Raw genomic sequence first — 52,596 nt, 5'->3', positions numbered from 1 at the left:
TCCCGAACTCAGTAGTGAAACGATGCATCGCCGATGGTAGTGTGGGGTTTCCCCATGTGAGAGTAGGTCATCGTCAAGATTAAATTCCGAAACCCCTGTTTGCTAACGCAAACAGGGGTTTTGTTTTTGGCGGTTGGAAAGTTCGAAGAGGCTCATCTCGGCAGCCCTCAGGGCTAACGCTCGGCCTTTCTATGCAACGACTCTGCGCATGGCTATCATGCGTGCCTCATTGTGAGGCGATACCTGAATGCTGACGTTGTTAAAACTTCTGAAAGATGGCCGATTCCATTCCGGAGAAGCACTTGGCGCCGCCCTGGGCGTCAGTCGCAGCGCTGTCTGGAAGCAGCTCCAGCACCTTGAGGCTGAATTGAATCTGCCCATCCACAAGGTTCGTGGCAAAGGGTATCAATTGGCGTCACCGCTGGTTTTCTTGAGTGCTGAGGACATTGCGCTTAATGCACCTTCCTTGGCGTGGCCCGTTCATATCTCTGACTCCATTGATTCCACGAATGCCGAAGCCTTGCGTCTTGTTAATGCAGGGTGCGCGGCTCCGTTCTTGGTGCTTGCGGAGCAGCAAACGGCTGGAAGAGGCAGGAGGGGGCGAAAGTGGGTCAGCCCGTTTGCACAGAATGTGTATTACAGCCTCGTATTGCGCATCGAGGCTGGTCTGCGGCAGTTGGAGGGCCTGAGCCTGGTGGTGGGCCTGGCAGTCATGCAGGCCTTGCGCGAGTCAGGTGTGCAGGGGGCGGCACTGAAGTGGCCAAACGATGTCTTGGTAGGGCAGAAGAAGATTGCCGGGATTTTGCTGGAGTTGGTAGGAGACCCTGCTGATATCTGTCACGTTGTTCTCGGAATTGGTATCAACGTCAATATGCAGAGAGCTGACGAGGTCGATCAGCTATGGACTTCCGTGCAGCTCGAGACGGGCTCTTCTGTCGATCGCAACGCTCTGGCGGCGCGATTGGGCCTGCAATTGCAAAGCTACCTTGATCAACACGGGGCACACGGTTTTGTCGCGCTCCAAGAAGAGTGGGAGCAAAATCACGCATGGCAGGGGCGGTCAGTATCCCTCATTGCCGGCGTTAACCAGGTTGACGGGGTTGTATTGGGTGTAGATCGTCAGGGAGCGTTGCGCCTGAGTGTCGATGGCGTTGAGAAAATATACAGTGGTGGTGAGTTAAGCCTGAGGCTGCGTGATGATTCTTGAGCTCGACTGCGGGAATAGCTTTATTAAATGGCGAGTGCTTGATTCGGATAGGGCGAGTGTCTCGGCGGAGGGGGTTGTTGGTTCGGATCTGGCGTTGATTGAAAGCCTTGTCGCGGTCCCCGGGTTGCTGCTGACACGCTGCCGATTGGTAAGCGTTCGTGCCCTGGAGGAAACAAGCAAATTAGTTACGGCTCTGTATGAGGCTTTCGGCGTTGTTGTTGCCTGCGCTGGTCCCGCGCGAGAAATGGCCGGAGTGCGTAACGGCTACGAAGATTTCGAGCGTCTGGGTCTTGATCGCTGGTTAGCGATGCTTGGTGGATTCAAGCTGGCGCGCGGCGCTTGCCTGGTGCTCGATTTTGGCACCGCAGCAACGGCGGATTTTATTACGGCTGATGGTGAGCATCTGGGCGGCTTTATATGTCCAGGCATGCCTCTGATGCGCAGCCAACTGCGTACTCATACGCGCAAGATTCGTTACGACGACGCTGCTGCTGAAAGAGCGCTGGAGTATCTCTTGCCAGGTCGTACGACTGTGGAGGCTGTAGAGCGTGGCTGTACGTTGATGTTGAGAGGGTTTGTACTAACTCAATTGGAGCTGGCGCGGAGCTACTGGGGTGATGACTTCACTGTGTTCCTGACTGGCGGGGATGCTGATCTGATATCGGATGCGGTGCCACAGGCCCGGCTCGTTCCTGATCTGGTTTTTGTCGGTTTGGCGATGGCGTGCCCTTTGTCCTGAGGTGATTATGCGTTGGCTTTTTTTACTTTTACTTGTTCTCAACGCCTTCTACTACATTTGGCATCAGCAAGAAGCACCGTTGCGCGCTAAAGATGTCACGCCTCTAAGTCTCTACAAGGGGTCGCAGCAGGACATTCGTCTATTGAGTGAGTCCTCTGACACGGTAATGCGCAGGGAGCGAGCACGAGCGCCTGAGGCACAAAATACGTGCCTGTACATCGGCGGATTTGCGGATCAACGCCAGGCGCGGCTCGTTGAGCAGCGCCTCACAAGCCTGGATATAAAGGTCAGGGTCCAATTGCTGCATACTGCTGATGCTTCCGGCTACTGGCTTCGGGTTGCCCCTGAAAGTCGACGCCTTGCTGACGATCTGCCCTTTGAAAGCCTTGCTAAGGAATTCAATGAGTTAAAACATAAGATAATGTTGTGCGAAGGCGTTGCAACTCTCGAATAGTTTGCATAGAATGGCGCCCGCTTCGCAGTGAAGACCTTCTGGGTCAGCAGTGCGACGCGAAGGTCAACGCAGCTAACCTCATATTTTTAATGAGAAAATGCTTGACAGAAGGCCGGCGTGATGTAGAATGCCGGCTCGCTTAGGAGGGGTTCCCGAGCGGCCAAAGGGATCAGACTGTAAATCTGACGTCTACGACTTCGAAGGTTCGAATCCTTCCCCCTCCACCATTTTTAGCGTGAGCTGCAAGCTCCGCGGGTATAGTTTAGTGGTAGAACCTCAGCCTTCCAAGCTGATGATGCGGGTTCGATTCCCGCTACCCGCTCCAAGTTTGCAGGTTGTGCAAGGTATTTTGCTCTTGTAGCTCAGTTGGTAGAGCACACCCTTGGTAAGGGTGAGGTCAGCGGTTCAAATCCGCTCAAGAGCTCCATATAACAAGGCAGATATGAAAATATCTGCCTTTGTTTTAACAGCTAATCTCGGCTTGATGGTGTTTTGCCTGGTGTTGTCAGGTGATTTCAAGCCTCTAGAGGTTGGTTGTTGTAAAGTCTTTTTCAGGCCTGCATAATGGTCGGCCTGATTTTGTTTTAGGTCAGTAGCTCAATTGGCAGAGCGACGGTCTCCAAAACCGTAGGTTGGGGGTTCGATTCCCTCCTGACCTGCCAGATTCACGTGGTGTGTCTGGCTTTCTTTTCACAGGATCTTCATAGATGACTCCTAAGGCTGAAGCTCAAAGCTCTCGTTTCGATTTAGTCAAGTGGCTCGCCGTAGTCGCCTTGGTGGTCGTAGGCGTTGTTGGCAATCAGTACTATTCTGCTTCGCCGATCCTGTACCGTGTGCTCGCTTTGCTTGCCCTTGCTGCTGTGGCTGTTTTTGTTGGCCTGCAGACTGCCAAGGGTAAGTCTTTTGCGGTACTGGTAAAGGAAGCTCGCACCGAAATACGTAAAGTCGTTTGGCCGACTCGCCAAGAAACCACGCAGACCACGTTGATTGTTGTGGCTGTTGTTCTGGTTATGGCGTTGCTGTTGTGGGGGCTTGATTCCCTGCTCGGCTGGCTTGTTTCCTTGATTGTTGGCTAAGGGTGTCCCGTGGCTAAGCGTTGGTACGTTGTGCATGCTTACTCGGGTTACGAGAAGCATGTTATGCGCTCTTTGCTGGAGCGCGTAAAGCTGGCAGGTATGGAAGATGGCTTCGGCGAAATTCTGGTTCCCACTGAAGAAGTGGTTGAAATGCGGAATGGTCAGAAGCGCAAAAGCGAACGCAAGTTCTTCCCTGGCTACGTGCTGGTACAGATGGACATGAATGAAGGTACTTGGCACTTGGTCAAGGACACTCCTCGTGTCATGGGTTTCATTGGCGGTACCGCTGATAAGCCTGCTCCTATCACCGATAAAGAGGCAGAAGCAATTCTGCGTCGTGTTGCTGATGGTAGTGACAAGCCTAAGCCGAAGACGCTTTTCGAGCCGGGTGAGGTTGTTCGTGTCACAGATGGTCCGTTTGCTGATTTCAACGGTACTGTCGAAGAAGTTAACTACGAAAAGAGCCGCATCCAAGTGGCAGTGCTCATTTTCGGTCGTTCTACTCCGGTAGAGCTGGAGTTCAGCCAGGTCGAGAAGGTCTAGCTGAGCAAGCATCCCAACCCCGCAGCCTAGGCTGTGGGGTTTTGTCGTCACTGGGATAAACGCGCAAGTAACCGGGGAGCCTTTAGAGGCGTTCGAACCCGTAATTGGAGTGCCTCATGGCCAAGAAGATTACCGCTTACATCAAGCTGCAAGTGAAGGCCGCTCAGGCCAACCCTAGCCCACCCGTCGGTCCAGCTCTGGGTCAGCACGGCGTGAATATCATGGAATTCTGCAAGGCCTTCAACGCCCGTACTCAGGGTATTGAGCCAGGTCTGCCGACTCCAGTGATCATCACTGTATACAGCGACCGTAGCTTCACTTTCGAAACCAAGTCGACCCCGGCTTCGGTTTTGCTGAAGAAAGCTGCTGGTCTGACTAGCGGTTCCGCTCGTCCGAACACCGTTAAGGTTGGCACCGTGACTCGTGCTCAGCTGGAAGAAATCGCGAAAACCAAAAACGCGGATCTGACTGCAGCTGATATGGATGCAGCCGTGCGTACCATCGCCGGTTCTGCTCGTAGCATGGGCCTTAACGTGGAGGGTGTGTAATGGCTAAGCTGACCAAGCGCCAAAAGGCTATCGCCGGCAAAATCGAAGCGGGCAAGGCCTACAATTTTGTAGACGCTGCTGCCCTGCTGACCGAGCTGTCGACTGTCAAGTTCAGCGAGTCCGTTGACGTTGCTGTAAATCTGGGTGTTGACCCACGTAAATCCGACCAGGTCGTTCGTAGCGCAACTGTGCTGCCACACGGTACTGGCAAGACTGTACGTGTAGCTGTCTTCACCCAAGGCCCGGCAGCTGAAGCTGCTCTGGCCGCCGGCGCTGATCGCGTTGGCATGGACGACCTGGCTGCCGAAATGAAAGGCGGCGACCTGAACTATGACGTAGTTATTGCTTCCCCGGATGCAATGCGCGTTGTAGGTCAGTTGGGTCAGATCCTCGGTCCGCGTGGCCTGATGCCTAACCCTAAAGTCGGCACCGTAACGCCAGACGTAGCTACCGCGGTTAAAAACGCCAAGGCTGGTCAGGTTCGTTATCGCACCGACAAAAACGGCATCATTCACACCTCCGTTGGCAAAGTCGGCTTTGATGCCGTCAAGCTGAAGGAAAACGTTGAAGCCCTGATCGCTGATTTGAAGCGTATCAAGCCTGCTTCCTCGAAAGGTATCTACGTCAAGCGCGTTACCCTGAGCACCACTATGGGCCCAGGTCTGGTCATCGACCAAGGCTCGCTGGACGTATAAGACACAGATTGGCGCGAGCGATTGCGCCAATTGAAAAATTGGGGTCCCTGCCTGGCGGGGGCTATCCAAGACCGTAGGCGACGCAAGTCTTAAACCACAAGCCTACGCAGATGGTGCTCCCGGTTCCTTACCGAATCAGACACCAAAACGACATCCGGCTCCGGCCAGATGAAACGGTAACAAGCAGGAGTTAAACCCGTGGCAATTAATCTCGAAGACAAGAAGGCCATCGTCGCTGAAGTCAACGAGGCTGCCAAAGCTGCTCTGTCCGCTGTCGTGGCTGATGCCCGTGGTGTGACAGTAAGCGCTATGACCGGACTCCGTAAAGAGGCTCGTGAAGCTGGCGTATACGTACGTGTTGTGCGTAACACCCTGCTTAAGCGCGCTGTTGCTGACACTGAATACAGTGTTCTCAACGACGTGTTCACAGGCCCGACCCTGATTGCTTTCTCCACCGATCATCCGGGTGCTGCTGCCCGTTTGTTCAAAGAGTTCGCAAAGGGTCAGGACAAGTTCGAGATCAAGGCAGCTGCGTTCGAGGGCAAGTTCCTCGCAGCTAACCAAATCGACGTACTGGCAACACTGCCGACCCGTAACGAAGCTATTTCTCAGCTGATGAGCGTGATTCAAGGCGCTACCAGCAAGTTGGCTCGTACTCTGGCCGCAGTTCGCGAGCAAAAAGAAGCTGCCGCAGCCTAAAGCTGAGCAAGTTCTCTCGCGTATTTTTGTTTATTTCGATGGCCGCGTAGGCCGTCCCCCAATTCAGGAAATACAGCAATGTCTATCTCCCAAGACGATATCCTCAACGCCGTAGCTGAAATGTCGGTTCTGCAGGTTGTTGAGCTGATCAAAGCTTTCGAAGAAAAATTCGGCGTTTCCGCTGCCGCTGCTTCCGCTGGTCCAGCTGTTGCTGCTGTTGCTGCTGAAGAGCAAACCGAATTCAACGTTATGCTGCTGGAAGCTGGCGAGAAGAAAGTAAACGTGATCAAGGCAGTACGTGAACTGACCGGTCTGGGCCTGAAAGAAGCCAAGGCTGTAGTTGACGGCGCTCCTGCCCAGGTTCTGGAAGCAGTGTCGAAAGACGCCGCCGACAAAGCCAAAGCTACTCTGGAAGAAGCAGGCGCTAAAGTCGAGCTGAAGTAAGCATCGACCTTGCGTCTCCAGCCCACGCGTCAAGCTGAAGGCTGATGGCTGGTGGCTCTTGCCACCGGCCTTTTTCCGTTCTTGGCTGTCGACTCGGTCGCCGCCATTAACGCGCTGTAGCCACCCGATGCGGTGGTGCAAACCATGGGGTTTGCAAGATTTTCTGGCTGCTCCCGTCGGGAGGGCCAAACAAGCAGGTGACCAAGCTGGGGAACGCTGATGGCTTACTCATATACTGAGAAAAAACGTATCCGCAAGGACTTTAGCAAGTTGCCGGACGTCATGGATGTCCCGTACCTTCTGGCTATCCAGCTGGATTCGTATCGTGAATTCTTGCAGGCGGGAGCGACTAAAGATCAGTTCCGCGACGTGGGCCTGCATGCGGCCTTCAAATCCGTTTTCCCGATCATCAGCTACTCCGGCAATGCTGCGCTGGAGTACGTCGGTTATCGCCTGGGCGAACCGGCATTTGATGTCAAAGAATGCGTGTTGCGCGGTGTCACGTACGCCGTACCTTTGCGGGTAAAAGTCCGCCTGATCATTTTCGACAAAGAATCGTCGAACAAAGCGATCAAGGACATCAAAGAGCAAGAAGTCTACATGGGCGAAATCCCACTGATGACTGAAAACGGTACCTTCGTTATCAACGGTACCGAGCGTGTAATCGTTTCCCAGCTGCACCGTTCCCCGGGCGTGTTCTTTGACCACGACCGCGGCAAGACGCACAGCTCCGGTAAGCTCCTGTACTCCGCGCGGATCATTCCGTACCGTGGTTCGTGGTTGGACTTCGAGTTCGACCCGAAAGACTGCGTGTTTGTGCGTATCGACCGTCGTCGTAAGCTGCCGGCCTCGGTACTGCTGCGCGCGCTCGGCTATACCACTGAACAAGTGCTGGATGCCTTCTACACCACCAACGTATTCAGCCTGAAGGGTGAAACCCTCAGCCTGGAACTGATCGCATCGCGTCTGCGTGGTGAAATTGCCGTCCTGGACATCCAGGATGAGAAGGGCAAGGTCATTGTTGAAGCGGGTCGTCGTATTACTGCGCGCCACATCAACCAGATCGAAAAAGCCGGTATCAAGTCGCTGGACGTTCCTCTGGAATACGTCCTGGGCCGCACCACCGCCAAGGTCATCGTTCACCCGGCTACAGGCGAAATCCTGGCTGAGTGCAACACCGAGCTGAATACCGAGATCCTGGCCAAAATCGCCAAGGCTCAGGTTGTCCGCATCGAGACCCTTTACACCAACGACATCGACTGCGGTCCGTTTGTCTCCGACACCTTGAAGATCGACTCCACCAGCAACCAATTGGAAGCGCTGGTCGAGATCTATCGCATGATGCGTCCTGGCGAGCCTCCAACCAAAGACGCTGCCGAGACTCTGTTCAACAACCTGTTCTTCAGCCCTGAGCGCTATGACCTGTCTGCGGTCGGCCGGATGAAGTTCAACCGTCGTATCGGTCGTACCGAGATCGAAGGTTCGGGCGTGTTGTGCAAAGAAGACATCGTTGCGGTCCTGAAGACTCTGGTCGACATCCGTAACGGCAAAGGCATCGTCGATGACATCGACCACCTGGGTAACCGTCGTGTTCGCTGTGTCGGCGAAATGGCCGAGAACCAGTTCCGCGTTGGCCTGGTGCGTGTTGAGCGCGCGGTCAAAGAGCGTCTGTCGATGGCCGAAAGCGAAGGCCTGATGCCGCAAGACCTGATCAACGCCAAGCCAGTCGCTGCGGCGGTGAAAGAGTTCTTCGGTTCCAGCCAGCTCTCGCAGTTCATGGACCAGAACAACCCGCTCTCCGAGATCACCCACAAGCGCCGTGTATCTGCACTGGGCCCGGGCGGTCTGACGCGTGAGCGTGCGGGCTTTGAAGTTCGTGACGTACACCCGACGCACTACGGTCGTGTTTGCCCGATCGAAACGCCGGAAGGTCCGAACATCGGTCTGATCAACTCCCTGGCTGCCTATGCGCGCACCAACCAGTACGGCTTCCTCGAGAGCCCGTACCGTGTGGTGAAAGACGCTCTGGTCACCGACGAGATCGTGTTCCTGTCCGCCATCGAAGAAGCTGATCACGTGATCGCTCAAGCTTCGGCCACGATGAACGACAAGAAAATGCTGATCGACGAGCTGGTAGCTGTTCGTCACTTGAACGAGTTCACCGTTAAGGCGCCGGAAGACGTCACCTTGATGGACGTATCGCCGAAGCAGGTAGTTTCGGTTGCAGCGTCGCTGATCCCGTTCCTGGAACACGATGACGCCAACCGTGCGTTGATGGGTTCCAACATGCAGCGTCAAGCTGTACCCACCCTGCGTGCTGACAAGCCGCTGGTAGGTACCGGCATGGAGCGTAACGTAGCCCGTGACTCCGGCGTATGCGTCGTGGCTCGTCGTGGCGGCGTGATCGACTCTGTTGATGCCAGCCGTATTGTGGTTCGTGTTGCCGATGACGAAGTTGAAACTGGCGAAGCCGGTGTCGACATCTACAACTTGACCAAGTACACCCGCTCCAACCAGAACACCTGCATCAACCAGCGTCCGCTGGTGAGCAAGGGTGATCGGGTTCAGCGCAGCGACATCATGGCAGACGGTCCTTCCACCGATATGGGCGAGCTGGCACTGGGTCAGAACATGCGCATCGCGTTCATGGCCTGGAACGGTTACAACTTCGAAGACTCCATCTGCCTGTCCGAGCGTGTGGTTCAGGAAGATCGCTTCACCACGATCCACATTCAGGAACTGACCTGTGTGGCACGTGACACCAAGCTTGGGCCAGAAGAGATCACTGCAGACATCCCGAACGTGGGTGAAGCTGCACTGAACAAGCTGGACGAAGCCGGTATCGTTTATGTAGGTGCTGAAGTTGGCGCAGGCGACATCCTGGTCGGTAAGGTCACTCCGAAAGGCGAGACCCAACTGACTCCGGAAGAGAAGCTGTTGCGTGCCATCTTCGGTGAAAAAGCCAGCGACGTTAAAGACACCTCCCTGCGTGTACCTACCGGTACCAAGGGCACCGTCATCGACGTACAGGTCTTCACCCGTGACGGCGTTGAGCGTGATGCTCGCGCACTGTCCATCGAGAAGACCCAGCTCGACGAGATCCGCAAGGACCTGAACGAAGAGTTCCGTATCGTTGAAGGCGCGACCTTCGAACGTCTGCGTTCCGCTCTGGTAGGCCACAAGGCTGAAGGCGGCGCAGGTCTGAAGAAAGGTCAGGACATCACCGACGAAATCCTCGACGGTCTCGAGCATGGCCAGTGGTTCAAACTGCGCATGGCTGAAGATGCTCTGAACGAGCAGCTCGAGAAAGCCCAGGCTTACATCGTTGATCGTCGCCGTCTGCTGGACGACAAGTTCGAAGACAAGAAGCGCAAACTGCAGCAAGGCGATGACCTGGCTCCAGGCGTGCTGAAAATCGTCAAGGTTTACCTGGCAATCCGTCGTCGCATCCAGCCGGGCGACAAGATGGCCGGTCGTCACGGTAACAAAGGTGTGGTGTCCGTTATCATGCCGGTTGAAGACATGCCGCACGATGCCAATGGCACTCCGGTGGACGTGGTCCTCAACCCGTTGGGTGTACCTTCGCGTATGAACGTTGGTCAGATCCTTGAAACCCACCTGGGCCTCGCGGCCAAAGGTCTGGGCGAGAAGATCAACCGCATGATCGAAGAGCAGCGCAAGGTCGCAGACCTGCGTAAGTTCCTGCACGAGATCTACAACGAGATCGGCGGTCGCAACGAAGAGCTGGATACCTTCACTGACCAGGAAATCCTGGATCTGGCGAAGAACCTGCGCGGCGGCGTTCCAATGGCTACCCCGGTGTTCGACGGTGCCAAGGAAAGCGAAATCAAGGCCATGCTGAAACTGGCAGACCTGCCAGAAAGCGGCCAGATGCAGCTGTTCGACGGCCGTACCGGCAACAAGTTTGAGCGTCCGGTTACTGTTGGCTACATGTACATGCTGAAGCTGAACCACTTGGTAGACGACAAGATGCACGCTCGTTCTACCGGTTCGTACAGCCTGGTTACCCAGCAGCCGCTGGGTGGTAAGGCTCAGTTCGGTGGTCAGCGTTTCGGGGAGATGGAGGTCTGGGCACTGGAAGCATACGGTGCTGCTTACACTCTGCAAGAGATGCTCACAGTGAAGTCGGACGATGTGAACGGTCGGACCAAGATGTACAAAAACATCGTGGACGGCGATCACCGTATGGAGCCGGGCATGCCCGAGTCTTTCAACGTGTTGATCAAAGAAATTCGTTCCCTCGGCATCGATATCGATCTGGAAACCGAATAACACGTGACGCGAATCGAGAGCGGGGCTGTTTAGCCCGCTCTCTGCTCCGCCAGGAGGAAAGGCCTTGAAAGACCTACTGAATTTGCTGAAAAACCAGGGTCAAGTCGAAGAGTTCGACGCCATCCGTATTGGATTGGCATCGCCTGAGATGATCCGTTCGTGGTCGTTCGGTGAAGTTAAAAAACCGGAAACCATTAACTACCGTACGTTCAAACCTGAACGTGACGGCCTGTTCTGCGCCAAGATCTTTGGCCCGGTTAAGGATTACGAGTGCCTGTGCGGTAAGTACAAGCGCTTGAAGCACCGTGGTGTGATCTGCGAGAAGTGCGGCGTTGAAGTTGCACTGGCCAAGGTTCGTCGTGAGCGTATGGCGCACATCGAACTGGCTTCGCCGGTTGCGCACATCTGGTTCCTGAAATCGCTGCCGTCCCGTATCGGCTTGCTGATGGACATGACCCTGCGTGATATCGAACGCGTTCTCTACTTCGAGAGCTACGTCGTTATCGACCCGGGCATGACCACCCTTGAAAAAGGTCAGTTGCTGAACGACGAGCAGTACTTCGAAGCGCTGGAAGAGTTCGGCGACGATTTCGATGCCCGCATGGGTGCTGAAGCTGTCCGTGAACTGCTGCACGCTATCGACCTGGAACACGAGATTGGCCGTCTGCGTGAAGAAATTCCGCAAACCAACTCCGAAACCAAAATCAAGAAGCTGTCCAAGCGTCTGAAGTTGATGGAAGCCTTCCAGGGTTCCGGCAACTTGCCAGAGTGGATGGTGCTGACCGTTCTGCCGGTTCTGCCGCCAGACCTGCGTCCGCTGGTACCGTTGGACGGTGGTCGTTTCGCGACGTCCGACCTCAACGACCTGTACCGCCGCGTGATCAACCGTAACAACCGCTTGAAGCGCCTGCTCGATCTGTCCGCTCCGGACATCATCGTGCGCAACGAAAAGCGTATGTTGCAAGAAGCTGTCGATGCCTTGCTCGACAACGGTCGTCGTGGTCGTGCCATTACCGGTTCCAACAAGCGTCCTCTGAAATCCCTGGCTGACATGATCAAGGGTAAGCAAGGTCGTTTCCGTCAGAACTTGCTCGGTAAGCGCGTTGACTACTCCGGTCGTTCGGTAATTACCGTAGGCCCGACCCTGCGTCTGCACCAGTGCGGTCTGCCTAAGAAGATGGCACTTGAGCTGTTCAAGCCATTCATCTTCGGCAAGCTGGAAATGCGCGGTCTTGCGACCACCATCAAAGCGGCCAAGAAAATGGTCGAGCGCGAACTGCCAGAGGTTTGGGACGTTCTCGCTGAAGTGATTCGCGAACACCCGGTTCTCCTCAACCGTGCACCGACCCTTCACCGTCTGGGTATCCAGGCGTTTGAACCAGTTCTGATCGAAGGTAAGGCTATCCAGCTGCACCCTCTGGTCTGTGCTGCGTACAACGCCGACTTCGACGGCGACCAAATGGCCGTGCACGTACCGCTGACACTGGAAGCCCAGTTGGAAGCGCGTGCGTTGATGATGTCGACCAACAACATTCTGTCGCCAGCCAACGGTGAGCCAATCATCGTTCCGTCGCAGGACGTTGTATTGGGTCTGTACTACATGACCCGTGAAGCGATCAACGCCAAAGGCGAAGGTCGTGTGTTCGCTGACCTGCAAGAAGTTGACCGTGTGTTCCGTGCCGGCGAAGCCGCACTGCACGCCAAGGTCAAAGTGCGGATCAACGAAACCGTCAACGACCGTGACGGTGGCAGCGTGAGCGGCACTCGTATTGTCGACACCACTGTCGGCCGTGCGCTGTTGTATCAAGTTGTGCCCAAAGGTCTGTCGTACGACGTCGTCAACCTGCCGATGAAGAAAAAGGCGATCTCCAAGCTGATCAACCAGTGCTACCGCGTGGTTGGTTTGAAAGAGACCGTGATCTTCGCTGACCAGCTGATGTACACCGGTTTTGCTTATTCGACCATCTCCGGCGTTTCCATCGGCGTTAACGACTTCGTTATCCCTGATGAAAAAGCCCGCATCATCGCGGCTGCAACCGATGAAGTGAAAGAGATCGAAAGCCAGTACGCCTCGGGCCTGGTAACACAGGGTGAGAAGTACAACAAAGTGATCGACCTTTGGTCCAAGGCCAACGACGAAGTGTCGAAGGCGATGATGGCTAACCTCTCGAAAGAGAAGGTTATCGACCGTCATGGCGTAGAAGTCGATCAAGAGTCGTTCAACTCGATGTACATGATGGCCGACTCGGGCGCACGGGGTTCTGCCGCGCAGATCCGTCAGCTCGCCGGTATGCGTGGCCTGATGGCCAAACCGGACGGTTCCATCATCGAAACGCCGATTACTGCGAACTTCCGTGAAGGTTTGAGCGTACTTCAGTACTTCATCTCGACTCACGGTGCTCGTAAAGGTCTGGCGGATACCGCGTTGAAAACCGCTAACTCCGGTTACCTGACTCGTCGTTTGGTAGACGTTGCGCAAGACTTGGTTGTGACTGAAGTTGACTGCGGTACCGAGCACGGTCTGCTGATGACTCCGCACATCGAAGGCGGCGACGTTGTAGAGCCGTTGGGCGAACGCGTACTGGGCCGAGTCATTGCCCGTGACGTATTCAAGCCAGGTACCGAGGAAGTTATCGTTCCTGCTGGCACCCTGGTGGATGAAAAGTGGGTCGAGTTCATCGAACTCAACAGCATCGACGAAGTGATCGTTCGCTCGCCGATCAGCTGCGAAACCCGCTACGGCATCTGCGCCAAGTGCTACGGCCGTGACTTGGCTCGTGGTCACCAGGTGAACATCGGTGAAGCGGTCGGCGTTATCGCTGCTCAGTCCATCGGTGAGCCGGGTACCCAGCTGACCATGCGTACGTTCCACATCGGTGGTGCGGCAAGCCGGACCTCCGCAGCCGACAGCGTTCAGGTGAAGAATGGCGGTACCGTCCGTCTGCACAACCTGAAACACGTTGAGCGAGTGGATGGTTGCCTGGTTGCGGTGTCCCGTTCCGGTGAGCTGGCTATCGCTGATGACTACGGTCGTGAGCGTGAGCGTTACAAGCTACCGTACGGTGCTGTGATTTCGGTTAAAGAAGGTGACAAGGTCGACGCTGGCGCAATCGTGGCCAAGTGGGATCCGCACACTCACCCAATCGTTACCGAAATGAAAGGTACCGTGACCTACGTGGGCATGGAAGAAGGCATCACGATCAAGCGTCAGACTGACGAATTGACCGGTATGACCAACATTGAAGTACTCGACGCGAAAGATCGTCCAGCTGCCGGTAAAGACATCCGTCCTGCCGTGAAGATGGTCGATGACAACGGCAAGGATCTGTTGCTGCCAGGCACTGACGTAATCGCTCAGTACTTCCTGCCAGCCAACGCCCTGGTCGGTGTAGCGGATGGTGCGAAGATCGCGATCGGTGATGTTATCGCGCGTATCCCGCAAGAAACTTCGAAGACCCGTGACATCACCGGTGGTCTGCCGCGTGTTGCCGACTTGTTCGAAGCGCGTCGTCCGAAAGAAGCGTCGATTCTGGCTGAGGTCAGCGGCACCATCGCGTTCGGTAAAGAGACCAAAGGCAAGCGTCGTCTGGTCATTACCCCGAACGACGGTAGCGATCCGTACGAAGAGCTGATTCCGAAGTGGCGTCACCTGAACGTCTTCGAAGGCGAACAGGTAAACCGCGGCGAAGTTATCTCCGACGGCCCTAGCGATCCACACGACATCCTGCGTCTGCTGGGTGTGAGTGCGCTGGCCAAGTACATCGTTAACGAGATCCAGGACGTTTATCGCCTGCAAGGCGTGAAAATCAACGATAAGCACATCGAGACCATCCTGCGTCAGATGCTGCGTAAAGTTGAGATCGCTGAATCCGGCGATTCCAGTTTCATCAAGGGCGACCAGATGGAATTGACTCACGTACTCGTAGAGAACGAGCGTCTGGCTGGCGACGAGAAATTCGTTTCCAAATTCACTCGTGTGCTGCTGGGTATCACGAAGGCGTCGTTGTCCACTGAGTCGTTCATCTCGGCGGCCTCCTTCCAGGAGACCACTCGTGTACTGACCGAAGCAGCGGTAACTGGCAAGCGCGATTACCTGCGCGGCCTTAAAGAAAACGTGGTTGTGGGTCGTTTGATCCCAGCCGGTACCGGTTTGGCTTACCACAGCGAGCGCAAGCGCCGCCGTGATGCTGACAAGCCGCTGCGCGTGAGCGCCAGTGAAGTGGAAGCTGCACTGACCGAAGCGCTGAACTCTAGCGGTAACTGAGTTCTGCGATAAATAAGTCTGGGCCCTGGCAGCCCCCATTCGTCGGATCGAGGCAGTTTTGCCCCGGTTCGATGAGAGGGGATGTCGGGGCCTTGCCTTGACTGGGGGCAAGATCCTCTTTAGACTCTTGTACCCCTAAATTTGGCGGGAATTCGTTCCTGCCATTTTGCTTTTCTTGCAAGACAATAGCGTCGCAAGACAACAGTGGAGCTAGTAGATGGCAACTATCAACCAGCTGGTACGTCAGCCGCGTAAGCGTATCGTCGAGAAGTCCGACGTGCCTGCGCTGCAGAACTGCCCGCAACGTCGTGGCGTATGCACTCGCGTGTATACCACTACGCCGAAAAAACCTAACTCGGCACTGCGTAAAGTATGCCGTGTGCGCCTGACCAACGGTTTCGAGGTTTCCTCGTACATCGGTGGTGAAGGTCACAACCTGCAAGAGCACAGCGTGGTACTGATCCGCGGCGGTCGTGTAAAAGACTTGCCAGGTGTTCGTTACCACACCGTACGCGGCTCCTTGGATACTTCCGGCGTTAAAGGTCGTAACCAGGGTCGTTCGAAGTACGGTACCAAGAAGCCTAAGTAGTAGCGGCTTTTTGTAAAACTGAATCATCTTATTTTCTGAGTCGATAAGAGTAAGGTCGGAGCCGTGCCGAAAGGGTGCTAATTCCGAGCGAACCTGAAGACCGTTTGAGGGCTTATCCATGCCAAGAAGACGCGTAGCAGCCAAGCGCGAAGTGCTTGACGATCCAAAATACGGAAGCCAAATCCTGGCCAAGTTCATGAACCACGTGATGGAAAGCGGCAAGAAAGCCGTTGCCGAACGTATCGTTTATGGCGCGCTGGAAAAGGTTAAAGAACGCAAGAACAGCGACCCCCTGGAAATCTTCGAGAAAGCTCTCGACGCCATCGCTCCGCTGGTCGAAGTGAAGTCGCGCCGCGTAGGCGGTGCTACTTACCAGGTTCCGGTTGAAGTTCGTCCGTCCCGTCGTAACGCTCTGGCAATGCGCTGGTTGGTAGACTTCGCCCGTAAGCGCGGCGAGAAGTCTATGGCCCTGCGTTTGGCTGGCGAACTGTTGGACGCTGCTGAAGGTAAAGGTGCTGCTGTTAAGAAGCGTGAAGACGTGCACCGTATGGCTGAAGCTAACAAAGCTTTCTCGCACTACCGCTTCTAATCTTAGCTTCACTAATTTTGCGAGGGCTTTATGGCTCGTACTACTCCGATTAGCCGTTATCGTAACATCGGTATCGTTGCTCACGTGGATGCTGGTAAAACCACCACCACCGAGCGCGTACTGTTTTACACCGGCAAAAGTCACAAGATGGGCGAGGTGCATGATGGCGCCGCGACCACAGACTGGATGGTTCAGGAGCAGGAGCGTGGTATTACCATTACTTCTGCTGCTATTACCGCCTTCTGGAAAGGTTCCGAGAAGCAGTACAAAGATGAGCACCGCTTCAACGTAATCGATACTCCGGGTCACGTGGACTTCACCATTGAAGTTGAGCGTTCCCTGCGTGTGCTCGACGGCGCTGTCGTTGTGTTCTGCGGCACCTCGGGTGTTGAGCCTCAGTCGGAAACCGTATGGCGTCAAGCCAACAAATACGGCGTTCCACGTCTTGTTTACGTAAACAAGATGGACCGTGCTGGTGCGAATTTCCTGCGCGTGATCGCTCAGATCAAGCAGCGTCTGGGTCACACTCCGGTGCCAATCCAGTTGGCTATCGGTTCCGAAGACAATTTCCAAGGCCAGATCGATCTGCTGACCATGGAAGCTGTTTACTGGAACGACGCTGACAAAGGTATGGTTCCTGTTCGCAAGCCTATCCCTGCTGAACTGCAGGAGCTGGCTGACGAATGGCGCAACAACATGGTTGAAGCTGCGGCCGAAGCCAGCGAAGAGCTGATGAACAAGTACCTCGAAGGTGAAGAACTCACCAACGTGGAAATCAAGGCTGCTCTGCGTCAGCGTACTATCGCTGGTGAGATCGTCTTGGCTGTTTGCGGTTCCTCGTTCAAGAACAAGGGTGTTCCCCTGGTTCTCGATGCTGTGATCGACTACCTGCCGGCACCAGTTGATATTCCTGCCATCAAGGGTACTGACCCTGATGACGAGACTATCGAGCTGGAGCGTCATGCAGACGACGCAGAACCGTTCTCCGCTCTGGCATTTAAAATTGCCACTGACCCATTCGTGGGTACCTTGACCTTCGTCCGTGTTTACTCGGGCGTGTTGAACTCCGGCGACGGCGTGATCAACTCGGTTAAAGGCAAGAAAGAGCGCGTGGGTCGTATGGTGCAAATGCACGCAAACGCCCGCGAAGAGATCAAGGAAGTACGCGCTGGTGACATCGCGGCCTTGATCGGCATGAAGGACGTCACCACCGGTGAGACCTTGTGCAGCGCTGACAAGCCAATCATCCTGGTTCGCATGGACTTCCCGGAGCCGGTTATTTCGGTTGCCGTAGAGCCTAAGACCAAGGATGACCAGGAAAAAATGGGTATCGCTCTGGGCAAACTTGCTCAGGAAGATCCATCTTTCCGTGTCAAGACTGATGAAGAGACTGGTCAAACGATCATCTCCGGCATGGGCGAGCTTCACCTGGACATCCTGGTTGACCGGATGCGCCGTGAGTTCAACGTCGAAGCCAACATCGGTAAGCCTCAGGTTTCCTATCGTGAGCGCATCACGAAGAACTGTGAAATCGAAGGCAAGTTCGTTCGTCAGTCCGGCGGTCGTGGTCAGTTCGGTCACTGCTGGATCCGTTTTGCTCCTGCTGACGAAGGTCAGGAAGGTCTGCAATTCGTGAACGAAGTAGTAGGTGGTGTGGTTCCTAAGGAATACATCCCTGCTATCCAGAAGGGTATCGAAGAGCAGATGAAGAACGGTGTTGTTGCCGGCTATCCGCTGATCGGCCTGAAAGCAACCGTTTTTGACGGTTCTTACCACGACGTCGACTCCAACGAGATGGCGTTTAAGGTGGCTGCTTCCATGGCAACCAAGCAACTGGCCCAGAAGGGCGGTGGTGAGTTGCTTGAGCCAATCATGGCGGTAGAAGTTGTTACACCTGAAGACTATATGGGTGATGTCATGGGCGACCTTAACCGTCGTCGCGGCATGATCTTGGGTATGGAAGACACGGTTTCCGGCAAAGTGATTCGCGCCGAGGTTCCGTTGGGTGAGATGTTCGGTTATGCGACCGACGTTCGCTCCATGTCTCAGGGTCGCGCAAGCTACTCTATGGAATTCAAAAAATACAACACAGCTCCGGCGCACATCGCTGAAACTGTATCCAAAAAACAAGGCTGATTCAGTCCTTTAGGCAAGGAGTTAATTGTCGTGGCTAAAGAAAAATTTGATCGTTCCCTACCGCACGTCAACGTTGGCACCATCGGTCACGTTGACCACGGTAAAACCACTCTGACTGCTGCTCTGACTCGCGTTTGCTCCGAAGTTTTCGGTTCTGCAATCGTTGATTTCGATAAAATCGACAGCGCACCAGAAGAGAAAGCTCGTGGTATCACCATCAACACCGCGCACGTTGAATACAACTCGCTGATCCGTCACTACGCTCACGTTGACTGCCCAGGTCACGCTGACTATGTGAAGAACATGATCACCGGTGCTGCTCAAATGGACGGCGCTATCCTGGTTTGCTCGGCCGCTGATGGTCCGATGCCACAAACCCGTGAGCACATCCTGCTGTCCCGTCAGGTAGGCGTTCCGTACATCGTGGTTTACCTGAACAAGGCTGACCTGGTAGACGACGCTGAGCTGCTGGAACTGGTTGAGATGGAAGTGCGCGATCTGCTGAGCACTTACGACTTCCCAGGCGACGACACTCCGATCATCATCGGTTCTGCTCGTATGGCTCTTGAAGGCAAAGACGACAACGAAATGGGCACCACGTCCGTTCGTAAACTGGTTGAGACTCTGGACAGCTACATCCCAGATCCAGTTCGTGTTATCGACAAGCCGTTCCTGATGCCAATCGAAGACGTATTCTCGATCTCCGGTCGCGGTACTGTTGTGACTGGTCGTATCGAGCGCGGTATCGTTAAGGTTCAAGATCCACTGGAAATCGTTGGTCTGCGTGACACTACTGTCACCACCTGCACCGGTGTTGAAATGTTCCGTAAACTGCTCGACGAAGGTCGTGCGGGCGAGAACTGCGGCGTTCTGCTGCGTGGTACCAAGCGTGACGACGTTGAGCGTGGCCAGGTTCTGGTTAAGCCAGGTTCGGTTAAGCCGCACACCAAGTTCGAAGCAGAAGTGTACGTGCTGAGCAAAGAAGAGGGCGGTCGTCACACTCCGTTCTTCAAAGGCTACCGTCCACAGTTCTACTTCCGTACTACTGACGTGACTGGTAACTGCGAGCTGCCGGAAGGCGTTGAGATGGTAATGCCGGGCGACAACATCAAAATGGTTGTTACCCTGATCAAAACCATCGCAATGGAAGACGGCCTGCGTTTCGCTATTCGCGAAGGCGGCCGTACCGTTGGTGCTGGCGTTGTAGCTAAAATCATCGAGTAATTATCTCTTCTGAGGTAGTTTCGATGTTTTGAGAGGGCCCCCGCTTAGCGGGGGCCTTTTTTATTGGGTTGACACCTATCTGGGGCGTCTATAGAATTGCGCCTCCTTTTAACGGGCGTATTGCGCTCGCTGGGAATAGCAGCCGGAGTCTGAAATCCAATGCAAAATCAGCAAATCCGTATCAGGTTGAAGGCTTTTGACCATCGCCTGATCGACCAATCCACCCAGGAAATCGTGGAAACCGCGAAACGTACTGGTGCTCAAGTGCGTGGTCCAATTCCACTGCCTACCCGTAAAGAGCGGTTCACCGTTCTGGTCTCCCCGCACGTCAACAAAGACGCGCGTGACCAGTACGAGATCCGTACTCATAAGCGCGTACTGGACATCGTCCAGCCAACGGATAAAACCGTTGACGCACTTATGAAGCTCGATCTGGCGGCCGGTGTGGAAGTACAGATCAGCCTCGGCTAAGACTTGGGTCTTAGTCGTGTAACGCTCTGAAATGGGCGGCCATAGCGGGTGAAAGCCCCGTACACTCATGAGGTTTACAACATGACTATTGGTGTAGTCGGTCGTAAATGCGGTATGACCCGTATTTTCACCGAAGAAGGTGTCTCCATTCCGGTTACGGTCATTGAGATCGAGCCGAATCGCGTCACCCAGTTCAAAACTGAAGAGACCGATGGCTATCGTGCAGTGCAAGTCACTGTCGGCGAGCGTCGTGCTTCGCGTGTGACTGCTGCTCAAGCAGGTCACTTCGCTAAAGCAAACGTTGCAGCTGGTCGCACTGTTATGGAGTTCCGTCTCGAAGATGGCGACTACCAGGCTGGCGATCTGATCAACGCTGAAATCTTCGCCGCTGGTCAACTGGTTGATGTAACCGGTCAGTCCAAAGGTAAAGGCTTCCAGGGTACGATCAAGCGTTGGAATTTCCGTGGCCAAGACAACACTCACGGTAACTCCGTCTCCCACCGCGTCCCGGGCTCTATTGGCCAGTGCCAGACTCCTGGTCGTGTATTCAAGGGCAAAAAAATGTCCGGTCATATGGGCGCTGAGCGCGTGACCGTGCAGTCCCTCGAAGTAGTGCGCGTCGACGCTGAACGCAATCTGTTGTTGGTCAAGGGTGCTGTTCCTGGCGCTACTGGCGGCAACCTGGTTGTACGTCCAGCGGCCAAGGCTCGCGGTTAAGGGGAAGCTGACATGCAATTAAATGTAAATGACGCTCAAGCGATCGAAGTTTCCGAACTGACATTTGGCGGCGAATTCAACGAGACGCTGGTTCACCAAGCAGTCGTGGCCTACATGGCCGGCGGCCGTCAAGGTAGCAAGCAGCAAAAGACCCGTTCCGACGTTCGTGGTGGCGGTAAGCGCCCTTGGCGTCAGAAAGGTACTGGCCGTGCTCGTGCCGGTACTATCCGTAGCCCAATCTGGCGTGGCGGTGGTACCACTTTCGCAGCTCGTCCACAGGATCACTCGCAGAAGCTCAACAAGAAGATGTATCGCGCAGCACTGCGCTCCATCCTTGCTGAACTCGTGCGTACCGATCGTCTGGTTGTGGTTCAGGACTTCGCTGTTGAAAGTCCAAAAACTAAAGACCTGCTGGGCAAACTGAACGACATGAGTCTGACCGACGTTTTGATCGTGTCTGAAGCTGTTGATCAGAACCTGTACCTGGCTGCTCGCAACCTGCCACACGTTGATGTACGTGACGTGCAAGGTTCCGATCCAGTTAGTCTGATCGCATACGACAAGGTGTTGATCACCGTGTCGGCCGTGAAGAAATTCGAGGAGCTGCTGGGATGAACCAGGAACGCGTATTTAAAGTTCTGCTTGGCCCGCACGTTTCCGAAAAGGCTACGGTTCTGGCTGACAAGAAAGGCCAGTTCGTTTTCAAGGTTGCAACTGACGCAACCAAGCTGGAAATCAAGAAGGCCGTCGAAAGCCTGTTCAGCGTGAAAGTAGAGCGTGTTACTACCCTGAATGTTCTGGGTAAGAGCAAGCGCACTGCTCGCGGTCTGGGCAAGCGTAATGACTGGAAGAAGGCAGTTATCTCCCTTCAGCCAGGCCAAGATCTCGATTTCAGCAGCAGTGCTGAGTAAGGAAGGGGTGCATCATGGCAATCGTTAAATGCAAACCGACTTCCCCTGGCCGCCGTTTTGTGGTCAAGGTGGTCAACCAGGAGCTGCATAAAGGCGCTCCTCACGCACCGCTGCTCGAGAAAAAATCGAAGACTGGTGGTCGTAACAACAATGGTCGTATTACCACTCGTCACATCGGTGGTGGCCATAAGCAGCATTATCGTCTGGTCGATTTCCGTCGCAACGACAAAGATGGCATCTCTGCCACTGTCGAGCGTATTGAATACGATCCAAACCGTACTGCTCACATCGCTCTGCTGCTGTACGCAGATGGCGAGCGTCGCTACATCATCGCCCCTAAAGGCGTGAGCGCTGGCGACCAGCTGATCGCAGGTGCCTTGGCACCGATCAAGCCGGGCAACGCTCTGCAACTGCGCAACATTCCAGTTGGTAGCACCGTACACGGCATCGAATTGAAGCCAGGTAAAGGCGCACAGATCGCTCGTTCCGCTGGTGCTTCGGCTCAGTTGATCGCTCGTGAAGGTGTCTACGTGACCCTGCGTCTGCGTTCTGGTGAGATGCGTAAAGTGCTGGCTGAATGCCGCGCGACCTTGGGTGAAGTCTCGAACTCCGAGCACAGCCTTCGTTCGCTGGGTAAAGCTGGTGCCAAACGCTGGCGTGGCGTTCGCCCAACCGTTCGTGGTGTTGCCATGAACCCGGTTGACCACCCACACGGTGGTGGTGAAGGTCGTACCTCTGGTGGTCGTCATCCGGTATCGCCATGGGGCTTCCCGACTAAGGGCGCGAAGACTCGTGGTAATAAGCGTACCGACAAAATGATCGTCCGTCGTCGCAAGTAAATAGAGGGATACGACAGTGCCACGTTCTCTGAAAAAAGGTCCTTTTATTGATCTTCACCTACTGAAGAAGATCGAAGTGGCGGCGGAAAAGAACGATCGCAAACCAGTTAAGACCTGGTCGCGTCGTTCGATGATCCTGCCACAAATGGTCGGTTTGACCATCGCTGTACACAACGGTCGCTTGCACGTCCCAGTTCTCGTGAACGAAGACATGGTCGGCCACAAACTAGGCGAGTTTGCCGGTACCCGCACATATCGTGGGCACGTGGCAGACAAGAAAGCCAAGCGTTAAGGGGTTAGGAAATGGAAGTAGCCGCTAAGTTGTCGGGCGCTCGAATCTCCGCCCAGAAAGCCCGCTTGGTCGCCGACCAGATCCGCGGGAAGAAGGTGGGCGAAGCGCTCAACCTGTTGGCTTTCAGCAGTAAGAAAGCCGCCGAGATCATGAAGAAAGTGCTGGAGTCGGCCGTAGCCAACGCCGAGCATAACGAAGGCGCAGACGTTGATGACCTGAAGGTCAGCACCGTTTTCGTCAACGAAGGGCGTTCGCTGAAGCGCATCATGCCACGTGCCAAAGGCCGTGCTGATCGCATCGTCAAGCGGTCTTGCCATATCACTGTCAAGGTTGCTGACAAGTAACGGAGTCGAAGAGATGGGTCAGAAAGTACATCCCATTGGCATTCGCCTGGGAATCGTCAAGGAGCACACCTCCGTCTGGTACGCAGACGGTCGGACTTATGCGGACTATTTGTTCGCTGATCTGAAGGTGCGTGAGTATCTCCAAGACAAACTAAAAAGCGCGTCCGTAAGCCGTATCGATATCCATCGTCCGGCACAAACTGCACGTATCACCATCCACACCGCTCGTCCAGGTATCGTTATCGGGAAGAAAGGTGAAGATGTTGAGAAACTGCGTCAGGACCTGACCAAGCAAATGGGTGTGCCTGTGCACATCAATATCGAAGAGATCCGCAAACCGGAGCTCGACGGTATGCTGGTTGCGCAGAGCGTAGCTCAGCAGCTGGAGCGTCGCGTAATGTTCCGTCGCGCTATGAAGCGCGCTGTACAGAACGCCATGCGCATTGGTGCCAAAGGCATCAAAATCCAAGTGAGCGGTCGTCTCGGCGGTGCTGAAATCGCACGTACTGAATGGTATCGCGAAGGTCGTGTGCCACTGCACACCCTGCGTGCCGACATCGACTATGCCAACTACGAAGCTCACACCACTTACGGTGTGATCGGTGTAAAGGTTTGGATCTTCAAAGGCGAAGTAATTGGTGGTCGCCAAGAAGAACTGAAACCACAAGCACCAGCGCCTCGTAAAAAAGCTGCTAAGTAAGGGGTACGCCAAATGTTGCAACCTAAGCGTACGAAGTTCCGCAAGCAGATGACAGGCCACAACCGTGGTCTGGCTCAGCGCGGTAGCAAAGTCAGCTTCGGCGAGTTCGCGCTGAAGTCTGTAGCTCGTGGTCGTCTCACCGCTCGTCAGATCGAGTCAGCGCGTCGTGCTCTGACCCGTCACGTTAAACGTGGCGGCAAGATCTGGATCCGTGTATTCCCGGACAAGCCTATCTCCAAAAAGCCCCTCGAAGTTCGTATGGGTAAAGGTAAGGGTAACGTGGAGTACTGGGTTGCCCAGATTCAGCCAGGCAAAGTCCTGTATGAAATCGAGGGTGTTACTGAAGAGCTGGCGCGTGAGGCTTTTGCCCTGGCTGCTGCAAAGCTGCCGCTCGCCACCGCCTTTGTTAAACGGACGGTGATGTGATGAAAGCGAATGAACTTCGTGAAAAATCCGCACAGCAGCTGAACGAGCAATTGCTCGGCTTGCTGCGCGACCAGTTCAATCTGCGTATGCAGAAAGCAACTGGCCAGTTGGGGCAGTCTCATCTGCTCTCGCAAGTTAAGCGTGACATCGCTCGCGTGAAGACTGTGCTCAACCAGCAGGCAGGTAAGTGATCATGGCTGAAGCCGAAAAGACTGTCCGTACGCTGACTGGCCGTGTTGTCAGCGACAAGATGGACAAAACCATCACCGTACTGATCGAGCGTCGCGTTAAGCACCCGATCTACGGTAAATATGTTAAGCGTTCGACTAAGCTGCACGCGCACGACGAAACCAACCAGTGCCACATCGGCGACAAAGTCACTATTCGTGAAACTCGTCCGCTGGCCAAGACTAAGTCTTGGGCATTGGTTGATGTTCTCGAACGCGCTGTGGAAGTCTAAGGACTAGGGGTCGGAGAAATTATATGATTCAGACTCAATCCATGCTCGATGTGGCCGATAACAGCGGCGCCCGCCGTGTTATGTGCATCAAGGTGCTGGGTGGCTCCCATCGTCGTTACGCTGGTATCGGTGACATCATCAAAGTTACCGTGAAGGAAGCAATTCCTCGCGGTAAGGTGAAGAAAGGCCAAGTGATGACTGCTGTTGTAGTCCGCACTCGTCACGGCGTACGTCGTGCTGATGGCTCCATTATCCGCTTTGATGGCAACGCTGCTGTTCTTCTGAACAACAAGCAAGAGCCGATCGGCACCCGTATCTTTGGGCCAGTGACCCGTGAACTTCGTACTGAGAAGTTCATGAAGATCGTCTCGCTCGCCCCAGAAGTGCTGTAAGGAGATCCGACATGCAAAAGATTCGTCGTGACGACGAGATCATCGTGATCGCCGGCAAAGACAAAGGTAAGCGCGGTAAGGTGCTTAAGGTTCTCGCTAATAACCGTCTGGTTATCGGTGGTCTGAACCTGGTTAAGCGTCATACCAAGCCTAACCCGATGTCGGGCGTACAAGGCGGTATCGTCGAGAAAGAAGCTCCGCTGGACGCTTCTAACGTCGCCATTTTCAACGGTGAAACCAACAAGGCTGACCGCGTTGGTTTCAAAGTAGAAGATGGCAAGAAAATTCGTGTCTTCAAGTCGACCCAAAAAGCGGTTGATGCTTGAACACTGCTAGGTAGAAGACCATGGCACGACTAAAAGAGATTTACTGGAAAGAAATCGCACCGAAACTTAAGGAAGAACTTAAGCTTTCGAACGTGATGGAAGTTCCACGCGTTACCAAAATCACCCTGAACATGGGTCTGGGCGAAGCGGTCGGCGACAAAAAAGTCATCGAACACGCCGTTGCTGACCTGGAAAAGATCACCGGTCAAAAAGTCGTTGTGACTTACGCTCGGAAATCCATCGCTGGCTTTAAAGTCCGTGAAGGTTGGCCGATCGGCGTCAAAGTGACTCTGCGCCGTGAGCGTATGTATGAATTCCTGGATCGTCTGCTGTCGATCTCCCTGCCTCGGGTTCGCGACTTCCGCGGCCTGAATGCCAAGTCCTTCGATGGTCGTGGTAACTACAGCATGGGCGTGAAAGAGCAGATCATCTTCCCGGAAATCGACTACGACAAGATCGATGCTCTCCGCGGTCTGGACATCACCCTGACCACCACTGCCAAGAACGATGATGAAGGTCGCGCCCTGTTGCGTGCTTTCAAATTCCCGTTCCGCAACTGATTGGAGTAGGACCATGGCCAAGATGAGCATGAAAAACCGCGAGCTGAAGCGTCAGCTCACGGTTGCCAAGTACGCCAAGAAGCGTGCAGCACTGAAAGCAATCATCGTTGATCTGAACGCAAGTCCAGAAGCACGTTGGGAAGCTACAGTTGCTCTGCAGAAGCAGCCACGTGACGCAAGCGCTTCGCGCATGCGTAACCGCTGCCGCCTGACCGGTCGTCCACACGGCGTTTACCGCAAGTTCGGCCTTGGCCGTAACAAACTGCGTGAAGCGGCAATGCGTGGTGACGTACCAGGTCTGGTTAAAGCCAGCTGGTAAGTACTTTCAGCGTCCAGGTGGTCGGTATCGCAAGATATTGACCGCCGGTGACCTTGAATCTGGAACAAGCCCCTTTTGGGGCTTGTTTCATTTCTGGAGTGTGTTTAAAATACGCGGCTCGCCTGAGCCCGTGTTATTTATGCCCGGAGATTCTCGGCGACATATGTAGCCGCAAGGCTAATTTTTTTGTATTAGGAGCGTCTAGCCCATGAGTATGCAGGACCCGTTAGCGGACATGCTAACTCGTATCCGTAATGCCCAGATGGCTGAAAAGTCCGTCGTAAGCATGCCATCTTCCAAGTTGAAGGTAGCTGTTGCCAAAGTCCTGAAAGACGAAGGTTACATTGCGGGTTATCAGATCAGCAGCGAAATCAAACCACTGCTGTCCATCGAGCTGAAGTACTTCGAAGGCCGTTCGGTCATCGAGGAAGTGAAGCGCGTTAGCCGTCCAGGCCTGCGTCAGTACAAGTCCGCTGAAGATCTGCCGAAAGTTCGTGGCGGTCTGGGCGTGTCTATCGTCTCCACCAACAAAGGTGTGATGACGGATCGTGCTGCGCGCGCTGCCGGTGTCGGCGGCGAAGTTCTTTGCACTGTGTTCTAAGGGGGGATAAGCATGTCTCGCGTCGCTAAGAACCCCGTTAAGCTGCCAGCCGGTGTCGAAGTAAAATTCGCAGGCCAACAGCTTTCGGTGAAGGGTGCCAAGGGCACTCTTGAACTGAACATCCATTCGTCCGTTGAGATCGTTGAAGAAGCTGGTGAGCTGCGTTTCGCTGCTCGCAATGGCGATCAACAAACTCGCGCAATGGCCGGTACCACGCGTGCGTTGGTAAACAACATGGTCCAAGGCGTAAGCCAAGGCTTCGAGCGTAAGCTCCAGCTGGTCGGTGTTGGTTACAAAGCGCAAGCAAAAGGCACGGTTTTGAACCTGGCCCTTGGCTTCTCGCACCCAGTGGATTACGAACTGCCGGAAGGCATCACCGCTGAGACCCCTAGCCAAACCGATATCCTGATCAAGGGCATCGATAAGCAGCTGGTAGGTCAGGTGGCCGCTGAGATCCGCGACTTCCGTCCACCAGAGCCGTACAAAGGCAAAGGTGTGCGCTACGCGGACGAAGTCGTCCGTCGTAAAGAAGCCAAGAAGAAGTAGGGCATAGCAAATGACCGACAAAAAAGTTACTCGACTGCGTCGCGCTCGCAAAGCACGCCTGAAAATGCACGAACTCGAAGTCGTGCGTCTCTGCGTGTACCGCTCGTCGCAGCACATCTACGCCCAGGTCATCTCGGCCGACGGCAACCAAGTCCTGGCAAGCGCCTCGACTTTGGATAAAGAACTGCGTGATGGTGCCACCGGCAACATCGACGCGGCCACTAAGGTTGGCCAGCTGGTCGCTACGCGTGCTAAGGCCGCTGGCGTCTCGCAAGTGGCTTTCGACCGCTCTGGCTTCAAGTACCACGGTCGCGTGAAAGCGCTGGCTGATGCTGCTCGTGAAGCTGGGCTGGAGTTCTAAGTTATGTCAAATAACGACCAAAAGCGCGACGAAGGCTACATTGAGAAGCTGGTTCAAGTTAACCGCGTAGCCAAAACCGTTAAAGGCGGCCGTATCTTCACTTTCACCGCGTTGACCGTGGTTGGTGATGGTAAAGGGCGTGTTGGCTTCGGCCGTGGCAAGTCACGTGAAGTGCCTGCCGCGATCCAGAAGGCAATGGAAGCTGCTCGTCGCAACATGATCCAAGTTGATCTGAACGGCACCACGCTGCAGTACGCAATGAAGTCCGCCCATGGCGCTTCGAAGGTGTACATGCAGCCTGCCTCTGAAGGTACCGGTATCATCGCTGGCGGCGCTATGCGTGCTGTCCTCGAAGTTGCTGGGGTTCAGAACGTTCTGGCCAAGTGCTACGGCTCGACTAACCCGGTAAACGTGGTTCACGCCACTTTCAAAGGTTTGAAAGCTATGCAATCTCCTGAGTCCATCGCTGCGAAGCGTGGTCTGACTGTGAAGGAGATCTTCTGATCATGGCTACCGTAAAAGTAACGCTGATCAAAAGCATGACCGGCCGCATCCCTAACCACAAACTGTGCGTTAAAGGTCTGGGTCTGCGTCGCATCGGTCACACTGTAGAAGTCCAGGATACTCCCGAGAATCGCGGGATGATCAACAAGGCTTACTACATGCTGCGTGTAGAGGGTTAATCGATGAAACTCAATGATCTGAGTCCAGCGCCGGGTTCCCGTCGCGAAAAGCATCGTCCGGGCCGTGGTATCGGTAGCGGTTTGGGTAAGACTGGTGGCCGTGGCCACAAAGGTCAAACCTCCCGCTCCGGTGGCACCATCGCTCCGGGCTTTGAAGGCGGTCAACAGCCGCTGCATCGTCGCCTGCCTAAGTTCGGTTTCGTATCCCTGAAAGCCATGGACCGCGCAGAAGTGCGCTTGTCCGAGCTGGCCAAAGTGGAAGGCGATATCGTTACTGTGCAGACCCTGAAAGATGCCAACGTGATCAACGTCAACGTACAGCGTGTGAAAATCATGCTGTCCGGTGAAGTGACTCGCGCTGTCACTATCGGCAAGGGAATCGGCGCCACCAAAGGTGCGCGTTCGGCTATCGAAGCAGCTGGCGGCAAGTTCGAGGAATAAATGGCTAAGCAAGGTGCTCTCTCAGCGCTCGGCAAAGGCGGTATGTCTGAACTCTGGGCTCGTCTGCGTTTTCTGTTCCTGGCGATTATCGTCTACCGAATAGGCGCACACATCCCGGTTCCAGGTATCAACCCGGACCGACTCGCAGACCTGTTTCGACAGAATGAGGGGACCATTCTTAGCTTGTTCAACATGTTTTCCGGCGGCGCGCTGGAGCGGATGAGCATCTTTGCACTGGGGATCATGCCGTATATTTCGGCATCGATCATCATGCAACTGATGACCGCCGTCAGCCCGCAGCTGGAGCAGTTGAAGAAGGAAGGTGAAGCTGGCCGTCGCAAGATTAGCCAGTACACCCGCTACGGCACTGTCATCCTCGCCTTGGTTCAAGCTATCGGCATGTCCGTTGGTCTGGCCGGGCAGGGTGTTGCGTTCACTGGTGACTTTGGCTTCCATTTCGTCGCGGTATCCACGTTTGTGGCTGGTGCGATGTTCATGATGTGGCTGGGTGAGCAGATTACTGAGCGTGGTGTTGGTAACGGTATCTCGATGTTGATTTTCGCAGGTATCGTCGCCGGTCTTCCGAGAGCAATTGGGCAGTCTTTCGAGTCTGCACGTCAGGGTGATATCAATATTTTCGCTTTGGTTGCCATCGGTTTGCTGGCAGTAGCGATTATCGGTTTTGTGGTGTTCATTGAGCGTGGTCAGCGTCGTATTGCTGTTCATTACGCCAAGCGTCAGCAGGGCCGTAAGGTTTTTGCTGCGCAGACCAGCCACTTGCCGCTGAAAGTGAATATGGCCGGTGTTATTCCGGCGATTTTCGCGAGCAGCATTTTGCTGTTTCCGGCTTCGTTGGGTACCTGGTTTGGTCAGTCTGAAAATATGGGCTGGCTGCAGGACCTCTCTCAGTCGATCGCTCCTGGTCAGCCGTTGAATATTCTGCTGTTTAGTGCAGGGATTATTTTCTTCTGCTTCTTCTATACGGCGTTGATGTTCAATCCGAAAGACGTAGCGGAAAACCTGAAGAAGTCCGGTGCCTTTATTCCGGGCATCCGTCCAGGTGAGCAGTCTGCACGCTACATTGATGGCGTTCTGACCCGTTTGACCCTGTTCGGTGCTCTATATATGACGGCCGTGTGCTTGCTTCCCCAGTTCCTGGTGGTTGCAGCAAACGTTCCGTTCTACCTTGGCGGGACCTCGTTGCTGATCGTGGTCGTGGTTGTGATGGACTTCATGTCCCAAGTACAATCGCACCTCGTTTCGCACCAGTACGAATCCCTGATGAAGAAAGCCAACCTGAAGGGCTACGGCAGCGGCATGTTGCGCTGAGTACCCCATAAGGTTCGAGGAGTTGGTGATGAAAGTTCGTGCATCGGTGAAAAAGCTGTGCCGTAACTGCAAGATTATTCGCCGCGAAGGTGTTGTTCGAGTAATTTGCAGCGCGGAACCGCGTCACAAACAGCGCCAAGGCTGAGTGTGATCCGCTTGAAGCCCGGCAGCTAGTGCGCTGCCGGGTTGATTATTTGTTATTACAGCGATATTATCTCGCGCCCTATTTCTTGGCTTCCGGGGCGTAGGTAGCTGTCAATTGGAGTCCCACTGAATGGCCCGTATTGCAGGCGTTAACATTCCAGATAACAAGCACACTGTTATCTCGCTGACCTACATCTATGGTGTTGGTCGCACTACTGCGCAGAAAATTTGCGCAGACACTGGGGTAAACCCAGCCGCAAAGATCAAAGATCTGAGCGACGAGCAGATTGAGCTGTTGCGTGGCGAAGTGGCGAAGTTCACCACTGAAGGTGACCTGCGTCGCGAAATCAACATGAAAATCAAGCGTTTGATGGACCTCGGTTGCTACCGTGGTCTGCGTCATCGTCGTGGTCTTCCAGTACGCGGTCAGCGTACCAAGACTAACGCGCGTACCCGTAAAGGTCCGCGTAAGCCGATCCGCAAGTAATCGCCCACGCGAATCGACAGGAAAATTATCATGGCTAAACCTGCTGCTCGTCCTCGTAAAAAAGTTAAAAAGACAGTGGTTGATGGCATCGCCCACATCCATGCTTCTTTTAACAACACAATCGTGACCATCACCGACCGTCAAGGTAACGCGCTTTCTTGGGCTACCTCCGGTGGTTCGGGTTTCCGCGGTTCCCGCAAGTCCACCCCGTTCGCTGCTCAAGTAGCTGCTGAACGTGCTGGTCAAGCTGCGCTGGAATACGGCCTGAAAAACCTTGACGTTAACGTCAAAGGTCCAGGTCCAGGTCGTGAGTCTGCTGTCCGTGCTTTGAACGGCTGTGGCTATAAGATCGCCAGCATCACCGACGTGACGCCAATCCCGCACAACGGGTGCCGTCCGCCGAAGAAGCGCCGCGTGTAATCCAGGAGATTGTAAAGAATGGCTCGTTACATTGGTCCAAAATGCAAACTCGCTCGTCGTGAAGGCACTGATCTCTTCTTGAAGAGCGGCGTGCGCGCGATCGAATCGAAGTGCAACATTGAAGCAGCACCTGGTATCCACGGTCAACGCCGCGGTCGCCAGTCCGATTACGGCACCCAACTGCGTGAAAAGCAGAAGGTCCGTCGTATCTACGGCGTTCTCGAGCGTCAATTCAGCGGCTACTACAAAGAAGCTGCTGGCAAGAAAGGTGCAACCGGTGAAAACCTGCTGCAACTGCTCGAATGCCGTCTGGACAACGTTGTATACCGTATGGGCTTTGGTTCGACTCGCGCCGAATCCCGTCAGCTGGTATCGCACAAATCCGTCAGCGTAAACGGCCAAACCGTTAACGTCCCGTCCTACCAGGTTCGTGCTGGTGACGTGGTCGCGATTCGCGAGAAAGCAAAAAACCAACTTCGCATTGTCCAAGCTCTCGATCTGTGTGCCCAACGTGGCCGCGTAGAATGGGTAGAAGTAGACACTGAGAAGAAGTCGGGCGTTTTCAAGAACGTTCCTGCTCGCAGTGATCTGTCCGCCGACATCAACGAAAGCCTGATTGTCGAGCTCTACTCCAAGTAAGGGCTAGAAAATAGGTGCATCCATGCAGATTTCGGTAAATGAGTTCCTGACACCCCGCCACATTGATGTGCAGGTTGTCAGTCCAACCCGCGCCAAGATCACGCTCGAGCCTCTCGAGCGTGGTTTTGGCCACACCCTGGGCAACGCGCTGCGCCGCATCCTGTTGTCCTCAATGCCCGGCTGTGCAGTAGTCGAGGCCGAGATTGACGGTGTGCTCCACGAGTACAGCGCCATCGAAGGTGTACAGGAAGACGTAATTGAAATCCTGTTGAACCTTAAAGGTCTGGCTATCAAGCTGCACGGCCGTGACGAAGTTACGCTGACCTTGTCGAAGAAGGGTTCGGGGGTGGTTACCGCTGCCGATATTCAGCTGGATCATGATGTCGAGATCGTTAATCCCGATCACGTAATCGCTAACCTGGCGTCTAACGGCGCCCTGAACATGAAGCTCACTGTAGCTCGTGGTCGTGGTTATGAACCGGCCGACTCGCGTCAGAGCGATGAAGATGAAAGCCGCAGCATTGGTCGCTTGCAGCTTGACTCTTCGTTCAGCCCGGTTCGCCGTATCGCATACGTGGTGGAAAACGCCCGTGTCGAGCAGCGTACTAACCTGGACAAGCTGGTTATTGATCTGGAAACCAACGGTACTCTCGATCCTGAAGAGGCTATACGCCGCGCTGCAACCATTCTGCAACAGCAGTTGGCTGCGTTCGTCGACCTCAAAGGTGACAGCGAACCAGTGGTAATCGAGCAGGAAGACGAGATCGATCCGATCCTGCTTCGCCCGGTTGACGATCTGGAACTGACTGTACGTTCGGCTAACTGCCTTAAGGCGGAAAACATTTACTACATCGGTGACCTGATTCAGCGCACCGAAGTAGAACTGTTGAAGACTCCGAACCTCGGCAAGAAATCCTTGACTGAAATCAAGGACGTTCTGGCCTCCCGCGGTCTGTCCCTCGGCATGCGCCTCGACAACTGGCCGCCTGCAAGTCTTAAGAAGGACGACAAGGCGACTGCCTGATCGTCGTAATCACCGAACGTGAGTTTGGTAAGGAATGAACCATGCGTCATCGTAAAAGTGGTCGTCACCTGAGCCGTACCAGCTCGCACCGCAAGGCCATGTTTCAAAACATGGCGGTGTCGCTGTTCGAGCACGAGCTGATCAAAACTACACTGCCAAAAGCTAAAGAACTGCGTCGCGTTGCTGAGCCGCTGATCACTTTGGCTAAGACAGACAGCCTGGCTAACCGCCGTTTGGTTTTCGACCGTACTCGTTCGAAAGCTATCGTTGGTAAGCTCTTCAACGACCTGGGCAAGCGTTACGCTACCCGTGAGGGTGGCTACCTGCGCATCCTCAAGTGCGGTTTCCGCACTGGCGACAACGCGCCAATGGCGTACGTCGAGTTGGTTGATCGTGCTACTGCCGGCGAAGCTGTAAGCGCTGAGTAAGACGACAAGTTGTAACGAAGAACCGGGCCTAGTGCCCGGTTTTTTGTGTGCTTAATAAAAGCGCGATTTGTACAAGCGTTCACGGGCTGTGCTCGGCACTATGCGTGCTGGGGATGTTGTTAGTTATTTTCTATCGATGCCGACAATTTAATGAATTTGATGGCTTCATAGCGATGATCAATACTCCTTCCAAGCCGACTAGCCGGCAGTTCCAAGTCCGACCTGAGGAAGATTGCATGAGCCAGAATAAAATCCTTACTACCGCCAGCGGCGCGCCCGTTGCGGACAATCAGAATTCCCGTTCCGCCGGTCCACGTGGCCCATTGCTGCTCGACGATTTCCACCTGATCGAGAAGCTCGCGCACTTCAACCGTGAAAACATTCCGGAGCGTCGCGTGCACGCGAAAGGTTCGGGTGCCTTCGGTACCTTTACGGTTACTCAAGACATTACCCAATACACCAGTGCCAAGTTGTTTGAGTCTGTTGGCAAGCAAACCCCGACCTTCTTGCGCTTTTCCACCGTTGGTGGTGAGCGCGGTTCGGCTGATACCGAGCGCGATCCACGCGGCTTCGCCTTGAAGTTCTACACCGAAGAAGGCAACTGGGACATCGTCGGTAACAACACCCCAGTGTTCTTCATTCGCGATCCTTTAAAGTTTCCGGACTTCATCCACACCCAGAAGCGCCTGCCGCAAAGCAATCTCAAAAGCGCTCAGATGATGTGGGACTTCTGGTCGCACTCTCCGGAAGCACTGCACCAGGTCACCATTCTGTTTTCGGACCGTGGCATCCCTGACGGCTATCGCCACATGCACGGCTTCGGCAGTCACACCTACAGCCTGATTAACGCCAATGGCGAGCGCCACTGGGTGAAGTGGCACTACAAGACTAAGCAGGGCATCAAGAACTTGGCGCCGGCTGAGGCCGCGCGCCTGGCCGGTACCGACCCGGATTACGCCCAACGCGATCTGTTCGGCGCGATTGAGCGCGGTGATTTCCCGAAATGGCGGGTCTGCATCCAGATCATGACGGAGGCCCAGGCTAATGCCCACTACGAGAACCCCTTTGACGTGACCAAGACCTGGTCGCAGAAGGAGTTCCCGTTAATCGAAGTTGGCGAGCTCGAACTCAACCGCAATCCGCAGAACTACTTCGCTGAAGTGGAGCAGGCTGCGTTCGGCCCGAGCAACATGGTGCCAGGTGTAGGTCTGTCGCCAGACCGTATGCTGCAAGGTCGTGTGTTCGCATACGCAGATGCTCACCGTTACCGCGTCGGCACCAATCACCAGCAACTGCCGGTGAATGCCCCGCGTAACCAGGTGAACAGCTATCAGCGTGATGGTTCGATGGCATTTGGCAGCAACGGTGGTGCGGCGCCCAATTATGAGCCGAACAGCTACGCAGACGCACCGAAGCAGGCACCCCAATACGCAGAGCCTGCGTTGGCATTGAGCGGTGCTGCTGACCGTTATGATCACCGGGAAGACACCGATTACTACAGCCACGCAGGTGCACTGTTCCGCCTGATGAACGATGAGCAGAAAGCGTTGCTCACCAACAACATCGCCGGTGCGATGGGTGGCGTTTCCAGTGATGTGGTTCAGCGCCAGTTGCAACATTTCTACAAAGCAGATCCTGCTTATGGAGAAGCAATCGCAAAGGCACTGGGTGTATCGCTTAACTAACTCTAAACGATAAGCAGAACCGCCCTCAATTGGGCGGTTTTTGCGTTATTTCAGCCACTTTTCTCGGGAAATCTTCACTTTTCTGCCGTTGATCCCGTGACCTCCGGGTCATCATGGTTCAAACTACAGACTTTCAAGCAGGGAGATGTAGGGCGATGCAAGGTCACCCCGACGTAATCGATTACCTCAACACGTTGCTGACGGGCGAACTGGCTGCTCGTGACCAATATTTCATCCATTCGCGCATGTACGAAGACTGGGGCTTTACCGAGCTCTACGAGCGTATCAACCATGAGATGGAAGAAGAGGCACAGCACGCCGACGCACTGATGCGCCGTATCCTCATGCTCGAAGGCACGCCACGTATGCGTCCCGATGATCTGGACGTGGGCACCACGGTACCTGACATGCTCGCTGCCGACCTGCGCCTCGAGTACAAGGTCCGTGCCGCGCTCTGCAAAGGCATCGAGCTCTGTGAGCAGCATAATGACTATGTCACCCGGGAAATCCTGCGGGTTCAGTTGAATGACACCGAAGAAGATCATACCTATTGGCTTGAAAAGCAGTTGGGCCTGATCAAGCTGGTCGGCTTGGAGAATTACCTGCAATCGCAGTTCTGATTCCCGGCTACAAAAAAGCCCCTCTCACCGCAACGTGACAGGGGCTTTTCATTGGGCCCGAAAAACTCAGGCCCGGTCGCGCTCCAGTAACGGCTTCAAGTAGAAGCCCGTGTGTGACTGAGGCATTTCGGAAACTTGCTCCGGTGTGCCTACCGCGATGATCTGACCACCCTTCGAGCCACCTTCAGGCCCCAAGTCGACCAACCAGTCGGCGGTCTTGATCACATCCAGGTTGTGCTCGATCACTACCACGGTGTTGCCGTGGTCGCGCAGGCGGTGCAACACGTCCAACAGTTGCTGTATATCCGCAAAATGCAGGCCGGTGGTCGGCTCATCGAGGATGTACAGGGTCTTGCCGGTGTCGCGCTTGGACAACTCGCGGGACAGCTTCACCCGTTGCGCCTCACCACCGGACAACGTGGTCGCCGATTGACCCAGCTTGATATACGACAGGCCTACATCCATCAGTGTCTGCAGCTTGCGCGCCAACGCCGGAACCGCGTCAAAGAACACCCGTGCTTCCTCGATGGTCATCTCCAGGGTTTCGTGGATGCTTTTGCCCTTGTATTTGATCTCCAGGGTCTCGCGGTTATAGCGCTTGCTCTTGCACACATCGCACGGCACGTAAATGTCCGGCAGGAAGTGCATCTCCACCTTGATCAAGCCATCGCCTTGGCACGCTTCACAGCGACCGCCCTTGACGTTGAACGAGAACCGGCCCGGCCCATAACCCCGCGAGCGGGACTCCGGAACGCCAGCAAACAACTCACGAATGGGTGTAAATAACCCGGTGTAGGTCGCCGGGTTGGAACGCGGCGTGCGGCCAATAGGGCTCTGGTCGATATCGACGACTTTGTCCAGCAGCTCCAAACCCTTGATGCTGTCGTGAGCAGCCGCTTCCAGAGTCGTCGCGCCGTTCAAGGCGGTGGCACTCAAGGGGAACAGCGTGTTGTTGATCAGCGTTGATTTGCCCGAGCCGGAAACACCGGTCACGCAGGTCAGCAGGCCCAGCGGAATTTCCAGGTCGACATTGCGCAAGTTGTTGCCGCGCGCGCCCTTGAGGTGCAGCGCCTGCTTCTTGTTGCGCGGTGTACGTTTGGCCGGCACGGCAATTTTCACACGGCCAGACAAGTACTTGCCGGTCAGCGAGTCCGGATGGGCCATGACTTCTGCAGGCGTACCTTCGGCGACAATATGCCCGCCATGCACACCCGCGCCTGGGCCAATATCAACCACGTAATCCGCCAGGCGAATCGCATCTTCATCGTGCTCGACCACGATCACCGTGTTCCCGATGTCCCGAAGGTGTTTCAGCGTGCCCAGCAGGCGATCGTTGTCGCGTTGGTGCAAGCCAATCGACGGTTCATCGAGGATGTACAGCACCCCCACGAGCCCGGCGCCAATCTGGCTGGCCAAGCGAATTCGCTGGGCTTCACCACCAGACAAGGTGTCGGCACTTCGATCCAGCGACAGGTAATCCAGGCCAACGTTGACCAGGAACTGCAACCGCTCGCGAATTTCCTTGAGGATCTTGTCGGCGATTTCCCCACGGCGACCGGTCAACTTGAGCACACCAAAGTATTCGCAGGCATCACCGATGGGCAGGTTGGTCACCGCAGGCAATGTCTTCTCGCCCACCCACACATGCCGCGCCTCTCGACGCAGGCGAGTGCCACGGCAATCCGGGCAAGGCTGCGTGCTGAGGAATTTTGCCAACTCTTCGCGCACGCTGGCCGATTCAGTCTCGCGGTAGCGACGCTCAAGGTTCGGCACGATGCCTTCGAACGGGTGCGAGCGCTTGACGATATCGCCACGGTCATTCAAGTACTTGAAGTCGACATTCTGCGAACCACTGCCGTGGAGGATGACCTTCTGTTGGTCCGCCGGCAGTTGGTTGAATGGCACTTCCAGGCTGAATTTATAATGCGACGCCAACGACCCCAACATTTGGAAGTAGTAAACGTTACGCCTGTCCCAGCCACGTATCGCGCCCTCCGCCAGGGTCAAGTCACCGTTGACCAGACGCTTGATGTCGAAGAACTGCTTCACCCCCAGGCCATCACAGGTCGGGCACGCGCCGGCCGGGTTGTTGAAGGAGAACAGCTTGGGTTCCAGCTCACTGATGGCGTGCCCGCAGATCGGGCAAGCAAAGCGCGCGGAGAAGATGATCTCTTCGCCCGGCTCGTCATCCATCGGGGCCACCAGGGCAATGCCGTCGGCCAGCTTCAACGCGGTTTCGAAGGACTCCGCAAGGCGCTGCTGCAGGTCTGCCCGTACCTTGAAGCGGTCGACTACCACATCAATCGAGTGCTTCTTCTGCTTGTCGAGCTTCGGCGCTTCGTCCAGCTCGTAGAGCTTGCCGTTGATTCGCGCCCGCACAAAGCCTTGCGCACGCAGTTCTTCGAAGACGGAAAGGTGTTCGCCCTTGCGCTCACGAATCACCGGTGCCAGCAGCATGAGCTTGGCGCCTTCCGGCTGGGCGAGCACCAAGTCGACCATTTGGCTCACGGTCTGGGCTTCCAGGGGAATATCGTGGTCCGGGCAACGCGGAATACCCACGCGTGCGTACAGCAGACGCAGGTAGTCGTAGATTTCAGTAATGGTGCCCACGGTGGAGCGCGGGTTATGGGAAGTCGATTTTTGCTCGATGGAAATGGCCGGCGACAGGCCTTCAATGGTGTCGACGTCGGGCTTTTCCATCATCGACAGGAACTGGCGGGCATAGGCCGACAGCGATTCCACATAGCGACGCTGGCCCTCGGCATACAGCGTGTCAAACGCCAGCGACGATTTGCCGGACCCGGACAAGCCGGTGATGACAATCAGTTTGTCCCGTGGCAGGGTCAGGTCGATGTTCTTCAGGTTGTGGGTTCTAGCCCCACGAATCAGGATCTTGTCCAAGATGGCCTCGCACGGCGGGCGTAAATAATGCCGGAGTATACGGCTAAAGACTGGATGAATATACACTGCCAAAAGGCCGCTTGCAGCCTTAGATGAAAGCTGCGCGGCAAAGCGCCGCATATACCCTCTCAATCGATGGGACTGGTAGAATCGCCGCCGGTTCACACGAGGTTTTTCCATGCACGATCCCCACAGCGAACGCATGAGTAGCGGCGAGACCCGGGCGGCAAGCGGTCTTGCCCTGGTGTTCGCCTTCCGTATGCTGGGCATGTTTATGGTGTTGCCGGTGCTGGCGACCTATGGGATGGACCTCCCAGGCGCGACCCCGGCATTGATCGGCCTGGCCATTGGCGCCTATGGCCTGACCCAAGCGATTTTTCAGATTCCGTTCGGGATCATTTCTGACCGCATCGGCCGCCGTCCGGTGATCTATCTGGGTCTGATCGTGTTCGCTCTCGGCAGTGTGCTCGCGGCGCAATCGGATTCGATATGGGGCGTGATTGCCGGACGCATCCTGCAAGGGGCCGGTGCGATTTCCGCCGCGGTCATGGCGCTGCTATCAGACCTGACCCGTGAACAACACCGCACCAAGGCCATGGCCATGATCGGCATGACCATCGGCCTGTCGTTTGCCGTGGCCATGGTCGTCGGCCCCCTGCTGACACGCGCGTTCGGCTTGCACGGGCTGTTTCTGGTCACCGGCGGCATGGCGCTGTTCGGTATCGTGATCGTTGCCTTTATGGTGCCGCGCTCCACCGGTGCGTTGCAGCACCGCGAGTCGGGCGTCGCGCGCAAGGCGTTATTGCCGACGCTCAAACATCCCGACCTGCTGCGCCTGGATTTAGGTATCTTCGTATTACACGCCATGCTCATGTGCAGCTTCGTCGCCTTGCCCCTGGCGCTGGTGGAAAAAGCCGGGCTACCCAAGGAACAGCACTGGTGGGTCTACCTCACCGCGCTGTTGATTTCGTTCTTCGCCATGATCCCGTTCATCATCTATGGCGAGAAGAAACGCAAAATGAAACGAGTTCTCTTGGGCGCCGTCGCGACGTTGATGCTCACTGAGCTATTCTTCTGGCAGTTCGGCGACAGCCTGCGGGCGCTGGTAATCGGCACGGTGGTATTTTTCACCGCGTTCAACCTGCTGGAGGCTTCATTGCCTTCGCTGATCAGTAAGGTTTCACCGGCCGGTGGCAAAGGGACGGCCATGGGGGTGTATTCCACCAGCCAGTTCCTGGGTTCTGCACTGGGCGGCATCATGGGTGGCTGGATGTTCCAGCATGGCGGTTTGTCGGTTGTGTTCCTTGGATGCGCCGGGCTGGCTGCACTTTGGCTGGCCTTTGCTGTTACCATGCGCGAACCTCCATACGTCACAAGCCTGCGCCTGCCGTTGTCGCCCGAAGCCATTCGTGACGCTGGCCTGGTAGAGCGCCTTAAGGCCGTTGTTGGAGTAACAGATGCAGTCGTGGTCGCTGAAGAAGCGGCCATTTACATCAAATTGGACACCGAATTATTGGATCGCGCGACGCTTGAGCAACTGGTCAACCCAGTGCCGACAGCGCGCCCAGCCTAGGAGAACGTTATGGCCCGTGGGGTTAACAAAGTCATATTGGTCGGTACATGCGGCCAGGATCCCGAAGTTCGCTACTTGCCTAACGGTAACGCCGTGACCAACCTGAGTCTGGCGACCAGCGAGCAGTGGACCGACAAGCAGACCGGCCAGAAGGTCGAGAAAACCGAGTGGCACCGTGTGTCGATGTTTGGCAAAGTGGCTGAAATCGCCGGTGAGTACCTGCGCAAAGGTTCGCAGGTCTACATCGAAGGCAAGCTGCAAACCCGTGAGTGGGAAAAAGACGGCATCAAGCGTTACACCACTGAAATCGTGGTCGACATGCAAGGCACCATGCAACTGCTGGGCGGCCGTCCACAGCAGGGCGACCAACAAGGCGGGGGCAATAACTACCAGCAGTCCGCCCCGGCCCCACGCCAGCAGGCTCCGCGTCCGCAGCAGTCGGCACCGCAACAGTCGCGCCAGGCGCCGCCTCCACAGCAGGCTGCTCCGCAACCGGCACCGGATTTCGACAGCTTTGATGACGATATTCCGTTCTAGGGGTTACGGCTCAGATACTTGGTGTAAAGTTTTATCCTGAAAGCCCCGAGGCGCAAGCTCTTGGGGCTTTTTATTGGGCGCAGGCACATCCTGAGCATGAGGCTATCGAATCCAATCACCCACAGAGCGTCGTTTGGCTTTCTTGCCGGTCAGCAAGATGGGTTTCCCCCAGTCGAACAATGATGTGGATATTCGATGTTTCTTGCCTTTGACCACAATGCTGAGCATTGCCCTGATATTTTCCAGCAAGGGTGGTTCAAGGTCCGCTTGGAGTGGGTACCCCTGTGGGTAGTTTCGCCGTTCGACCCAATACACGACTCGAGAAATGATAAACAAGGAGAGCATCATTGCGGCAAAAAAGAGGCATATCATCTTTAACGTGCTCGAGACTATAAACGCTTTATACCGCAGAGGCTGTTTTCGCGAAAACGGACCAAGGGGCTCGTCAACCCCGGGATATGTCCTCAGCGCTTACAAGAGTTAGGCTGTGGCCAACCTCAAACAGAAGGAAGCCGCGATGACCTGGTCAGCCAAGCAATACACGATGTTTGAACAACAACGCACCCGTCCCGTCCGCGACCTGGTCGCGGCCATTCCGAATACCGAGGTGCGCACGGCTGTCGACCTGGGCTGCGGCCCCGGCAATTCTACCGAGGTGCTGGCCGAGCGCTTCCCGCATGCGCACGTTACCGGCATGGACAGCTCCGACGACATGCTGGTCGATGCACGCCAACGGCTACCGGCGCTGAACTTCGAACTGGCGGACATCGGCGCCTGGAGCCCCGCGAAGACTTTCGATGTGATCCTGGCCAACGCTTCGCTGCAATGGCTGCCTGACCACGCCACGCTTTACCCGCACTTGGTCCACCAACTGACACCCGCTGGCACGCTGGCGGTGCAAACGCCGGACAACCTCGATGAGCCTGCCCACCGACTTGCCCGTGAAGTTGCCGCTGATGGCCCGTGGTCTGCCAAGATCGGCGCGGTCAAACACAATGAACGCCACGCCGCGAGCTACTACTACGAGCTGCTGAGCAACCATTGCAGCACCGTCGATGTGTGGCGCACCACCTATCAGCACCCGCTGGCGGATCACGCTGCGGTGGTGGAGTGGTTCAAGGCCTCGGCCCTAAGACCCTTCCTGGCTCCGTTGACCGATCGCGAAAGGGCTGCCTTCCTGCAGGAGTACCAGGCGCGGATTACCCAGGCTTACCCAGCCCTGGCCGATGGCACCGTGCTGCTGCCTTTTCCGCGCCTGTTCATTATCGCTACCCGCTAACTTCGCCAAGACACGTGGCGGTTATGCCGCCGCCGCTTGCGCCTTCAAATACTCATTTGCCGACACCACGCCCGCATACCCGAATGCCAGCGACGCCATATACGCCCCATGCACCTGCGCAGCCGGGATCACCTGGCCATTGAACTCCAGGTCCCGGGTCGCACACGCGTCATGAATGACCGTGACCTTGTAGCCCAGGTCCGCCGCCGCCCGCACCACCGCATCGATACACATATGGCTCATGCTGCCGACCACCACCAGTTCGGTGATGCTGCGTTGTTCCAGCAGCGCGCGCAGGTTGGTCTCGCGGAACGAATTCACAAAATGTTTAAGCACCACCGGCTCATTGTCTTCGTTCAGCACTTTGGTATGCAGATGCGCACCCTCGGAGCCCGGTGTGAAGAACGGCGCGTCCTCAGACGTGAACTCATGACGCACATGAATCACCGCATCGCCCGCCTGGCGAAACGCCTGCAACACCTGCACGGCCTTGTCCGCTGCGGCTTCGACGCCGTCGAGTGGCCACTTGCCTTGAGGGAAGTAGTCGTTCTGGATATCGATTAGGATGAGCGCTTGCTTGGCCATGTGTGTTGCCTCGTGATGGGTTGATGGGCCCAGTATCTTAGCTGGCGCCTGCACTTGGGATTGGCTGCACCGACAATAACAGGGGGAAAACTGACAATGGTCGTTGTTGAGCTGGGCGTGTTGATCTACCAGGGGGCGCAGATGGCGGCCGTGCACGGCCTGACTGACCTGTTCGGCGTCGCCAACCGCATCGCCGCCGAGCACCAGTGCGCACAGTTGCCGCTCTTGCGGATCAGCCATTGGCAGGTGGAGGCTACCGGTGAAACGGTACGCGTATTCGATAGCCACCCCGGCCCTGATCAACCCATGATGGCCGTACTGGTGCCCCCGTCGATTGGTGAGTTCACCGAAGAACAAGCGCCGCCTGCACTACTGGAATGGCTTCGCCGGCAACATGCGGCAGGTACCGTACTGGGTGGCGTCTGCATTGGTTCGATCATGCTCGCGCGCAGCGGATTGCTCGATGGGCGCAGCGCCACCACCCATTGGTCTTCCGCCAAATCCTTCGCCGCGCGTTACCCGGCCGTGCGCCTTGAAGCGGATAAACCCATCGTTGATGACGGCGACCTGATTACCACCGCTGGCTTAATGGCCTGGTCCGAACTCGGCCTGCGCCTGGTCGATCGCTTGATGGGCCCCAGCATTGCGGCGGATACCGCGCGTTTCCTGGTGATCGAGCACAGTGACAGCGCCAGCCAGTGCGGCAGTAACTTCGCGCCGATTCTTGGCCACGGTGACGGTGCCATTCTCAAGGTTCAGCACTGGTTGCAGGCCAGCGGTGCAGTGGATGTTTCCGTGGCGGCGATGGCACTGGAGGCCGGCTTGGAGGAGCGCACATTCCTACGGCGCTTTCGCAACGCCACCGGTTTGAAACCCACCGAATACTGTCAGCATCTGCGCGTGGGCAAGGCTCGGCAGATGCTCGAGTTTACCAACGGCACCATTGATCACATCGCGTGGACCGTGGGCTATCAGGACCCCAGCGCCTTCCGCGCCACCTTCAAGAAGATCACCGGCCTGGCGCCCAGCGATTACCGCAACCGTTTTGGCGTCTGAATCGTGCAGAACGCCGCGACGCCGACGCGCTGTCGTGCAGAATGGAGCAGGCCAAATGCCATCGGTTTTTCGGCAACTGCTTGATTTCTCAACCATCCGCCCCGAAAGCGCCTTGGCCTGATCCCTGCAACCTCTCTTGCACACACATGGCGGCAAGGCCAAGGGGGACGCATGACCCCGACTCAACGCAAGAAGCTGGTCGTCGCTCACTCCACACGTGAAGGCGCCCCTCTGCATGAGATCGAAACCAACCGCACCCTGGCGCGCTGGCTGGCGCAGATTCTCGGGCTAAAATTCGGTGGCAGCTACGACCCCGCTCTGCATGCGGGACGATCACTTTACCTGCTGCCCACGCAAACCCTGGTCGGTGCAGCCCAGGCGCGTGCGCTCAATATCAAGGGGCCTGAGGATGTGTGGGGCGGTTACGTCGACCACGACTTCATCTGCACCAAAGCCATCAGCCATGGTCTGCTCGGGCCTGAAGCCAAAGCGCCCGAAGGTTGGTCAGCGCTATTCTGCGAACGTGTGCGAAACGTCGTGCTGGATGGTTTGAGCGTCTTCGCGCTGGAAGACGCCCGGCCCGCTGCCACGCGCTTGCTGTACAGCGGACCCATTCGCCTGAAACCCGTGCAGGCCTGCGCCGGCCGAGGCCAGGAAGTTATCCACAGTCTCGATGAGTTCGAAGCCGTGCTGGCTCGGCCTGAGGCCGCGAAGCTCTTCAGCGATGGTGTGGTGTTGGAGCAAGACCTGCAGGACGTGATCACCCACAGCGTCGGCCAAAGCTTCATCGGCGATCACGTGTTCAGCTACTGCGGCGAGCAATCCCTGACGAAAGACGGGCAGGGCGAAGACGTCTACGGCGGCTCCGACCTGTTGGCGGTGCCGGGTGGCTACGAAACCCTGCTGCAACTCGAACTGCCCGACGACGTTCGCGAAGCCATCGAACAAGCACAGGTGTTCGACGCGGCCGCCGATGAAGCCTATCCCGGCTTCTACGCATCGCGGCGCAACTACGACATCGCTCAGGGCCTGGACAGCGACGGCCAACGCCGCAGCGGCGTGCTCGAACAATCCTGGCGCATGGGCGGGGCCAGCAGCGCGGAAGTCGCAGCGTTGCAGAGTTTTATCAACAACCCCGGCCTGCGTGCGATCCGTGTGTCCTCTGTGGAAGCCTACGCGGACCAACCCTTGCCGGCTGATGCCATTGAGGTGTATCGCGGCCCGGCGCAAAACAGCGCCTTTCTTCTCAAGTACGTGACGGTTAAATCTTATGACGGCTAGAAGCGAAAGCATTGCGATCGACATCGACGACGAACAGATGAGCGGCACCTTCCTGAGCCCCAAATCCAAAGTACCTGGCGTGTTGTTTGTGCACGGCTGGGGCGGTAGCCAAGAGCGTGATCTTGAACGAGCCAAAGGCATCGCCGGCTTGGGCTGTGTGTGCCTCACCTTCGACCTGCGCGGCCATGCCGCCACTGGCATTCCGCTGTCTCGCGTCACCCGCGAAGACAACCTGCGCGACCTGCTGGCGGCCTATGATCGACTGCTGTCCCACCCGGCCATCGACACCTCGGCGGTGGCGGTGGTGGGCACCAGTTACGGCGGCTACCTCGCGGCAATTCTCACCTCACTGCGCCCGGTGCGCTGGCTGGCGCTGCGCGTGCCGGCGCTGTACCGCGACCAGGAATGGCTCAAACCCAAGCGTGATCTGGATAAGGCCGACCTGATGGATTACCGCAGCACGCGGGTCCACGCCGAAACCAATCGCGCCTTGCACGCTTGTTCTGCGTTTACCGGTGATGTGCTGATCGTTGAGTCGCAAACCGATGCCCACGTGCCCCACGCCACCATCATGAGTTACCGCGCGGCGTGCCAGCAGACCCATTCCCTGACTCATCGCATCATCGATGGTGCCGACCACTCGCTCAGCGACCCGGTGTCTCAGCAGGCGTACACCTCAATCCTGGTGGACTGGATTACCGAGATGGTGGTGGGTGAGCGGTTGAGCATTATCCAGTCTCAATAATAGGGTGCTCTTTAGGCCGCCTTCGCGAGCAGTCACTACAGTCTTAAGCCGGTGCTTTCTTCACCCGCAACGCCTTGGCCTTGGCCTCTACGCCAAGGTACATCACCAGCGCGATCAGCAGCGGCAAGATGAAGTAGATCGCCCGATACGCAATCAACCCCGCCAGCAAACTGCCCCGCGACGCTTCATGCTGCAACAGCGCGATAAACACCGCCTCCAGCACCCCAAGCCCAGCCGGGATGTGGGTGAGCACGCCAGCAATCGCGCTGATCAGCAACACCCCCAACACCAGCGGATAATCCAGTTTGGCCGGCAGCAACGTGAAAATCACCGCCGCCATCAGCGACCAGTTCAACGCGCCCAACATCAGTTGCAAACACGCCATACGCAGCGACGGCAGGTTGATTTCCATGCCGCGAATCGTCCACGCACGCTTTTTCGAAAACTGGCAGGCCACCAGGTAACCCAGGCTGGCCACTACCAACAACGCGCCAATGCCTTGCAATGCCGTGGTGCTGACCTTCCAGCCCGGTGGCATCGTGACCAGGCCGCTGCTGAAAACCACGCCGGCTATCGCCATATAGCCAAACCAATTGGTCGCCAGGCTCAGACCGAGGATCTTGGCGATATTGCCTGTGCTCACCCCCAAGCGCGAATACAGTCGATAGCGCATGGCGATGCCGCCCACCCAGGCGCTCAAGTTGAGGTTGAAGGCATAGCTGATGATCCCCACCGGCAGGATTTGCCGCCACCCCAGGGGCTGGCGAATGTACGTGCGGCCGATCAGGTCAAAGCTGGCGTAGACCAGAAAGCTGCATAACGTCAGTGCGCTGGCGATCACCAGCGTGCGCACCTTGAAGTCGCCCAGGGTCTGAACCACTTCGCTCCAATCGATGCGCCGCGCGAGCAGGGTGAACAGCGCAATCAGCAGCAAGAAGAAGACGATGGTCAGCGGCTTCTTCCAGCGTTTGAACCGCGAGCCTTTGGTTTCAGACGTCATGGCGCTGAGCCTCAAAAGGTTTCAAACGCGGCTTGTGCGCGGGCAACCAGCCGGTGAGTGCAGGAAAGTGGCGCATCACATGGAACACCAGGAAACCCACGGTCAAACGCCACAGCCACAGGCGCGGCTTGCGTTTTTCCGGCATGGTCTGGCAGTGGTTTTTTGCCAGGGCTTCCAGTCGTTCATACAGCTGTTGATTGAACGCACGGTCGCGAATCAACACGTTGGCTTCCAGGTTCAGCGACAAGCTCAATGGGTCCAGATTGCTCGACCCCACCGTGCTCCATTCGTCATCCACCAGTGCGACTTTGCCGTGCAGTGGGCGCTGGCAATACTCGTGGATCACCACGCCGTCCTTGAGCAAGTAGTCGTAGAGCATGCGCGCCGCCAGCTTGGCCAGCAGTACATCGGGCTGGCCCTGCATGATCAATTGCACGTGCACGCCACGGCGCGCGGCGTTGCGGATTTCCCGCAGCAGGCGGTAGCCTGGGAAGAAGTAGGCGTTGGCGATCACCGCGCGTGTCTGGGCTTTGCTCAAGGCGTGGATATACGCTTCTTCGATGTCATCGCGATGCTGCGCGTTGTCGCGGTAAATCAGGCGCACCTGGCCATCGCCCTTATCGGTCGACCAGATCTGCGGCCGCTGCTGGCGTCGTCGCCAACCGCGCCGCGTGCGTACTTGGCGACCGCTTTGGGCCAAGGCGAAATGATGCAAGTCCGCTACCGCCGGGCCGATCACCTTCACCGCGTAATCCTGCTTGGCCTCGGGACCGTAATCGCCCAGGTGGTCGGCGGAGAAATTGATTCCGCCGATGAATGCCACCTCCGCGTCCACTACCACGATTTTGCGGTGCAGGCGGCGAAACCAATTGGTGCGAATGCCCAGGGTCTTTGGCGCGGGGTCGAACATCTGCACCGCGACGCCGGCCGCGGCCAACTCGCCGAGAAACGACGGGCTCAGTTCGCCACAGCCAAAGCCATCCAGGCTGACCACTACGTTGACCCCACGGCGCGCCGCCTCGATCAGGATGCCATGCAGCTCATGGCCCACTTTGTCTTCGAAGAGAATGAAGGTCTCCAGCAGAATCTCGCGCCGGGCTTCGCGCAGTGCAGTGAACACCTCAGGGAAGTACGCTTCGCCGTTCTCCAGCAATTGGACCTGGTTGCCACTCTGCCAGCCGTAATCCAAGTCACGTGCCTTGGCTTGGTCCGGCGGCTGGTCGGTGGAAATATGTTCTACGGCGACGTTCATAGCTCAATCTCCACTGACAGGGGGACATGGTCTGATAGATGGGACCAGGGCCGTGTCGTCAGCACTCGGGGGTTATGCACCTTCAAATTGCGCACATAAATCCGGTCCAGCGGCAGCAGAGGCAAGCGCGCCGGGAAGGTGCGCGCGGGTTTGCCCTGGGTTTCGATGAATACTTCTTTTAGGCCGCTCTGGCTCAGGTCGGCCTTTTGGCGCCAATCGTTGAAATCACCGGCAACCACCAGCGGCGCGTCGGCAGGAATTTCGCTGATGCGCTGTTCGATCAAGCGCAATTGCTGCTGGCGGTGCACTTCGCGCAGCCCCAAGTGAATGCAGATCGCATGCACCTCTTGACCGGTGCCCGGCAGGCGCATCACGCAATGCAAAAGGCCACGGTTTTCATGGCCGCTTTGCGAGATATCGAGGTTGTCGTAGCGCACGATCTGGAATTTCGACAGCAACGCATTGCCGTGATCGCCGTGGGGGTAGACCGCATTGCGCCCGTAAGCAAACTGCGGCCAGATGCTGTCAGCGAGGAACTCGTACTGCGGCATGTTCGGCCAGTCGCTGAAGCGCTGGGGGTGACGCTCATGGGTGCCGTGAATTTCTTGCAGGAACACCATGTCGGCGCCCACGCCGCGCACCGCTTCACGCAGCTCTGGCAGGATGAAGCGTCGATTCAAGGCAGTGAAACCCTTGTGGATATTGACCGTCAGCACGGTGAAGCGCGTGATGGCCGCGGTGGGCGTCACGGGAATCAATTCCGGATGAGTCATGGCAGCACTCTCGATTCTGGTAGTTTGCCGGGCTCAGTGGTCATTGCTTTATCCAGCTCGAAGCGCTGTAGCAATTGGCGCGCATCGAAGGGCGCGCGCACCTTGATGTCGTTGTCGAAGAAGCAGAACACGTCGCGCTGCTTGCGTTTCTGGTCGATCAGGTGGGCGTCTGACGGTTGTTTGCCGTGGCGCCAGCACTCGATCCGGTCTGGCGTATCGGCGTACCATTGGGCATAGCGCTGCGACGGTTGCAGCGCGTAGAACGAACCATTGATCTCAATGCTGTTGACCGCCCGTGACGCAAACTGCAACTCACGTTTCTGGGTCAGGCCCTCGGGGTAGAAGTCCCCCCGCCAAGGCGTGTAGCGCCAGCCGGAAATGCCGATATGAATCGCGGACATGGTTGCTCCCGTGGTTAATGGGTCGAATGACCTCCATGGAGGGATGACTGTGGGATTTGCGAGAAAGTTTCCAGCGCCTTACGGACGGCACGCCCCAGCGCATTGCGTTTTAAACGGGAACGATCAGCGCCAAAACCCGTCAGCTCGTTACAGACCTACCTCAAGGAGCCCGGTGTTTTGCTGAATTCAAAGACTGCATTACTGCTCGGCGCGCTGCTGTTTTGCGGCAGCGGCGCAGTGCACGCCGCGGCGGCCGCGCCTGAAGCCGAAACGCCGGCCAAGCCGGAAATTCTGGTCGAGGGCGGCCTGCTAGGTGCCATCAGCTCCAGCATCGTTGATGTGCAGGACAAGCTTGATCTCAACCAGAACCTCCTTGACGCTTGGCGCCTGCGCGCCGACCGTGCGGCCAATGAGGTGGGGCGCCTGGTCAACCGTCCCTCGCACCGCTCGCCATGGAGCGTGGCCGGGGACTTCCTGCTGTTGTCCGGCGTCTGGATCGGTGCCTTCGCGCTGTTGACCTTACTGGGGCGCAGGCTGGTCAGGCGTGTCAGCCAACGTCCCTTTGTCCATCGGCGCGGACGCTTGCAAGGCGTACTCGGTTATTTAGTGCCCTACACGATCCCGGCCGTGATCTGTCTGCCGCTGACGCTTTACGTCAGTCACTTTTTGCCGACCTCCGTCGGCCGGGCGCTGGCGTTGTGTTTTGCCTATGCGACCAGTAGCGGCATCTTCTCCACGTCCATCCTGTTGTGCGTGATCGTTATGTTTGACGTCGGGCATAAACGCCCGGCCGTGCAGATCATCCGCGATTACTGCCCAAAGCCGATGTTCATGATCGGGTTCCTCGCCGCCCTCAGCGATGCGCTGACCAGCCCGCAGATCGCCCGCCAGTTCGGCGGCAATATCACCAGCGGCATTGCGGTGTTTACCGGCCTGTTTGCGGCGGTAACCTTCGGCATGCTGGTGATTCGCCTGCGTCGCCCGGTCGCACACTTGATCCGTAATCAGGCGCTGACCCAGCGCCTTAAACACCCGGCGTTGCAACAATCGCTGCGGATATTTTCCGGGCTCTGGTACTGGCCGATCCTGCTGATGGTGCTGGTTTCGGCGATAAACCTGATCGGCGCCGGGGACGATAACCAGAAAGCCCTGCGCTGCGCGCTGCTCACCACCATTTTGCTAATCGGCACGGTGTTCCTGAGCACTGTGCTGCAACACCTGTTCAAGTCGCGCAGCCAAGTGGCGATCCAGCGCAGCAGTGCTTACAAGGAGCGTTTCCTCAGCGTGCTGCACGCGATCTTGCGCATTGCGATGGCGATCGGGTTTATTGAAGTCCTCGGGCGTATCTGGGGTGTCTCGCTGTTTGAATTCGCCGAGCGCAACTCGATCGGTCGAGCGATCAGCGATTCCCTCAGCAGCATTGGCTTGATCCTGCTGATGACCGGGTTGTTCTGGGTGGTCCTGGATACGGCGATTCAGGAAGCGCTGAAACCGCCGGTCAACGATCGCTCGAGCCGCCAGCCCAGTACCCGGGTGAAAACCATCCTGCCGCTGGTGCGCAACGCGGTGAAAATCATCCTGGTGGTGATTTGCGCAATCACCACCATGGCCAACCTCGGCATCAACGTCGCACCGCTGCTGGCCGGTGCCGGCGTGGTCGGCCTGGCTATCGGTTTTGGTTCCCAGCAGTTGGTGCAGGATGTGATCACCGGGCTGTTCATCATCATTGAAGACACCCTGTCCATCGGCGACTGGGTGGTGCTCGACTCCGGCCACGCCGGCACTGTCGAAGGCCTGACCATCCGCACCCTGCGCCTGCGCGACGGCAAGGGGTTTGTGCATTCGGTGCCGTTCGGGCAGATCAAGGCGGTTACCAACCAGTCGCGGCAGTTTGCCTATGCATTCTTCTCAGTGCAGTTCACCTACGACACGGACGTGGACAAGGCGCTGGAATTGATCCGCGAGGCCGGGCAATCGATTCGCGACGACGTGTTCCTCAAGTACAACCTGCAAGGCCCGCTGGAGGTGTTTGGTGTCGACAAGATGGACCTCAACGGCGTGGTGCTGACGGCGCAGTTCCGCACGGTCTCGGGCGGGCAATACGCGGTGAGTCGCGCGTTTAACCAGCGGCTGAAAAAGCGTGTGGATAATTGTGACGAGGTGCACTTCGCGCAGACTTATCCACAGCAGATTTTGTTGCCCAAGCGTGCGCTGCTGGCGGATGAACCTGATGCAGAGGTGCCGGCTTCGGTGGTGGTCACGGAGCCGCCTCGGGCTCAGTGACCTTCACAACCCGTAGCAGCTGGCGCTCGACAGCTGCTACGTTACGGACGCTTCATCAGTTTATTCTGCACCGCCACCTGATCCACCTCCAACAACACCTGCTGCTTGCCAGCGACCATCACCGCCGCCGGCAACCCGTCCCGATACACAATTCGATTACCACTCAAGGCCGGCACCTTGGTGCCCGGCAACAACGTGCCCACCAGGTTCAGCGGATCAGGCCCACACACAACAATCAAACTGCCGTCATGGGCCCGACGTCGCACTTCACGCAGCAACGGGATCGCCTCCGGCAACGCAAACTGTTCCCCCGCCAACCCACTGACAAATCGCCCCCCGCGAATCTCCCCGCGTGCTTCCAGCCGATGAAAAGTGCGCAGCAACTCGCGCCAGCTTGGTAGCCAATCCGCCTCACGCTCGAGCAAGCGCCAGAACACCACGCCATAGCGGCGCAGCAAGGTCATTGCCACATGCTCCAGCGTCTCGGCCGAATGCGCGCCGGCGGCGGTGGGTGAACGCCGCACCAAGGCCCAGCGCCCGGCGTCGTCCATGCCGCCGATAAACGCGCCGCGCCCACGCCGACTGCTGCGCGCCTGGCGTTTGCTGGCGGGCGTGGTCAGGGCGCGCAGGCCGGCGAAGCTGTCGGCGTTTACCAGCCCGGCGCCGACCAGTTCCTGCAAGGCGCTTTCCAGTTCGCTGCGCAGCAAGTGGGCCTCGTGCACCAGCTCATCAAAAAACAGCGCGCCGTGGTCGCGCAGGGCTTGATGCACCTTCTGCGCCTTGGGTGACAGCGTGGTGGCGTCGGTGAGTTCGGTCAGTCCGCTCCACAGTCCCACCTGGCTGCGGGGCAGCAACACCACTGGCGTACTGCGTAATGCCATGGCGCCGGGTTTGTTGCCCAAGCGCGTCCACACCAGTTTGCCGCTGCGGCACAGGTCATCGAGCCAGGTGGCGGAGTAATCCTTGAGCCGTGCGCTGAGCAGGTCGCTGTCCCAGGCGGATGTGGCGGCGGCATACCCTTCAAACTGCGCAACGATCTGCGGCAACATCGCGCTGCCCTGACCGCGTGTGCCGTCGGACAGGTGCTGCCAATCGAACAGAAAACGCATGAAATCCTGCAGTGCCACCGGCTCGATTTCCCGGCGCAAGCGCTTGACCGTATAGCGATGAATACGCGCCAGCAGGTGGCGTTCGCACCATTGCTCCTCAGTGGCAGCGGGGCTGAAATGGCCGCGTAATACATAGCCTTCCTGCTCCAGACGGGC

The 52,596-nt window shown here is 56.6% G+C and carries 59 protein-coding genes, 4 tRNA genes and 1 rRNA gene (1 of these 64 running past the window's edge); 57 read left to right on the top strand and 7 right to left on the bottom strand.

Going from position 1 to position 52,596, the window contains the following annotated elements; all coding sequences use genetic code 11:
- The 50 genes from rrf to bfr form a co-directional block, all read left to right on the top strand.
- Positions 1 to 79 (top strand): 5S ribosomal RNA (rrf, locus tag AACY08_RS30670); the annotation flags it as partial.
- 168 nt (positions 80 to 247) lie between these two features.
- A complete protein-coding gene (gene birA, locus AACY08_RS24280; protein ID WP_339471701.1) occupies positions 248 to 1,207 on the top strand; it encodes a bifunctional biotin--[acetyl-CoA-carboxylase] ligase/biotin operon repressor BirA in 960 nt (319 codons plus the stop codon).
- A complete protein-coding gene (locus AACY08_RS24275) occupies positions 1,197 to 1,946 on the top strand; it encodes a pantothenate kinase (RefSeq protein WP_339471700.1) in 750 nt (249 codons plus the stop codon). Before birA ends, AACY08_RS24275 begins: the two co-directional genes overlap by 11 nt.
- A 7-nt stretch (positions 1,947 to 1,953) precedes the next feature.
- Positions 1,954 to 2,400 carry a hypothetical protein gene (locus tag AACY08_RS24270; RefSeq protein WP_339471699.1) on the top strand — a complete coding sequence of 149 codons (447 nt, stop codon included), beginning with the start codon at positions 1,954 to 1,956 and terminating at the stop codon, positions 2,398 to 2,400.
- A gap of 142 nt (positions 2,401 to 2,542) precedes the next feature.
- Positions 2,543 to 2,627, top strand: a tRNA-Tyr gene (locus tag AACY08_RS24265).
- 24 nt (positions 2,628 to 2,651) lie between these two features.
- Positions 2,652 to 2,725: transfer RNA gene (locus AACY08_RS24260), tRNA-Gly, on the top strand.
- Positions 2,726 to 2,751: 26 nt separating this feature from the next.
- Positions 2,752 to 2,827 (top strand) — tRNA-Thr (locus AACY08_RS24255).
- 159 nt (positions 2,828 to 2,986) lie between these two features.
- Positions 2,987 to 3,062 (top strand) — tRNA-Trp (locus tag AACY08_RS24250).
- A 45-nt stretch (positions 3,063 to 3,107) separates the two neighbouring features.
- Entirely contained in the window at positions 3,108 to 3,476 is a 369-nt protein-coding gene (secE, locus tag AACY08_RS24245) for a preprotein translocase subunit SecE (RefSeq protein ID WP_058414067.1), read from the top strand.
- Between the two features lie 9 nt (positions 3,477 to 3,485).
- Entirely contained in the window at positions 3,486 to 4,019 is a 534-nt protein-coding gene (gene nusG, locus AACY08_RS24240) for a transcription termination/antitermination protein NusG (protein WP_003176436.1), read from the top strand.
- A 116-nt stretch (positions 4,020 to 4,135) separates the two neighbouring features.
- A complete protein-coding gene (rplK, locus tag AACY08_RS24235) occupies positions 4,136 to 4,567 on the top strand; it encodes a 50S ribosomal protein L11 (RefSeq protein ID WP_003210097.1) in 432 nt (143 codons plus the stop codon).
- A complete protein-coding gene (rplA, locus tag AACY08_RS24230; protein ID WP_003232403.1) occupies positions 4,567 to 5,262 on the top strand; it encodes a 50S ribosomal protein L1 in 696 nt (231 codons plus the stop codon). Before rplK ends, rplA begins: the two co-directional genes overlap by 1 nt.
- Before the next feature lie 198 nt (positions 5,263 to 5,460).
- Positions 5,461 to 5,961 carry a 50S ribosomal protein L10 gene (rplJ, locus tag AACY08_RS24225; RefSeq protein ID WP_015886139.1) on the top strand — a complete coding sequence of 167 codons (501 nt, stop codon included), beginning with the start codon at positions 5,461 to 5,463 and terminating at the stop codon, positions 5,959 to 5,961.
- Positions 5,962 to 6,039: 78 nt separating this feature from the next.
- Entirely contained in the window at positions 6,040 to 6,405 is a 366-nt protein-coding gene (gene rplL, locus AACY08_RS24220) for a 50S ribosomal protein L7/L12 (RefSeq protein WP_003176432.1), read from the top strand.
- Positions 6,406 to 6,624: 219 nt separating this feature from the next.
- The gene (gene rpoB / locus AACY08_RS24215; protein ID WP_339417034.1) at positions 6,625 to 10,698 is read left to right on the top strand and encodes a DNA-directed RNA polymerase subunit beta; all 4,074 of its coding nucleotides are present in this window, start codon (positions 6,625 to 6,627) and stop codon (positions 10,696 to 10,698) included.
- 64 nt (positions 10,699 to 10,762) lie between these two features.
- A complete protein-coding gene (gene rpoC / locus AACY08_RS24210; protein WP_049711295.1) occupies positions 10,763 to 14,962 on the top strand; it encodes a DNA-directed RNA polymerase subunit beta' in 4,200 nt (1,399 codons plus the stop codon).
- A gap of 217 nt (positions 14,963 to 15,179) precedes the next feature.
- Entirely contained in the window at positions 15,180 to 15,551 is a 372-nt protein-coding gene (gene rpsL, locus AACY08_RS24205) for a 30S ribosomal protein S12 (RefSeq protein WP_002555494.1), read from the top strand.
- A 118-nt stretch (positions 15,552 to 15,669) separates the two neighbouring features.
- Complete coding sequence (rpsG, locus tag AACY08_RS24200) at positions 15,670 to 16,140, top strand: 30S ribosomal protein S7 (protein WP_002555493.1); 471 nt, start codon at positions 15,670 to 15,672, stop codon at positions 16,138 to 16,140.
- Between the two features lie 30 nt (positions 16,141 to 16,170).
- Positions 16,171 to 18,276, top strand: a complete 2,106-nt coding sequence (gene fusA / locus AACY08_RS24195) for an elongation factor G (RefSeq protein ID WP_339471698.1) — start codon at positions 16,171 to 16,173, stop codon at positions 18,274 to 18,276.
- Positions 18,277 to 18,306: 30 nt separating this feature from the next.
- Positions 18,307 to 19,500 (top strand): elongation factor Tu, encoded by a 1,194-nt coding sequence (gene tuf, locus AACY08_RS24190; RefSeq protein ID WP_003176426.1) that lies wholly within the window; start codon positions 18,307 to 18,309, stop codon positions 19,498 to 19,500.
- A 159-nt stretch (positions 19,501 to 19,659) separates the two neighbouring features.
- Positions 19,660 to 19,971, top strand: a complete 312-nt coding sequence (gene rpsJ / locus AACY08_RS24185) for a 30S ribosomal protein S10 (protein ID WP_003186070.1) — start codon at positions 19,660 to 19,662, stop codon at positions 19,969 to 19,971.
- 81 nt (positions 19,972 to 20,052) lie between these two features.
- A complete protein-coding gene (gene rplC, locus AACY08_RS24180; RefSeq protein WP_003194649.1) occupies positions 20,053 to 20,688 on the top strand; it encodes a 50S ribosomal protein L3 in 636 nt (211 codons plus the stop codon).
- A gap of 12 nt (positions 20,689 to 20,700) precedes the next feature.
- A complete protein-coding gene (rplD, locus tag AACY08_RS24175) occupies positions 20,701 to 21,303 on the top strand; it encodes a 50S ribosomal protein L4 (protein ID WP_049711296.1) in 603 nt (200 codons plus the stop codon).
- Positions 21,300 to 21,599, top strand: coding sequence for a 50S ribosomal protein L23 (gene rplW, locus AACY08_RS24170; protein ID WP_002555488.1), 300 nt, complete (start codon positions 21,300 to 21,302; stop codon positions 21,597 to 21,599). The genes rplD and rplW overlap by 4 nt, the downstream gene beginning before the upstream one ends.
- Before the next feature lie 14 nt (positions 21,600 to 21,613).
- A complete protein-coding gene (gene rplB, locus AACY08_RS24165; RefSeq protein WP_003176423.1) occupies positions 21,614 to 22,438 on the top strand; it encodes a 50S ribosomal protein L2 in 825 nt (274 codons plus the stop codon).
- Positions 22,439 to 22,454: 16 nt separating this feature from the next.
- On the top strand, positions 22,455 to 22,730 hold the full coding sequence (gene rpsS / locus AACY08_RS24160; RefSeq protein WP_003232420.1) for a 30S ribosomal protein S19: 276 nt from the start codon (positions 22,455 to 22,457) through the stop codon (positions 22,728 to 22,730).
- A gap of 11 nt (positions 22,731 to 22,741) precedes the next feature.
- Positions 22,742 to 23,074 (top strand): 50S ribosomal protein L22, encoded by a 333-nt coding sequence (gene rplV, locus AACY08_RS24155; RefSeq protein ID WP_003103908.1) that lies wholly within the window; start codon positions 22,742 to 22,744, stop codon positions 23,072 to 23,074.
- Between the two features lie 13 nt (positions 23,075 to 23,087).
- Positions 23,088 to 23,774, top strand: coding sequence for a 30S ribosomal protein S3 (rpsC, locus tag AACY08_RS24150; protein WP_003176422.1), 687 nt, complete (start codon positions 23,088 to 23,090; stop codon positions 23,772 to 23,774).
- 12 nt (positions 23,775 to 23,786) lie between these two features.
- The gene (gene rplP / locus AACY08_RS24145; RefSeq protein ID WP_003232424.1) at positions 23,787 to 24,200 is read left to right on the top strand and encodes a 50S ribosomal protein L16; all 414 of its coding nucleotides are present in this window, start codon (positions 23,787 to 23,789) and stop codon (positions 24,198 to 24,200) included.
- Positions 24,200 to 24,391: a 50S ribosomal protein L29 gene (gene rpmC, locus AACY08_RS24140; protein WP_002555481.1), complete on the top strand. Its 192-nt coding sequence runs from the start codon at positions 24,200 to 24,202 to the stop codon at positions 24,389 to 24,391. Before rplP ends, rpmC begins: the two co-directional genes overlap by 1 nt.
- Before the next feature lie 2 nt (positions 24,392 to 24,393).
- Positions 24,394 to 24,660: a 30S ribosomal protein S17 gene (gene rpsQ / locus AACY08_RS24135; RefSeq protein ID WP_003176419.1), complete on the top strand. Its 267-nt coding sequence runs from the start codon at positions 24,394 to 24,396 to the stop codon at positions 24,658 to 24,660.
- Between the two features lie 23 nt (positions 24,661 to 24,683).
- Entirely contained in the window at positions 24,684 to 25,052 is a 369-nt protein-coding gene (gene rplN / locus AACY08_RS24130; RefSeq protein ID WP_002555479.1) for a 50S ribosomal protein L14, read from the top strand.
- Between the two features lie 11 nt (positions 25,053 to 25,063).
- On the top strand, positions 25,064 to 25,378 hold the full coding sequence (rplX, locus tag AACY08_RS24125; RefSeq protein WP_003176416.1) for a 50S ribosomal protein L24: 315 nt from the start codon (positions 25,064 to 25,066) through the stop codon (positions 25,376 to 25,378).
- A 20-nt stretch (positions 25,379 to 25,398) separates the two neighbouring features.
- The gene (gene rplE / locus AACY08_RS24120) at positions 25,399 to 25,938 is read left to right on the top strand and encodes a 50S ribosomal protein L5 (protein ID WP_003176415.1); all 540 of its coding nucleotides are present in this window, start codon (positions 25,399 to 25,401) and stop codon (positions 25,936 to 25,938) included.
- A 13-nt stretch (positions 25,939 to 25,951) separates the two neighbouring features.
- Entirely contained in the window at positions 25,952 to 26,257 is a 306-nt protein-coding gene (gene rpsN / locus AACY08_RS24115; protein ID WP_003176414.1) for a 30S ribosomal protein S14, read from the top strand.
- Positions 26,258 to 26,465: 208 nt separating this feature from the next.
- Complete coding sequence (gene rpsH / locus AACY08_RS24110) at positions 26,466 to 26,858, top strand: 30S ribosomal protein S8 (protein ID WP_003176413.1); 393 nt, start codon at positions 26,466 to 26,468, stop codon at positions 26,856 to 26,858.
- Positions 26,859 to 26,870: 12 nt separating this feature from the next.
- The gene (gene rplF, locus AACY08_RS24105) at positions 26,871 to 27,404 is read left to right on the top strand and encodes a 50S ribosomal protein L6 (protein WP_003176412.1); all 534 of its coding nucleotides are present in this window, start codon (positions 26,871 to 26,873) and stop codon (positions 27,402 to 27,404) included.
- A 10-nt stretch (positions 27,405 to 27,414) separates the two neighbouring features.
- Positions 27,415 to 27,765, top strand: a complete 351-nt coding sequence (rplR, locus tag AACY08_RS24100; protein ID WP_003176410.1) for a 50S ribosomal protein L18 — start codon at positions 27,415 to 27,417, stop codon at positions 27,763 to 27,765.
- Positions 27,766 to 27,768: 3 nt separating this feature from the next.
- Positions 27,769 to 28,269, top strand: a complete 501-nt coding sequence (gene rpsE, locus AACY08_RS24095) for a 30S ribosomal protein S5 (protein ID WP_003176409.1) — start codon at positions 27,769 to 27,771, stop codon at positions 28,267 to 28,269.
- A 2-nt stretch (positions 28,270 to 28,271) separates the two neighbouring features.
- Positions 28,272 to 28,448, top strand: coding sequence for a 50S ribosomal protein L30 (gene rpmD, locus AACY08_RS24090; RefSeq protein ID WP_003176408.1), 177 nt, complete (start codon positions 28,272 to 28,274; stop codon positions 28,446 to 28,448).
- A gap of 3 nt (positions 28,449 to 28,451) precedes the next feature.
- Complete coding sequence (gene rplO, locus AACY08_RS24085; RefSeq protein WP_003176407.1) at positions 28,452 to 28,889, top strand: 50S ribosomal protein L15; 438 nt, start codon at positions 28,452 to 28,454, stop codon at positions 28,887 to 28,889.
- Positions 28,890 to 30,218, top strand: a complete 1,329-nt coding sequence (gene secY / locus AACY08_RS24080) for a preprotein translocase subunit SecY (protein WP_003176406.1) — start codon at positions 28,890 to 28,892, stop codon at positions 30,216 to 30,218.
- A gap of 28 nt (positions 30,219 to 30,246) precedes the next feature.
- Positions 30,247 to 30,363 carry a 50S ribosomal protein L36 gene (rpmJ, locus tag AACY08_RS24075; RefSeq protein ID WP_002555468.1) on the top strand — a complete coding sequence of 39 codons (117 nt, stop codon included), beginning with the start codon at positions 30,247 to 30,249 and terminating at the stop codon, positions 30,361 to 30,363.
- Positions 30,364 to 30,492: 129 nt separating this feature from the next.
- Entirely contained in the window at positions 30,493 to 30,849 is a 357-nt protein-coding gene (gene rpsM, locus AACY08_RS24070; protein WP_003210063.1) for a 30S ribosomal protein S13, read from the top strand.
- Positions 30,850 to 30,879: 30 nt separating this feature from the next.
- Positions 30,880 to 31,269, top strand: a complete 390-nt coding sequence (rpsK, locus tag AACY08_RS24065) for a 30S ribosomal protein S11 (RefSeq protein WP_002555466.1) — start codon at positions 30,880 to 30,882, stop codon at positions 31,267 to 31,269.
- A gap of 18 nt (positions 31,270 to 31,287) precedes the next feature.
- A complete protein-coding gene (gene rpsD / locus AACY08_RS24060; protein ID WP_003210056.1) occupies positions 31,288 to 31,908 on the top strand; it encodes a 30S ribosomal protein S4 in 621 nt (206 codons plus the stop codon).
- A gap of 22 nt (positions 31,909 to 31,930) precedes the next feature.
- Positions 31,931 to 32,932 (top strand): DNA-directed RNA polymerase subunit alpha, encoded by a 1,002-nt coding sequence (locus AACY08_RS24055; protein ID WP_003176403.1) that lies wholly within the window; start codon positions 31,931 to 31,933, stop codon positions 32,930 to 32,932.
- Between the two features lie 41 nt (positions 32,933 to 32,973).
- Positions 32,974 to 33,360, top strand: coding sequence for a 50S ribosomal protein L17 (rplQ, locus tag AACY08_RS24050; protein ID WP_017135967.1), 387 nt, complete (start codon positions 32,974 to 32,976; stop codon positions 33,358 to 33,360).
- A 236-nt stretch (positions 33,361 to 33,596) separates the two neighbouring features.
- Positions 33,597 to 35,045 carry a catalase gene (locus AACY08_RS24045; RefSeq protein ID WP_339471697.1) on the top strand — a complete coding sequence of 483 codons (1,449 nt, stop codon included), beginning with the start codon at positions 33,597 to 33,599 and terminating at the stop codon, positions 35,043 to 35,045.
- A 155-nt stretch (positions 35,046 to 35,200) separates the two neighbouring features.
- Positions 35,201 to 35,665, top strand: coding sequence for a bacterioferritin (gene bfr / locus AACY08_RS24040; protein WP_015886133.1), 465 nt, complete (start codon positions 35,201 to 35,203; stop codon positions 35,663 to 35,665).
- Positions 35,666 to 35,731: 66 nt separating this feature from the next.
- Here bfr and uvrA read toward each other — a convergent pair whose 3' ends face one another.
- Positions 35,732 to 38,566, bottom strand: a complete 2,835-nt coding sequence (gene uvrA, locus AACY08_RS24035) for an excinuclease ABC subunit UvrA (RefSeq protein WP_339471696.1) — start codon at positions 38,564 to 38,566, stop codon at positions 35,732 to 35,734.
- Between the two features lie 178 nt (positions 38,567 to 38,744).
- Between uvrA and AACY08_RS24030 the strand changes: the two genes are divergently transcribed.
- The 3 genes from AACY08_RS24030 (at position 38,745) to tam (ending at position 41,955) form a co-directional block, all read left to right on the top strand.
- Positions 38,745 to 40,139 carry an MFS transporter gene (locus AACY08_RS24030; RefSeq protein WP_339471695.1) on the top strand — a complete coding sequence of 465 codons (1,395 nt, stop codon included), beginning with the start codon at positions 38,745 to 38,747 and terminating at the stop codon, positions 40,137 to 40,139.
- A gap of 9 nt (positions 40,140 to 40,148) precedes the next feature.
- Positions 40,149 to 40,676, top strand: a complete 528-nt coding sequence (locus AACY08_RS24025; RefSeq protein ID WP_010467282.1) for a single-stranded DNA-binding protein — start codon at positions 40,149 to 40,151, stop codon at positions 40,674 to 40,676.
- Between the two features lie 517 nt (positions 40,677 to 41,193).
- The gene (tam, locus tag AACY08_RS24020) at positions 41,194 to 41,955 is read left to right on the top strand and encodes a trans-aconitate 2-methyltransferase (RefSeq protein ID WP_339471704.1); all 762 of its coding nucleotides are present in this window, start codon (positions 41,194 to 41,196) and stop codon (positions 41,953 to 41,955) included.
- 21 nt (positions 41,956 to 41,976) lie between these two features.
- Here the strand turns inward: tam and AACY08_RS24015 are convergent, their stop codons facing one another.
- On the bottom strand, positions 41,977 to 42,540 hold the full coding sequence (locus AACY08_RS24015) for a cysteine hydrolase family protein (protein ID WP_339417016.1): 564 nt from the start codon (positions 42,538 to 42,540) through the stop codon (positions 41,977 to 41,979).
- A gap of 96 nt (positions 42,541 to 42,636) precedes the next feature.
- Between AACY08_RS24015 and AACY08_RS24010 the strand changes: the two genes are divergently transcribed.
- The 3 genes from AACY08_RS24010 to AACY08_RS24000 all read left to right on the top strand — a co-directional run bounded on the left by AACY08_RS24010 (position 42,637) and on the right by AACY08_RS24000 (position 45,622).
- Positions 42,637 to 43,596, top strand: a complete 960-nt coding sequence (locus tag AACY08_RS24010; RefSeq protein ID WP_339471694.1) for a GlxA family transcriptional regulator — start codon at positions 42,637 to 42,639, stop codon at positions 43,594 to 43,596.
- A 171-nt stretch (positions 43,597 to 43,767) separates the two neighbouring features.
- Positions 43,768 to 44,877 carry a DUF3182 family protein gene (locus tag AACY08_RS24005; protein ID WP_339471693.1) on the top strand — a complete coding sequence of 370 codons (1,110 nt, stop codon included), beginning with the start codon at positions 43,768 to 43,770 and terminating at the stop codon, positions 44,875 to 44,877.
- Complete coding sequence (locus AACY08_RS24000; RefSeq protein WP_339417011.1) at positions 44,867 to 45,622, top strand: alpha/beta hydrolase family protein; 756 nt, start codon at positions 44,867 to 44,869, stop codon at positions 45,620 to 45,622. The genes AACY08_RS24005 and AACY08_RS24000 overlap by 11 nt, the downstream gene beginning before the upstream one ends.
- A 43-nt stretch (positions 45,623 to 45,665) precedes the next feature.
- Here AACY08_RS24000 and AACY08_RS23995 read toward each other — a convergent pair whose 3' ends face one another.
- The 4 genes from AACY08_RS23995 to AACY08_RS23980 are packed head-to-tail and all read right to left on the bottom strand — an operon-like array spanning position 45,666 to position 49,048.
- Complete coding sequence (locus AACY08_RS23995) at positions 45,666 to 46,622, bottom strand: lysylphosphatidylglycerol synthase domain-containing protein (protein ID WP_339471692.1); 957 nt, start codon at positions 46,620 to 46,622, stop codon at positions 45,666 to 45,668.
- A complete protein-coding gene (gene clsB / locus AACY08_RS23990; RefSeq protein WP_339457357.1) occupies positions 46,612 to 47,874 on the bottom strand; it encodes a cardiolipin synthase ClsB in 1,263 nt (420 codons plus the stop codon). The genes AACY08_RS23995 and clsB overlap by 11 nt, the downstream gene beginning before the upstream one ends.
- Positions 47,871 to 48,647, bottom strand: a complete 777-nt coding sequence (locus AACY08_RS23985) for an endonuclease/exonuclease/phosphatase family protein (protein ID WP_339471691.1) — start codon at positions 48,645 to 48,647, stop codon at positions 47,871 to 47,873. The genes clsB and AACY08_RS23985 overlap by 4 nt, the downstream gene beginning before the upstream one ends.
- Positions 48,644 to 49,048: a DUF72 domain-containing protein gene (locus AACY08_RS23980; protein ID WP_339471690.1), complete on the bottom strand. Its 405-nt coding sequence runs from the start codon at positions 49,046 to 49,048 to the stop codon at positions 48,644 to 48,646. Before AACY08_RS23980 ends, AACY08_RS23985 begins: the two co-directional genes overlap by 4 nt.
- Positions 49,049 to 49,225: 177 nt before the next feature.
- Here AACY08_RS23980 and AACY08_RS23975 point away from each other — a divergent pair, with 177 nt between their 5' ends.
- A complete protein-coding gene (locus AACY08_RS23975) occupies positions 49,226 to 51,331 on the top strand; it encodes a mechanosensitive ion channel family protein (protein WP_339471689.1) in 2,106 nt (701 codons plus the stop codon).
- Between the two features lie 41 nt (positions 51,332 to 51,372).
- Here AACY08_RS23975 and AACY08_RS23970 read toward each other — a convergent pair whose 3' ends face one another.
- Positions 51,373 to 52,596 carry the 3' portion of a DEAD/DEAH box helicase gene (locus tag AACY08_RS23970; protein ID WP_339471688.1) on the bottom strand. 3,027 nt of this gene lie beyond the right edge of the window, so 1,224 of the gene's 4,251 nt are visible here — the last part of the coding sequence; its start codon lies off the right edge, out of view — the gene reads right to left on this strand; the stop codon is at positions 51,373 to 51,375.

This window comes from Pseudomonas sp. EL_65y_Pfl1_R83, assembly GCF_963970695.1.
Taxonomy (GTDB): domain Bacteria; phylum Pseudomonadota; class Gammaproteobacteria; order Pseudomonadales; family Pseudomonadaceae; genus Aquipseudomonas; species Aquipseudomonas tritici.
This window is presented reverse-complemented; position numbering and strand designations above follow the sequence as displayed.

Coding starts and splice junctions, on each gene's coding strand:
- rpmD (WP_003176408.1), top strand. CDS start 28,272: ATGGCTACCGTAAAAGTAACGCTGATCAAAAGCATGACCGGCCGCATC.
- rplF (WP_003176412.1), top strand. CDS start 26,871: ATGTCTCGCGTCGCTAAGAACCCCGTTAAGCTGCCAGCCGGTGTCGAA.
- AACY08_RS24275 (WP_339471700.1), top strand. CDS start 1,197: ATGATTCTTGAGCTCGACTGCGGGAATAGCTTTATTAAATGGCGAGTG.
- rpmJ (WP_002555468.1), top strand. CDS start 30,247: ATGAAAGTTCGTGCATCGGTGAAAAAGCTGTGCCGTAACTGCAAGATT.
- rplD (WP_049711296.1), top strand. CDS start 20,701: ATGCAATTAAATGTAAATGACGCTCAAGCGATCGAAGTTTCCGAACTG.
- AACY08_RS23980 (WP_339471690.1), bottom strand. CDS start 49,048: ATGTCCGCGATTCATATCGGCATTTCCGGCTGGCGCTACACGCCTTGG.
- rpsN (WP_003176414.1), top strand. CDS start 25,952: ATGGCCAAGATGAGCATGAAAAACCGCGAGCTGAAGCGTCAGCTCACG.
- rpsG (WP_002555493.1), top strand. CDS start 15,670: ATGCCAAGAAGACGCGTAGCAGCCAAGCGCGAAGTGCTTGACGATCCA.
- rplQ (WP_017135967.1), top strand. CDS start 32,974: ATGCGTCATCGTAAAAGTGGTCGTCACCTGAGCCGTACCAGCTCGCAC.
- rpsE (WP_003176409.1), top strand. CDS start 27,769: ATGTCAAATAACGACCAAAAGCGCGACGAAGGCTACATTGAGAAGCTG.
- rpsK (WP_002555466.1), top strand. CDS start 30,880: ATGGCTAAACCTGCTGCTCGTCCTCGTAAAAAAGTTAAAAAGACAGTG.
- rplB (WP_003176423.1), top strand. CDS start 21,614: ATGGCAATCGTTAAATGCAAACCGACTTCCCCTGGCCGCCGTTTTGTG.
- rplX (WP_003176416.1), top strand. CDS start 25,064: ATGCAAAAGATTCGTCGTGACGACGAGATCATCGTGATCGCCGGCAAA.
- birA (WP_339471701.1), top strand. CDS start 248: ATGCTGACGTTGTTAAAACTTCTGAAAGATGGCCGATTCCATTCCGGA.
- AACY08_RS23995 (WP_339471692.1), bottom strand. CDS start 46,622: ATGACGTCTGAAACCAAAGGCTCGCGGTTCAAACGCTGGAAGAAGCCG.
- rpoB (WP_339417034.1), top strand. CDS start 6,625: ATGGCTTACTCATATACTGAGAAAAAACGTATCCGCAAGGACTTTAGC.
- rplW (WP_002555488.1), top strand. CDS start 21,300: ATGAACCAGGAACGCGTATTTAAAGTTCTGCTTGGCCCGCACGTTTCC.
- rpmC (WP_002555481.1), top strand. CDS start 24,200: ATGAAAGCGAATGAACTTCGTGAAAAATCCGCACAGCAGCTGAACGAG.
- AACY08_RS24005 (WP_339471693.1), top strand. CDS start 43,768: ATGACCCCGACTCAACGCAAGAAGCTGGTCGTCGCTCACTCCACACGT.
- AACY08_RS24270 (WP_339471699.1), top strand. CDS start 1,954: ATGCGTTGGCTTTTTTTACTTTTACTTGTTCTCAACGCCTTCTACTAC.
- rplC (WP_003194649.1), top strand. CDS start 20,053: ATGACTATTGGTGTAGTCGGTCGTAAATGCGGTATGACCCGTATTTTC.
- rplL (WP_003176432.1), top strand. CDS start 6,040: ATGTCTATCTCCCAAGACGATATCCTCAACGCCGTAGCTGAAATGTCG.
- AACY08_RS24025 (WP_010467282.1), top strand. CDS start 40,149: ATGGCCCGTGGGGTTAACAAAGTCATATTGGTCGGTACATGCGGCCAG.
- AACY08_RS24045 (WP_339471697.1), top strand. CDS start 33,597: ATGAGCCAGAATAAAATCCTTACTACCGCCAGCGGCGCGCCCGTTGCG.
- AACY08_RS24010 (WP_339471694.1), top strand. CDS start 42,637: ATGGTCGTTGTTGAGCTGGGCGTGTTGATCTACCAGGGGGCGCAGATG.
- clsB (WP_339457357.1), bottom strand. CDS start 47,874: ATGAACGTCGCCGTAGAACATATTTCCACCGACCAGCCGCCGGACCAA.
- rpsC (WP_003176422.1), top strand. CDS start 23,088: ATGGGTCAGAAAGTACATCCCATTGGCATTCGCCTGGGAATCGTCAAG.
- rplA (WP_003232403.1), top strand. CDS start 4,567: ATGGCTAAGCTGACCAAGCGCCAAAAGGCTATCGCCGGCAAAATCGAA.
- rplP (WP_003232424.1), top strand. CDS start 23,787: ATGTTGCAACCTAAGCGTACGAAGTTCCGCAAGCAGATGACAGGCCAC.
- rplO (WP_003176407.1), top strand. CDS start 28,452: ATGAAACTCAATGATCTGAGTCCAGCGCCGGGTTCCCGTCGCGAAAAG.
- AACY08_RS24030 (WP_339471695.1), top strand. CDS start 38,745: ATGCACGATCCCCACAGCGAACGCATGAGTAGCGGCGAGACCCGGGCG.
- rpsJ (WP_003186070.1), top strand. CDS start 19,660: ATGCAAAATCAGCAAATCCGTATCAGGTTGAAGGCTTTTGACCATCGC.
- rpsM (WP_003210063.1), top strand. CDS start 30,493: ATGGCCCGTATTGCAGGCGTTAACATTCCAGATAACAAGCACACTGTT.
- rpsH (WP_003176413.1), top strand. CDS start 26,466: ATGAGTATGCAGGACCCGTTAGCGGACATGCTAACTCGTATCCGTAAT.
- rpsQ (WP_003176419.1), top strand. CDS start 24,394: ATGGCTGAAGCCGAAAAGACTGTCCGTACGCTGACTGGCCGTGTTGTC.
- secE (WP_058414067.1), top strand. CDS start 3,108: ATGACTCCTAAGGCTGAAGCTCAAAGCTCTCGTTTCGATTTAGTCAAG.
- rplE (WP_003176415.1), top strand. CDS start 25,399: ATGGCACGACTAAAAGAGATTTACTGGAAAGAAATCGCACCGAAACTT.
- bfr (WP_015886133.1), top strand. CDS start 35,201: ATGCAAGGTCACCCCGACGTAATCGATTACCTCAACACGTTGCTGACG.
- rplR (WP_003176410.1), top strand. CDS start 27,415: ATGACCGACAAAAAAGTTACTCGACTGCGTCGCGCTCGCAAAGCACGC.
- rpsL (WP_002555494.1), top strand. CDS start 15,180: ATGGCAACTATCAACCAGCTGGTACGTCAGCCGCGTAAGCGTATCGTC.
- AACY08_RS24000 (WP_339417011.1), top strand. CDS start 44,867: ATGACGGCTAGAAGCGAAAGCATTGCGATCGACATCGACGACGAACAG.
- rplK (WP_003210097.1), top strand. CDS start 4,136: ATGGCCAAGAAGATTACCGCTTACATCAAGCTGCAAGTGAAGGCCGCT.
- AACY08_RS23985 (WP_339471691.1), bottom strand. CDS start 48,647: ATGACTCATCCGGAATTGATTCCCGTGACGCCCACCGCGGCCATCACG.
- AACY08_RS24015 (WP_339417016.1), bottom strand. CDS start 42,540: ATGGCCAAGCAAGCGCTCATCCTAATCGATATCCAGAACGACTACTTC.
- AACY08_RS24055 (WP_003176403.1), top strand. CDS start 31,931: ATGCAGATTTCGGTAAATGAGTTCCTGACACCCCGCCACATTGATGTG.
- secY (WP_003176406.1), top strand. CDS start 28,890: ATGGCTAAGCAAGGTGCTCTCTCAGCGCTCGGCAAAGGCGGTATGTCT.
- rpsD (WP_003210056.1), top strand. CDS start 31,288: ATGGCTCGTTACATTGGTCCAAAATGCAAACTCGCTCGTCGTGAAGGC.
- rplV (WP_003103908.1), top strand. CDS start 22,742: ATGGAAGTAGCCGCTAAGTTGTCGGGCGCTCGAATCTCCGCCCAGAAA.
- fusA (WP_339471698.1), top strand. CDS start 16,171: ATGGCTCGTACTACTCCGATTAGCCGTTATCGTAACATCGGTATCGTT.
- tam (WP_339471704.1), top strand. CDS start 41,194: ATGACCTGGTCAGCCAAGCAATACACGATGTTTGAACAACAACGCACC.
- rplN (WP_002555479.1), top strand. CDS start 24,684: ATGATTCAGACTCAATCCATGCTCGATGTGGCCGATAACAGCGGCGCC.